The organism is Pseudomonas frederiksbergensis (genome assembly GCF_003732275.1).
Lineage (GTDB): Bacteria > Pseudomonadota > Gammaproteobacteria > Pseudomonadales > Pseudomonadaceae > Aquipseudomonas > Aquipseudomonas frederiksbergensis_H.
The window spans coordinates 1,267,391-1,325,061 of sequence record NZ_MOBM01000038.1 but is presented as its reverse complement, the minus strand read 5'-3'; the positions used below and the strand labels follow the sequence as shown (position 1 = coordinate 1,325,061).

The following is a 57,671-nucleotide window of genomic DNA, read 5'->3' as shown; positions in this document are numbered from 1 at the left end:
AGGGATTACGATTCGGTGCGTTTCGGGCTCTCCGGTGAGGCGGGCCTCAACGACGGCATCGCCTTCCCCTTCGTGATCCTCGGTTTGTTGTTTGTGCAACAGAGCGGCAATAGCGAGGCCTGGCTCGGTGAGTGGGCATTGAAAAGTGTGCTGTGGGCCGTGCCTGCCGGTTTGTTCACCGGTTACTGGATGGGCCACGGCATCGGTCGCTTGACCTTGTCGATGCGCATCCGCAATGCCGACAGCACCATTTCTCCCAACGATTACCTGACCCTGGCCCTGATCGCCCTCGCTTATGTCGCGGCCGAGGAGATACATGCCTATGGCTTTTTGTCGGTATTCGCCGCCGGCCTTGGGTTGCGGCAGGCCGAAGTCAAATCCACCGGTGACGCCCAGATGCCCGCCGAGCATCTGGTGCAACCGGTGGTCGGTCACCAGAACGTCGAACCTGAGGCCGCCGTCCACGGCGATGTGGCGAATCTGCCAGAAACCCAAGTCGCGGCCGGCATCATGATGGGCGACATGCTGGCATTCGGCAGTTTGGTGGAACGCGCCATGGAAGTGTTTCTGGTCACCCTGCTGGGCGTGGTGCTGGTGGGCCACTGGGATTGGCGAGCGTTGGTGGTAGCGCTGGTGTTGTTCTGTGCCATTCGGCCCTTGTGCGTATGGCTCATGCCGTGGGGGCGCTTGCTGGACAGCCGTCAGCGGTTGTTGATCGGCTGGTTCGGGATTCGCGGGATCGGGAGCTTTTATTACCTGTTCTACGCCTTGAACCATGACCTCGGTCCGGCGGCGGCAACGCTGTGCACCGACCTGACGTTGTCGGTGGTGGCGCTGAGCATTCTGGCGCATGGCATCAGTACTCAACCGATGCTGGCTCGTTATGAGCGGCGCAATCAGCAGGACGTCTGACGGTTTCCTCCTTCGGTCAACCTGCATTGAGCAGCAACGAATATTCATGCAGGTTGCACGACAAACGTCGTTTCTATTCGATCGCATCCCACTGTTTTTTATGGCTTTTTGGTAATCCTTGAAACAGGCACGAGAAATGCTCCAGCAGTGTGAGCGACAACGGCAGGAAGACCGTTTGCGCATGACCCGTGACTAAACAAGAGGTTTGACCATGAACGCCATTGAGCTGTTGAAAGCCGACCATGAACGCGTAAAAGGCATCCTGGCCCAGTTGAGTGAGTCCACCGAGCGTGGGGTTAAAAAGCGCACCGAGTTGCTGGCCAAACTGGAAATGGAAATCAAGATCCATACCCGTCTGGAAGAGGAAGTCTTGTATCCGGCGTATAAAAAAGCCGGCGGCAAGGAGCAGGACATCATGTATTACGAAGCCAAGGAAGAACATCGCACCGTCGATACGCTGGTGCTTCCCGACCTGAAAACCACTGATCCCTCTACCGTCGAATTTGCCGGTCGAGTGAAAGTGGTCAAGGAGTTGCTGGAACATCACATTGAAGAAGAGGAAAAGGAAATGTTTCCTCAGGCCAAAAAACTGCTGGGCAAAACGACGCTCGACGAATTGGGTGCAGAGATGGAAAGCCTGAAAGCCCGATACAAAAAAGAGCTGGGCGTGCCCAATCTCGCTGCTTGATGGGGGAATAGCAAAGCCCGGCGATACTTACGAGAGTCTTGAGTCAGTGAGAAACCTGTGGTGAGAGAGCTTTCTCCCGCTTGAGTGCGTAGCACTCACAAAAAATCGGCAATGGTTGTCAGATTTTTGGGGCCGCTGCGCAGCCCGGCGCGAGCAAGCTCGCTCGCCACAAAGGAGCACCACCATGCCCCGAATGGAAGGTGTCACTTCATCGCCAAGGCAATGACTTCCACCAGATTAAGTTGGGTAAAAGGCTTGGACAGGCGTGGAAGTCTGGCCGCGAAGCCTTCCAGGCGCTCGGCGTAACCGGTAGCGAGGATGATCGGCAGGTGTGGTCTTATCACCCGAATAGCCTGCGCCAATTGAGCGCCACTCATCTTGGGCATGACCATGTCCGTAATGACCAGGTCAAAATCGTGCTCGCTGTCGAACAGCCCCAGTGCCTGTGCGCCGGACGCTGCACTGATCACCCGATGGCCCAGGTCCTCAAGCAACAGGCTGGTACTGGTCAACACCAGACTGTCGTCGTCCACGACCAATACACACAAACGAGGCACCCGCGACATGACGGCCTCCTCAATAGCGGGTTCGGTGGTCGAATCGGCTAGCGCAACGGGTAACCAGAGTTCGGCGGTGGTGCCGATATCCTTCTGGCTTTTCAGAATGAAGCGTCCACCCAGTTGTTCAGTAAACCCGTGAACCATCGACAACCCCAGGCCAGTGCCTTTGCCGACGCCTTTTGTGGTGAAGAAAGGGTCCATTGCCGACGCCAGGGTAGCGTCATCCATGCCCTCCCCTATATCCGTGACACTCAGGCAGACATAGCGGCCTGGCGCCAAGGCTAATTTCGCCTGATCGCAGATCTCTTCGGTCTGTGCGCTGATGACAAGTTTCCCACCGTCGGGCATGGCATCGCGGGCGTTGGTCGCCAGGTTCAGTACCGCCAGTTCGAGCTGATTGACGTCGGCCATGACCGGTTCAAGTCCAGGCGCAAAGCGCGTTTCTATGCTCACCGAAGGCCCCAGAGAGCTGCGCAATAGCCCGGTAATCCCCTGAATCAGAGTCGGGATTTCGACGGATTCGGTCTTGAGCTCCTGACGCCTGGCAAATGCCAGCATGCGCTGGGTCAAGGAAACACCACGCAAGGCGCCTTGAGTGGCGTTGTCGAGCAAACGGGTAATTCTCGGGTCGTCCGCCGCACGTTTGCGAACGACTTCCAGATTGCCAAGGATAACGGTCAGCAGATTATTGAAGTCGTGGGCAATCCCCCCGCTGAGTTGACCGATGGCCTGCATTTTCTGCGCCTGAAACAACGCTTCGCGGGTTTTTTCAAGCGCTTGCTGGGCTTGGGTGACCTCGGTGATGTCCCGAGTGATCTTGGCAAATCCAAGCAACGTACCGGTGTCGCCCCAAATCGGATCGACGACAACATGCGCAAAAAACCGTGTGCCATCCTTGCGTACGCGCCAGGCCTTGTTTTCAAATCGCCCCTCGCGCGTAGCAATCGCCAGCGCCCGTTGCGGTTCACCGGCTTCGCGGTCTTCAGGGGTGTAAAACATCGAGAAATGCTGGCCGATCACTTCTTCGGGGCGATATCCCTTGATTCGCTGAGCCCCCAGATTCCAGTTGGTCAAACGTCCATCCGGGGCGAGCATGTAGATGGCGTAGTCGGTGACGCTCTGCACCAGTAGCCGGAACTGCTGCTCACTTTGTTTGAGGGTTTCTTCGGCCATTTTGCGGTCGGTCAAATCCCGGGTGATCTTGGCAAAACCCAGCAATTTTCCCGACGGATCCAGAATGGGATCGATGATGACGTGGGACCAGAAATGCGTGCCGTCCTTGCGAACCCGCCAGCCTTCACCCTCGAAACGCCCTTCGTGAATAGCGGTATCAAGGGCGCGCTGAGGCAAACCGGCCTTGCGGTCCTCCTCGGTATAAAAACGCGAGAAATGCTGACCGAGAATCTCCGCTTCCTCATACCCTTTGAAACGCTTGGCGCCAGCGTTCCAACTGGTGATGATGCCGTCAGGGTCGATCATGTAGATCGCGTAGTCGACCACGGCATCGATCAGCAGACGAAAGCGCATCTCCTCGATGGCATTGGTCTTGGTCCGGTCATCGCTCATGGATCCCTGTCCTTGTTGTTGTTCTTCTGGAGTATGCGACAAACCGCACGTTTGGAAATTCAAAAAAACCAATACGTTGGTATGCCGCAGTGGCGCGATGGATTATCGGTACACGTATTTGACGATATAGGCGTATAGATCGTTGTAGACAAAGTCCGGCACGTGCTCAGCGTAGGTTTGCGTTTTGAGCAGTGCCAGATGACACTCTTTTATCATTTCGTCGCGATCACTCATGGTGTAGATGTGATTGTCTACGATCGTCCCGTAAGCGCTGTACATATAAGGCGCCGTTGTTCCGGTGATGGTCAAGCTCCCGTCGGCGGCTTTGGTATAAGTACTTTGAGCGCGCAAGGTCCGTTCCTTCAACGCCCCGAACCCTCGCTCGTACAAGGTGATTTGCGAGCCGCTGACCGCTTTGGCGGCCGTTTCGAAGGCCAGGATGATCGCTAGCGCGTTACTCATGCTGGCATTCAGCATCGACACCGTGACGAACCTTTCCATTTCCTGCTTTTCCAGGCTCTTGAGCGCTCTTTTGATGCTCGATGCATGAGCGAACTCTTGATTGCAGGCAACAATATGAGTCTCGAATTGGTAACCGGCTGCCGTTGCCATCGGTGGAAAGGCGGCGAAATCGATACTGTCGAAGGCACACTCCATGATGATGTTGTATTTGCGCTTGAATGCCTCCTCGAAGATCTTCGCGCTGACCTCCCTGACGAAAGCCTCCGTATGCTCATAAGCGTGCAGGACACCGAGTTTGATCATCTCGGCGTATTGAGGGTGTTTTTCTCGGTAGTCGGGTAGATACAGACGAACATACTTGTCATAGCGGTTGGAGGGCAGAAGGGTTTTTTCCAGCAGATACGTTTTACCTGACCCTTGCAGTCCGGCAACGATCAGCATTTTGGGGATTGCCTCGGCAGTGATGCCGGTGAACAGCGTCGCGGTGATTTCAGTGAATGCTGCAGTGACTTGGTCTGGGGTGTAAGTGTAGTTCGGGGCTACATTCGGGGCTGCTGACATACCTTGATTTCCTTATCAAAGATTCGCTTGAAAGTGATTGCTGCCTTTTTGAATAAAGCGCTGATTCGTTGTTTGTTCAAATGAGCGTGTCTTTCAAGATATGTCGCTGTTTTATAACGTAATAATTCCTACAAGCCAGAAGGAAAATGCGTCGATTCAACTGACCACCAGCGCGGCAACAATTGCTTGACCTTGCTCTCGCCAAACCGGTCATCGATCAGCATCACCACCCCTTGATCCTGCTGGGTGCGGATCACCCGCCCCGCTGCTTGCACGACTTTCTGCACGCCAGGAAACAGGTAGGTGTAGTCATAACCGGCACCGAAAATCGCCGCCATGCGCTGTTTCATCTGTTCGTTGACCGGATTCAGTTGCGCCAGCCCCAGGGTGGCAATGAAAGCACCAATCAACCGCGCGCCGGGTAAATCGATGCCTTCGCCGAATGCTCCACCCAGCACCGCAAACCCTACGCCCTGACTATGGACGGTGAATTGATCGAGAAACGCCTGACGCGGCCCTTCCCCCATTCCCCGGGACTGCGACCACAGCGTGATGTGCGGATGCCGTTCGGCCAGCAACTGGGCCACTTGCTGCAAGTAATCGAAACTGCTGAAAAACGCCAAATAGTTACCGGGGCGTTGGGTGAACTGTTTGGCGATCAGCTCGACGATGGGCTCAAGGGATGCCTGACGATGGACATAGCGGGTCGAAATCTGGCTGACGATATGCACTTGCAGCTGTTCGGCGCTGAACGGCGACTCCACATCGATCCAGACTGTATTCGCCGGTGTTCCCAGCAAATCGGCGTAGTAATGCCGAGGGCTCAGGGTGGCGGAAAACAACACGGCGCTACGCGCAGCAGTCAGGCGCGGGCGAATGAAAGCGGCGGGCACCACATTGCGCAGGCACAGCTGCGACAGGTTGCGCTTGCGGTCGAGGTCGCGTTTGCTGATGTCGAACAGGAAATGCTCATCGAACAGTTCAGCCACGCGGCCGAATTGCAGCATGTCGAAGTAAAAATTCTGCAACCCGCTGTCCAGACCCTGAGGGTGATCGTTGAGGTAGTCGCCGATGCTCGCGCAGCATAAGGACAGCGCCTGAAGCAGTTTTTCCGGGGCTTTGTCGTAGGCTTGATAGGGGCTCAGTTGCTGATCATGCAGGGCATTCCATTCACGATTGACCCGTTGCAAGGATCTCTTCAGTGGCTCAGGCGCAGTTTTTCGCACGCTGTTCAACGTCGCCTGGTCGAGGCTGGCGCTGTACATCTGCCGGCCACGCTCCACCAGATTGTGGGCTTCGTCCACCAGCACCGCGACTTTCCAGTTATTGGCCTGGGCCAGCCCGAACAGCAACGCACTGAAGTCGAAATAGTAGTTGTAGTCAGCGACCACCACGTCCGCCCAGCGGGCCATTTCCTGGCTGAGGTAGTAGGGGCAGATCTCATGCTGCAGGGCAACCTCGCGCAACGCACTCTGGTTCAGCAGGCTCAGTTGGCTGGCGGCCTGACGCGCGGCGGGCAAACGATCATAAAAACCCTGGGCCAACGGGCAGGACTCGCCATGGCAGGCCTTGTCCGGGTGCTCGCAAGCCTTGTCCCGGGCGATCATCTCGAGGACTCGCAAGGGCGGAGCGTCGGCGCTGTCGAGGATGACCTGCGCGGCGTCCAGCGCCAATTTGCGCCCCGGGGTTTTCGCCGTAAGGAAAAACACCTTGTCCAGTTGTTGCGGTGCCAGGGCCTTGAGCATCGGGAACAGCGTGCCGACCGTCTTGCCGATACCGGTCGGTGCCTGGGCCATCAGGCAGCGACCGGTGCTGACAGCCTTGAACACCGATTCGGCCAGATGCCGTTGCCCGGGACGAAAATCGGTATGAGGAAATGCCAGCTGTTGCGCCGCCAGATTGCGCCCTTCGCGATGGGCCATTTCCTGCTCGGCCCAGTGCAGGAACAACCCGCAACGGTGTTCGAAAAACAGCTGTAGTTCGGCGGCGCTGAAGGTCTCGACCAGGCAGGTTTCCTTTTCGCTGACGATGTCGAAGTACACCAGCGCCAGATTAATCTGCTCCAACTGCAGTTTCTGGCACATCAACCCACCGTAGATCTTCGCCTGCGCCCAATGCAGCTGCCGGTGGTTGGCCGGTTGCTTGCTCAGGTCGCCACGGTAGGTTTTGACTTCTTCGAGGCAGTTTTGCGCCGGATCGTAGCCGTCCGCCCGGCCCTTCACCGTCAAGGTTCGATACTGGCCCTCAAGCGCGACCTCGCTCTGGTAACCCTCGCTGCGCCGTGACGCCACGGTGCGATGCCCGACGATGCCTTCCAGCGCAGTCGGTGACGGGGTGAAGCGCAGGTCGAGGTCGCCGACCTTGGCGGTGAATTCACACAGCGCCCGCACCGCAATGCTGTAGCTCACGCGCCCTGCTCCGCCCATTGCACGTAGCACACGGCGATCGGCATCTGGTGCTCGTGACAGAATTCCAGCCAGCGTAATTGATTGTCTTGCAACCGATCGCCGGGGCCTTTGACTTCGATCATGCGGTAGGTTTTGTCTTGTGGCCAAAACTGAATCAGGTCCGGCATGCCGGCGCGGTTGGCCTTGATGTCGAGCAACAGTCGATTGAACCAGTGCTTGAGGTGTTCGGCAGGCAGACAGTCGAGTGCCTGCTCCAGCAGTTCCTCGCTCAGCACGCCCCAAAAGACGAACGGTGACTGCACGCCCCACTTGGCGCTGTAACGCTCGCGAACCGTTTGCACATAACGCCCGTCATCGAGTTCGGCCAGGCAGGCCTGGAACAGATCCGCGCGCCGCGCATGAAAATCTTCGTTGAGCAGGTCCACCGGCCCGCGCTGGAACGGGTGAAAAAACGCCCCCGGCAACGGCGCGAAGATTGCCGGCCAGCACAGCAGCCCGAACAGTGAATTGATCAGGCTGTTCTCGACGTAATGCACCGGCGCCGACTCGTCCGCCAGGTGGGCCTGAACGTAAGACTCCACCGACAACGCCGGATCGTGCCTGGGCAGTTGCAGGTCCAGACGCTGCATGGCCCGAGGAGCTGGCCGCTTGATCGGCGGCCCGCCCAGTTTGCGCCGCAATCTGGGCAGCACACGCGATAGATGCTGATGCTCGGCAGCGCTTTCAGGGGCTTGCTCGGCGTGGATGGCCAGGTCCATCGCCAGTTGGTATTCAGCACAGCGCTCCAGCACGCGAATCAGCCGTAGACGCGCGCCGGGGTAGGCGCATTCGCGGTAAAGGCTCAGGGAGGTGGAAAAATCCGCGACGCGCTCGCAGTGCTGACCGATCTGGAACAGCAGTTTGCCGCGACGTCTTTGCAGCCAGGGATTGTCGAGCGGCAGACCGTTGATCTGCTCGACAATGTCCGCCACGTCTTCACCGGCCTCGAAACGCTGCTGATAGCTGTGCAGAAACAGACAGGCATCGACGTCCTCGCGACTGCGCAACCCTCGGGACTCGGTGCAGAACTCGACTTTTTCGTAGGTAAAGATGCCCAGGTCGGCCAGCACGAACTCCGACCAGTCTTGGTAGAGGTTGCCAAAGAACATCAGCCGCAGCCGGTCGCACAGGCCCATGACGGTCAGGCTGAACAACCGGTCATTCAGTGCCGGACACCATTGGGCAAAACTTTGCGCTTCGGGAAACTGCTCGCTCAGGGTCGGCAGCCAATCGGTCTTTTTGCCCTTGGGCTGATCGATGGCGCTGCCAAAGCACTGCAGAATCTCGGCCTTGAGCAACACCTCGAACAAGTCCTCGATGTGCAATGGCGACTGCTCATCGATCCAGCCCGATGCCAGCAGCGGCGCCGCAGCGCTGTCGATGTCGCCGATCTCGACGTAACTCAATTTACCGGCCCTGAAATGCACGCCCTTGCGCATCACCAGTCTGACCAGCAAGGCCTGGGACTCGCGGGGCAGTCGATTGAAGTCGCAGATGAAATCCTGCTCCTCGACGCTCAACACATCGGCATAACGATGCTCAAGCCAATCAAGCACTTGCATGAAGTTGTTCAAGTAATAGAACGGATCATCGAGAGGATTTACAATCACGGGCAAAAGGGCCATGGCAAACGAGTACTGGTTATGCGTACAGATACCAGCTATGCCCCACCCGGTGCAAACGGAAAAGGATCAGTGGCGACGCTATTCGGCAATTTTCGGGTGACCATCGAACTTTCTGCCATTCCATCGCACCAACCGCGTTAGAGGCACAGCGACGATTGACCTCAAGCGAGGCTGCCGCGCTGTTTTTATTCAGTGATGAGAGGTGTGTATGAATATCAAGACTCTGGGTTTGCCCCTGGCAGTAGCGGCCTTTTTGGCCCTGGCCGGCTGCTCGACGCCAACGGTCGTGACCCTGCAGAACGGCACCCAGTATTTGACCAAGGACATGCCGAACACCAAAACCAAGGACGGCTTCTTTGAATTCGAAGATATTTCCGGGGCGAAGGTGAAAGTCCGGGCGGATGACGTGGCCACGGTTCGCAAGGAAGACTGATCTCCCTTGGCGGTAAGCTAAGCGACGCAAATCCTGTGGGAGCGTGGCTTGCCCGCGAAGAATGCACCGCGGTTTTTCAGGTATTACGCGTCATCGTTCTTCGCGGGCAAGCCACGCTCCCACAGGTTCTGCGTTTTAACTTACCGGCATTAGCGCTGCCCGCTTTGGTTTGGTCTTTAAAGCGCTTCTGCAATCGCCTTTCCGACCTCCTGGGTCGAGCCCTTCCCGCCCAGATCCGGCGTGATCGGCCCCTCGGCAATCACCCGTTCGATCGCCTGCAGAATCCCGTCGTGCGCGGCGCGATAGCGCTCATCACCGTTCCCCAGAAAATCCAGCATCAACGCACCGGACCAGATCATGGCGATCGGGTTGGCGGTGTTGCGCCCGTAGATGTCCGGGGCCGAACCATGCACCGGTTCGAACAGCGACGGAAAACGCCGCTCGGGATCAAGGTTGGCCGACGGCGCAATGCCGATGGTACCGGCGCAAGCCGGACCGAGGTCGGACAGGATGTCGCCGAACAGGTTCGACGCCACCACCACATCGAACCGGTCCGGTTGCAGCACAAAACGCGCGCAGAGGATGTCGATGTGTTGCTTGTCCCAGGTGATGTCCGGGTACTGCGCGGCCATCAACGCCGTGCGCTCGTCCCAGTACGGCATGCTGATGGAAATCCCGTTGGACTTGGTCGCCGCCGTCAGGCGCTTGCGCGGTCGGGTCTGGGCCAGGTCGAAGGCGAACTTGAGAATCCGGTCCACGCCACGCCGGGTGAACACCGACTCTTGCAGCACGAATTCATGCTCGGTGCCTTCAAACATCTTGCCGCCGACCGAGGAATACTCGCCCTCGGTGTTCTCGCGGATCACCACGAAATCGATGTCGCCCGGTTTGCGTCCGGCCAGCGGGCACGGTACGCCGGGAAACAGCCGCACCGGGCGAATGTTCACGTACTGGTCGAAGTCGCGGCGAAACTTCAGCAGCGAGCCCCACAGGGAAATGTGGTCCGGCACCTTGTCCGGCCAGCCCACGGCGCCGAAGTAGATGGCGTCGAAACCCTTGAGCTGCTCGAACCAGTCATCGGGCATCATCTGCCCGTGTTCCAGGTAGTAATCACAGTGAGCCCAGTCGAGCACTTCGATGCTCAAATCCAGCTGCCACTTCTTCGCGGCCTGCTCCAATACCCGCAATCCTTCCGGCAGGACTTCCTTGCCGATGCCATCGCCGGCAATCGCGGCGATTCTGAATGGTTTACTCATTAATCATGCCTCGCAAAATGGCTGTGCAATCGTTATCACAGCCCGCCGATGTGGAAGGCTTTGACTTCAAGGTATTCGTCCAGGCCGTACTTGCTGCCTTCACGGCCAACGCCCGACTGCTTGATGCCGCCGAACGGCGCGACTTCCATGGAAATGATCCCGGTGTTGAGACCGACCATGCCGAACTCCAGCGCCTCGCCGAAACGCCAGGAACGGCGCAAGTCCTGAGTGAAATAGTAGGCGCCCAGACCATAAGGCGTGGCATTGGCCAATGCGAGCGCTTCGGCTTCATCGGTAAAACGCATCAACGGCGCCACCGGGCCGAAGGTTTCTTCGTTGGCCAGGAGCATGCCGGCGTGGGTGTCGCCGAGGACGGTTGGCTGAACGAACTGGTTGTCGCCTTCGGGAATACCGCCGCAGAGCAAACGCGCACCCTGGCTCAGGGCATCGTCGATGTGCCGGGCGACCTTGCTCACCGCTGCCGGATTGATCAGCGGGCCGATGGTGACGTCGGCGTCAAGGCCATTGCCGACTTTGAGCTTGCCCACCTCCTCCACCAAACGCTGGGCGAAGCGCTCGTAGATGCCGTCCTGCACCAGAATGCGGTTGGCGCAGACGCAGGTCTGCCCGGCATTGCGGAATTTGCTGAGCATGATGCCGGCGACTGCCTGCTCCAGATCGGCGTCGTCGAACACGATGAATGGCGCGTTGCCGCCCAGTTCCAGGCTCAAGCGTTTGATGTGTTCGGCGCTCTGGCGCATCAGCAGACGACCGACCGCGGTGGAGCCGGTGAAGGAGATTTTGCGCACCGTCGGGTTGCCGGTCAGCTCTTCGCCGATGCCGGCGGGCATCCCGGTCAACACGTTGAATACCCCGGCCGGAATGCCGACGCGCTCGGCCAGCACCGCCAGGGCCAGGGCCGACAGCGGGGTCAGGTCCGAAGGTTTGACGATGATAGGGCATCCGGCAGCCAAGGCCGGCGCGCACTTGCGCGTGATCATCGCGTTGGGGAAATTCCACGGGGTGATGGCGGCGCACACGCCAACCGGTTGCTTGAGCGTCAGCAGGCGGCGGTCGCCACTGGGGGCCGGCATGGTTTCGCCGTAGACCCGGCGGGCCTCTTCGGCGAACCACTTGACGAAGCCGGCGCCGTAGCGGATTTCGCCCTTGGCCTCGTTCAGCGGTTTGCCCTGCTCGCAGGTCATGATCAAGGCGAGGTCATCGAGGTTGTCGATCATCGCCAGATACCAGCGCTCCAGCAGCGCCGCACGTTCCGCCGCCGGGCGTGCGCGCCATGCAGGCCAGGCGCGTTCGGCAGCTTCGATGGCACGCCGGGTTTCCGCGCCTTGCATGGCCGGGACTCGGGCGAGCAATTGGCCGGTGGCCGGGTCGATGACGTCCAGGGTTGCGGCGTTATCGGCGCCGATCCACTGACCGTCGAGGTAAGCGAGTTCTGCCAAAAGGCTGGGGTCTTTCAAACGATTCTTGAGCATGGTCGAGTCCTGATCCGAGACCTTTCCAGTCTAGGGAGGTGCCACGGATGAGGATGCTGAAAGCGTTTGATGGGCAGTGTTGGATGCTGAAATTTGCGGTGGGACGGCAGGCTCTACCGAGGGGCATGGCCCTTCAGACAAACACAAAACCCATGTGGGAGCGAGCCTGCTCGCGATAGCGGTGGATCAGGCAACATTGATGTTGATTGATAAATTGCAATCGCGAGCAGGCTCGCTCCCACATTTGATTTTTTACAACTTCAGGGAACCGAGCAGGCCCTCAAGAAACCGCTCCCCAGCCTCCATCTGGCTGATCTCGATAAACTCGTCCGGCTTGTGCGCCTGTTCGATCGAGCCCGGGCCGCAGACCACCACGGGCACATCCAGACGCTGTTTGAACAACCCGCCCTCGGTGCCGAACGAGACTTTGGCGGTGCCGGTGTCCGGGGCGGCAAAGTTTTTCAGGAAGCGCACCGCTTCGACGCTTGGGTGGGTATCGAGGCCGGGATAGACGTTGACCGTTTCAATTTCGATCGCTGCGACACTGGACAGCTTTTTCGCCTCGCGCACGATCACTTCGGCACGCTCGCGCATCTGTTCCAGGAACTGATCAAGATTGTCCGCCGGCAAGTTGCGCACTTCGAAATCCAGGGTGCACAGGTTGGGCACGATGTTCAGCGCCTTGCCGCCGACAATCTGCCCGACATGCACAGTGCTATAAGGCACGTCGTAGTCGGCATCCTGCGCGCCCTGCGCTTGCAGTTGCTGCTGGCTCTGGCGCAGTGCCGCGATGAAATCGCACGCCACGTGAATCGCGTTGACCGAACGCGGTGCCAGGGAGGAATGGGCCTCCAGCCCACGGCAGTAAGTGCGATAAGAACCCTTGCCCTTGTGCCCCAGCACGAACTGCATATTGGTCGGCTCACCGATCAGGCACAAAAACGGCCGCACCGGCGCCAGGTGTAGCACGTCGAGCAAACGTCGAACACCGACGCAACCAGTCTCTTCGTCATGGGACAGGGCGATTTGAAGCGGTCGGCTCAAGGAATGGTCGGCGGCATCGAGCATGGCGTCGATCGCCAAAGCAATAAACCCCTTCATGTCGCAACTGCCACGGCCGTAAATCCGCCCGTCCTGCACCGTCGCCTGAAACGCTGGAAAGGTCCAGGCCTGCCCCGCTGCCGGCACTACATCGGTGTGCCCGGACAGCAAAATCCCCGGCAATTCCTTGGGGCCGGTGCTGGCGAACAGATTGGCCTTTTTGCCTGTTTCGTCCTTGACGATCAGCGACTCGATGCCCTTGCTCAGCAACAGGTCGCGCACGTACTCGATCAGGCCCATGTTCGACTCCGACGATACGGTGTCGAAGGCCATCAGGCGTTTGAGAATTTCCAGTACACGGGGTTTCATGAGGCCCTGCTCCTTTGCTCAGTTGTCCGTTGCTCGGCTGAAGGGGCGAACCGGCGGATGGAGAACGGCTCAATCGAGGTGCTAGTGCTGCCGGTGCTGATCAGTTCAGCCATCACGTCGCCGACGCCGGGGCCGAGCTGGAAGCCGTGACCGCAGAAGCCGAACGCGTAGTACAAGCCGTCAACGTTGCCGCTCGGTCCCATCACCGGCAGGGAATCGGGTAGATAGCCTTCGATGCCGCTCCACACACGGATGATGTTCAGGTTGCCGACACCCGGCAGCAGGCGACGCATCTGGTCCATCTGATTGAGAATACTGCGCGGCTCGACATAGGCGCGGCGGTTGAGCATGTCCGGTTTGCTCCGGTAACCGCCGCCGATGATGATGTTGCCGCGCGGAATTTGCCGGAAGTAGATCACTTCCTCGGGAATTTTGGTGTACACGCCAATCACCGTTGGCAAGGCGTAGGGCACCGGTTCGGTCACGGCCATTTGCGGGCCGTGGGTGTCCAGCGGCACCGGTTCGCCGAACTGCGCCGAGAGTTTCTGGCCCCAGGCACCGGCCGTGATCAGCAAGCGCTCGGCGATGAATTGACGGCCATCGGTGGTGGTCACCGTGAACTCGCCGCCGACCTTCTGCACGTCGGCGACTTCGGTCTGTTCCTCGATCCGCGCTCCGAGGCGTCGTGCCGCCCGGGCGAAGGCCGGCGCGGCCAGACGCGGGTTGGCGTGGCCATCATGAGGCGCATAGGAACCGCCCTTCACATCCGGCCCGAGGAACGGGAAGCGCTCGTGCAGCTCAGCGCCGCGATAGATCTTCAAATCCAGCTGCGCCGCCTCGGGCGCCGCTGCGTAGGCTTCCAGCTCAGGGATTTCGTCTTCGCGATAACACACGCGCATGTGCCCGCTGGCGATGAACTCGAGGTCGTCGTCGATCAATTCCGGCAGGCGTTTCCACAACGCCCAGGATCGATTGGCCAACTCCAGTTGACCGAGAAATCGCCCCTGACGCCGGACATTGCCGAAGTTCACCCCGCTGGCGTACTGACCGATCTGGTCGCGTTCCAGCAGAATCACCGACTGCCCGCGCTGGCGCAGGAAAAACGCCGCCGCCGAGCCCATCAGGCCGCCGCCGACAATCACCACATCGGCTTTGTGTAGCGTCATGGCGACACCTCCTCGGTGAGCATCGAAAGGGGTTTGACCGGCGCCTGGCCACGCTGCCGACCGACCTGTTGCACACTGACGCCCGCAGCGGCGGCAATCACTTCGGCCCCGGCCTGGGAGCAATAACGGCCCTGACAGCGGCCCATGCCGACCCGACTGAAGGCCTTGGCCCGATTGACTTCACAGGCGCCCTTCTCGCTCACGGTGCGGCGCAACTCGCCGGCACTGATCATCTCGCAGCGGCAGACGATGGCTGAATCCGGTAGCGCTTTGGCTTGCGCCGCAGGCCAGGGAAACGCCTGGGCCAGGCCGAGGCGAAACTGATCCATCACCGCCAAGGCGTGCCGTTGTTCGTCGCGCAACCCGACGTTCACCGGTTGCTGCAAATCTTCCAGCAACGCCATCGCCACCAATCGCCCGGCATGCTCGGCGGCATCGGCACCGCGAATCTTCGAACCGTCCCCGGCGGCATACACACCGCTGACCGAGGTCCGGCCCGCTTCATCGACGGCCAGCCACCATTGGCTGGAAGCCTCGTCAAAACGCATGCGGCAACCTGCCAGGTCGGCCAATTGGGTTTCCGGGCGCAAGTGATAACCCAAGGCCACGGCATCGCAATCGATCGTCAGGGTTTCGCCTTTCGCCGTGCTGATCCGCACACCACTGACCCCGCTGGCGGCGTTCCCCAGCACTTGCAGGGGGTTGATCCCCAAGTGCACCGGGATCTTCGCCCGATAAAGCTGCGCCAGCAGTTTCATCCCGGTGAACAGCAACCCCGGCCGCGCCAACAACTTGGGCAAGGCGCCGATCCGTTTACTTAGCGGCGAAGTATCGAGCACCGCCGCAACCGTGGCTCCGGCTTTGACGTATTGACTGGCAACCAGATACAGCAACGGCCCGCTACCCATGAACGCCACGCGGTGGCCGATGGAAACCGCCTGGGACTTCAGTGCGATCTGCGCCCCGCCGAGGCTGTAGGTACCCGCCAACTGCCAGCCTTCAATCGGCATCAAACGGTCGGTGGCGCCGGTACAGAGGATCAGTTCGTCGTAATCCACCGTCGAGTGCTTGCCCTGACTGACGCAGCACAATTGCCCCGGCGTCAGGTTCCACACAAGGGTGTCCGGACGGTAGTCGATCTGCCCGCGCAAGCGGTCGAAGCTCTGGTGCAAATCCTTGGCCTTGGCGGCTTCGGTGCCATACAAGGTGACGTAGTCCCGGGTAAACCCTTCAGGCTGGCGACGGTAGATCTGCCCGCCATCCCGGCGATTCTCGTCGATCAGGATCGGTTTGAGGCCGGCCGCCAACAGCGTCTCGGCACAGCGAATGCCGGCCGGCCCGGCCCCGACGATAACGACCCGATGAGTGCTCAGCCGTGCAGTGGCCATATCGCCTCCGGTTGTGTGGTGACGATGTCCAGCCCTTCGCGGACTTCATTGGAGCAGGCACGCAGGCGTTCGCCGCTGCGGGTCCAGACCCAGCAATCCTGGCACGCGCCCATCAGGCAGAAACCGGCGCGACGGCCTGAATCGAATTCCGATTGGCGCAGCGCGTTGCCCTGGATCAGCAATGCGACCATCAGCGTATCGCCCCGCAATGCCTCGATGGGCGAACCGTCCACCGTCAGTTTGACTGTCGGCCGGCCCTGCTCGGCCAGCCTCACAAAACGCCCGCTCATGCGTAGGCTCCCAAGGTCATGGTGGTTAAATCCTGCTGAGTCTTTCGCAACTCGGCACTGTCGTGATGGCAAAGGATTTCACTGCCGCCGTCGATGATCCGGCGGTTCGGCGCGGTGCGATTGCACAGGCCGTCGACCCGCACCGGGCAGCGACTGAGGAAGGTGCACAGCTCTGGCACATTGGCCTTGGCGCCGATCGGCGGCAGCGTGCCGCAAGTGGTGCCGCAGTTTTCCAGCCAGCCCTGTCGCAGCTCCGGCACCGAATGGATCAACAGGTCGGTGTAGGGGTGAAACGGTGCCTGCGCGAAAGACTGCCGAGTGCCGGCCTGAACCTTGTGGCCGCTGTACATCACCACAATGTCGTCGCACAGCGCCCGCACCGTGGAGATGTCATGGCTGATGAACAGATACGACACGCCCAGTTGCTGACGAAGATCGCGCAGCAGTTCAAGAATCGCCGCACCGACCACGGTGTCCAGCGCAGAGGTCACTTCATCGCAAAGGATCAGGTCCGGTTTGGCCGCCAGGGCCCGGGCCAGGTTGACCCGCTGCTTTTGCCCGCCGGAGAGTTCATTCGGGCGTCGTTCCGCCATGGCCCGCGGCAGGCGCACCAGGTCCAGCAGTTCGCCGATACGCTCGCGCAGTGCGGCGCCCTTGAGGCCGAAGTACATCTTCAGCGGACGACTCAGAATGGTGCCAACACTGTGCATCGGGTTGAGCGCTGTGTCGGCGTTCTGGAACACCATCTGAATCCGCCGGAACTGTTCGTCAGTGCGCTCGGACAAACTGCCGCCCAATGGCTGGCCATCGAACGTCAGGCCGCCCAATGCGGGCATCAGCAACCCGGCCACCACCCGCGCCAGGGTCGACTTGCCGGAACCCGACTCCCCGATCACGCCGATGGCCTGGCCCCGGCGCACGGTCAGGTCGATGTCTTCCAGCACGCGGATTGCCGGCATGCCTTGCATATTCTTGTTGCCGTAACCGGCGGTCAGCCCCTGAATGGTCAGCAGCGGCGCTTCTTCGGCGATGCCGCAGGGCGGGCGAATTGTCGTGTCCGGGCGGGCAGCCAGCAGCAGGCTGCGGGTGTATTCATGGGCCGGGGCTTTGAGCAACGGCGCGGTGGCGTTCTGCTCGAAGATTTGCCCGCCGTTGAGCACCACAATCTGATCGGCCATTTGCGCTACGACCGCCAAGTCGTGGGACACATAGACCGCCGTCGCCCCACGCTCGCGGACCACGCGTTTGAAGGCACGCAGCACGTCGATCTGGGTGGTCACGTCGAGGGCAGTGGTTGGCTCGTCGAGCACCACCAGCAATGGATCGCTGATCAGCGCCATGGCCGCCATTACTCGTTGCAACTGCCCGCCGGATACCTGATGCGGATAACGCTGGCCGATGTGATCAGGGTCCGGCAGGGCCAGGTCGCGGAACAGTTCGATGGCTTTGGCTTCCAGCGCGGCCCGACTGCCCAAACCATGAATCAAGGCGCCCTCCACTACTTGGTCGATAAGCTTTTTCGCCGGGTTGAACGCGGCGGCGGCACTCTGGGCGATATACGAAACGCGGTTACCGCGCAGACCTTGCAGCTCGCTTTCGCTCAACGCCAGCATGTCGTGTTCACCAACCTGCACCACCCCGCCCGCCAACCGGCAACCGCGCCGGGCATAGCCGAGCAACGCCAGGGCGATGGTGGTCTTGCCGGAGCCAGACTCACCGATCAGCGCCAGCACTTCACCTTTTGCCAGGGAGAAGCACACGCCCTTGACGATTTCCACCTCGCCGCGCTCACCACAAGCCACCACGCGCAGGTCTTCGACTCGAATCAAATCACTCATTTCAATGACCTCCCGCACGTCGACTACGCCGTGACGACAGCCGGTCGATGAACAGATTCACGCCGATGGTCAGGGTGCCGATGGCCAGCGCCGGAATCACGATGGCTGGCGCACCCTGATTGAGGCCGCCGATATTTTCCCGTACCAGCGAGCCAAGATCTGCATCCGGTGGTTGCACACCCAGGCCGAGGAAGCTCATGCCACTGAGCAGCAGCACAATGAAACCGAAGCGCAGCCCCAGATCCGTCAACACCGGGTTGAGCATGTTCGGCAGGATTTCCACGCAAGCGATGTACAGTCGGCGTTCGCCACGGGTGCGGGCCACTTGCACGTATTCCAGCGCTTCGATGTTCACCGCCATGCTGCGGGCGATGCGGAATGCACCGGGGGTGAAACTCAGCACCGCGGTGCAGATCAGCAACAGCACCGAGGAGCCGAAAGCCGAGACCATGATCAGCGCCAGCATCTTGCTCGGGATGGAGATAAAGGCATCCATCAAACGACTGATCACCTCGTCCAGCCACTTTGGCGAGACCACCGACAGCAACGCACATCCGGTGCCCAGCGTGCTGGCCAGCACTGCCGAAATCAACGCCAGGCCAACGGTGAACCGCGCGCCGACGAGGATGCGGCTGAGCATGTCGCGGCCCAGGTAATCGGTGCCCAGCGGGTAAGCCGCGCTGAGGCTGTCGAAGACGTTGTCGGAAATCACTTCGCCCACCGGGTGCGGCGCCAGCCACGGACCGAAGATGGCCACCAGCAACCAGATCACACACATCGCAGCGCCGACCAGACCGAGCCACGACGGCCCATGGGAGACCTTGCCTAGCGCCAGCTCGGGGCCGGCAGGCGCCGATTTCGCAATGAGATCGTTCATTGGTTTCTCAGCCTCGGATTGGAAAGAATCGCGCACAGGTCGGCAATCAGCACCAACCCCAGGTACGCCGTACAAAACAGCATGGTGCAGGCCTGAACCAGCGCCATGTCGCGGTTGGTCACCGCATCGACCATCAGGCTGGCGATGCCGGGGTAGTTGAAGATGGTCTCGACGATCACTACCCCGCCCAGCAGGTAGGACAGGCTCAGGGCGATGGCATTGGCAATCGGCCCGATGGCGTTGGGCAAGGCATGGCGCAGGACGATTCGCATCGGGCTCACGCCTTTGAGCCGGGCCATTTCCACATAGGCACTGTCGAGTTGATCGATCACCGCCGCCCGGGTCATGCGCGCCATTTGCGCGACAATCACGCAGCACAGCGTCATCACCGGCAAGGCGTAGGTGCGCAGAAATTGCAGCGGTGAGGTGATGTCGCTGGCATAGGACAACGCCGACAGCCAGCCCAGGTTCACCGCAAAGATCAGCACCGCCAGGGTTGCGACCAGAAACTCCGGCACCGCGACCAGCGCCAGGGTGACAAAGCTGAGGAAGCTGTCGATGCGCCCGCCGCGGCCCATGGCCGAACCGATGCCGAGGATCAGCGCCACCGGCACCGACACCAGCGCCGTGACGGCCGCCAGCATCAACGTGTTGGGCACCCGCCCGGCCATCAAGTCGCTGACCGGCATGGCGTTGGACACCGACTGCCCCATGTCACCGCTGAGCAGGTTCATCAACCAATGCAGGTAACGCACCACACCGGGTTGATCCAACCCCAGTTTCAGGCGCAAGGCCGCCACCTGTTCCGGCGTGGCGAATTGCCCGAGAGCCTGTTGCGCCGCGTCCCCCGGCAGTACCGCCGTGATGGCGAAAACCACCATGGACACGATCAACAAGGTCACGACCGCCGCGCCCAGGCGCCGGCCGATCAACCACAGTGTGTTGCTATTCATCGCCCTACCCTCATGCAATATCCCCGCTTACACGCGTGTGCGGCCGATCAAGCATCCAGCCAGATCTGCTCGGCGAACATGTAGCCCATGAAACCGCCCAACGGGTTGCTGCCGTAGCCTTTGATGCGCTGGTCGACGCCATCGATGTTGCTGATGAACACCGGCACGCCGATGCCGCTGTTGTCGTGCACCAGGGCCTGCATGTCGGCGTACATCTTGCTGCGCTTGGCGTCGTCGGTTTCACCGCGGGCGAGCATCAGCAACTGGTCGAACTGATCGTTCTTCCAGCCCGATTCGTTCCATGGCGCGCTCGACTGGAAGAACTGCGAGAACATCACGTCGGCGTTCGGCCGCGGGTTGATGTTGCCGAAGCTCAGCGGGTGCTTCATCCAGTGGTTGGACCAGTAGCCATCACTGGGCAGGCGGTTGACGTCGAGTTTGAGCCCGGCCTGTTTCGCCGATTGCTGCAACAGCACGGCGATGTCCACCGAACCGGTCGCGGCCGGTGAGCACATCAGCGGCATGCTGATACTTTCCATGCCGGCCTTCTTCAGCAGGAATTTGGCTTTTTCCGGGTCGTAGACCCGCTGCGGCAGGTCGGCGTTGTAATAGCGCGAACCGGGGGAAATCGGATGGTCGTTACCGACCACGGCAAAGCCACGGAACACCGCGGATTTGACCTGCTCACGGTCCAGCAGGTACTTCATGGCCTGAGTGAATTCCGCACTTTTACCCGGCATCTGGTCCTGACGGATGATCAGGTCCGTGTAGTTGCCCGACGGTGCATCGACGACGCGGTGGGTGGTGCTGGCCTTGATCCGCGTGGTCGAGCGCGGGTTGACCTCGTTGATGATGTGCACGTCGCCCGACAGCAACGCATTGATCCGTGACGGTTCGTCGGCAATCGCGATGAACTCGATCTCGTCCAGGTACGGCAGGCCCGGTTTCCAATAGCCGGTGTTGCGCGCGGCAATCGAGCGCACGCCCGGTTTGAATTCCTTGACCTTGAATGGCCCGGTGCCGATGCCCTGATTGAAGTCGGTGGTGCCTTCGGGAACGATCATCAGGTGCGACACGGCGAGGATCGACGGCAGTTCGGCGTTCGGCGCGCTCAGGCGGATCTGCACTTCGTGGGTGCCGGTGGCCTTGATCTCCTCGAACTGCGCCATCAGCGGCATGACCTTGGAACCGGTCAGCGGATCCTTGTGGCGCGACAGCGAGTACACCACGTCGGCGGCGCTCAGGGTTTTGCCGTTGTGGAAGGTCACGTCCTTGCGCAGGGTGATGATCCACAGCGTCGCGTCGGTGTTGTCGATGCGCTCGGCCAGTTCCAGTTGCGGCACCAGATGGCTGTCGAAACGGGTCAGGCCGTTGTAGAACATGAAGTGGCGCACGTAGTCGGTGGACAGCGCACCCTTGGCCGGGTCCAGGGTATCGGCGGTGGAGCTGGACATGCCGGCGACGCGAATCCGCCCGCCCGGCTTGCCTTTGCCCGGGGTCGCCGCTTCTTCGGCGAACAATTTGCCGGCGGCGCCGAACAGGCTACCGGCACCCGCTGCGGCGACACCTGCCACGCCGAGCATCTGCAAGGCGCTGCGGCGCGACATGCCGCGATTGAGGCCTTCGAATACCCGCAGGCTTTCCTGGCCGGAAATCAGTGTCGAGTCGATTTTGTTGTCAGTCATATCAGTTGTACCTGTCGAAAAAATGAGGCTCGAGTGCCCACGGATATCCGGGGCGTCCTGGAAACGCAAACGACGGTGACGCCACAACATCAACTCAATGCAAATAGTCCTGGAAGCGGTAATAAGCGCCCACGAACGGCAGGAACCACGGCTTGCCGAAATGCCCGGGAATCGCCGGCCAGTCGAGTTCGCGCCAGGGGTTGGCCTCGACCTTGCCAGCCATCACCTCGGCCATGACCTGGCCCATGTGCACCGACATCTGCACCCCATGGCCGCTGTAGCCCATGGAGTGATAAACCCCGCCGTGCTGACCGGCGCGAGGCAAGCGGTCGGAGGTCATGTCCACCAGTCCGCCCCAGCAGTAATCGATCTTGACGTTGGCCAACTGCGGGAACATCTGCACCATCGCCGCTTGCAGCACCTTGCCGCTCTTGGCGTCGGACACGCTGTCGGACATCGCAAACCGCGCACGCCCGCCGAACAGCAAGCGGTTGTCCGGGGTCAGGCGAAAGTAGTTACCAATCATGCGGCTGGTGACATAGGCACGCCGACCGGGCAGCAGCTGATCGATCAGGACCTGTGGCAGCACCTCGGTGACGATCACGAAACTGCCGACCGGTACGATCCGCCGCCGATACCAACCCAAACCGCCGTGCTGGCAGGCGCCGGTCGCCAGCAATACTTGCCCGGCGTGCAGCGAACCCTTGCTGGTATTGACCCGATAGCCGCCGACCTGGGCTTTCCAATCCGTCACCGGCGTCCCTTGATGGATCAGCGCACCGTGACGTGCAGCGGCCTCGGCCAGCCCGACGCCGAAACGCCCAACGTGCATCTGCACGCCGTTGCGCTGCAGCAAGCCGCCGTGGAACTGAGCGGAATTCACTTCAGCGCGGGTCTGTTCGGCGGTCAGCAACTCGACCTCGGCATCGACTTCCTGGCTAATCAATTCGCAGGTGCGCGCCAGGCCTTCGTAGTGCATCGGTTTGGCCGCCAGCTTGAGCTTGCCGTTGCGCTTGAGGTCGCAGGCGATCTGCTCCTGCTCCACCAGCGACACCACGCTCTGCACCGCGCTTTCATAGGCCTGGTAATAAGCGCGGGCCTTGTCGGCACCGAGGCTGGCGCTCAGCCCGGCGTAGTCCTGGGCAACGCCGGTATTGCACTGGCCGCCGTTGCGCCCGGAGGCTTCGCCGATCACCCTTCCGGCTTCCAGCACCACCACACTGGCGCCCTTCAGCGCCAATGCCCGCGCCGCCGCCAGGCCGGTGAAACCACCACCGACGATGGCCACGTCAACCTGCCCGGGCAATGCACCGAGCTGAGCACCGGTAAACGCCGGTGCGGTGTCGAGCCAGTAGGATTCACTGCCCATGTCTAACCCGCCTATGCCAAATGAAGAATGCCGTTACCGTTCGACTCAGAGACCGACCAGCGCCGCCAGCCCACCGATGTCGGTGATCTGCTGGTAGCCGTAGAACGCATTGCCCGGAACCTCGTGACCGCGGGCGACAAAGGCCTTGTTCTTGATCTTCATGTCGTGGGCCGGCATCAGGTCGTAACGGAAACTCGAAGACACATGCAAGATGTCTTCCGGGCCGCAGTTGAGGTTGTCGAGCATGAACTCGAATGCGGCCAGACGCGGCTTGTAGGCCTGGGCCTGTTCGGCGGTGAAGACTTTGTGAAACGGCGCGCCGAGCTTGTCGACGTTGGACATGATCTGGCTGTCGCTGGCGTTGGAGAAAATCACCAGAGGAATCTTGTCAGCAATTTTCGACAGGCCGGCCGGCACGTCCGGGTGTGGGCCCCAGGTCGGTACGGCGTCGTAATACAGCTGACCTTCGTCACGGTACTCGATGCCCCAACGCTTACAGACTCGCGCCAGTGAGGTCTTGAGGATTTCGTCATATGGCATCCAGTCACCCATCACTTGATCCAGACGATAGGCGGAGAAATCCTTGACGAACTGATCCATCTGCTCGGGTACCACGCGATCGGCGAACAGTTCGCGAGTCATCGTGCCCATGTGGAAATTGGTCAGCGTACCGTAGCAGTCGAACGTAATGAATTTGGGGCGAAGAAAGCTCATTGAGTGCGGTCCTGAAGTTCGTTGAGGTCATGGCGCGACAGGCATTCGCTGCGTTTCGGGAGCGGCGATGCAACGCTGCAGCACACCGTCATTACAACACCGTGAAACCAGCAGATGGCGTTAAAAGCGACCTCTGCTTGATACAAACCACCGTTTTAGCCATCCCCCTCAGCAGACTTTGCGGCTCGCTCCAGCCTTGGGCAAACCCCGTATTTGTGCGCTTTTATGGACCTTGATGGCCGCGCGAGGCTCAAAAACGCCCGCATTCACGGCAGAACCTGCGCCGGGCGGAACGAAAACGGGCGCATCCGTCAGGAAGCGCCCGTTTGGGTGCTGATTAAAGAGTGTTGAAGATCCGGAGGTTATATGGAACCTGTGGGAGCGAGCCTGCTCGCGATAGCGGAGTGTCAGGCAAAATTAATGTCGACTGACCCTCCCTCTTCGCGAGCAGGCTCGCTCCCACAGGGGACAATCAGTGGGCGCTACTGCACGATATCGATCAGCACGCTCTTGAAGCGCAAGTTGGCTTCGAACGCTTCGCGCCCCAGGTCCTTGCCGATGCCGGAGCGTTTGTAGCCGCCGGTCGGCAGGATGTAGTCGTTGCTGCGTCCGTAACGGTTGACCCACACCGTCCCCGCCTCCAGGCGCCGGACCAGCCGCAACGCACGATTGATGTCAGCGGTGTGCACCCCCGCCGCCAGGCCGTAGGTGGCGTGTGCGGCCAGGCTCAACGCCTGCTCTTCATCATCGAACGCCTGCACCGTCAGCACCGGGCCGAAGATCTCTTCGCAAACCGCCGGGTTGTGGTTGTCCAGACCAGCCAGCAAGGTCGGTCGGTAATAAGCCCCGCCCAGCCCTTCGAACAACCCACCGCCAGTCAACACCTCGGCCCCGGCCTGACGCGAGCGCTGGACGATGCCATCAATGCGGCTGGCCTGCAGCCGGGAAATGATCGGCGACAGTGTGCTCTCGGAAGACCAGGTCGGCCCCGGGCGCAGCTCTTCGAAATACGCCTGCAAGTGCGCAATGAACGGTTCCATGATCGAGCGTTCAATCAACAGCCGCGAACCGGACACGCACACCTGCCCGGCGTTACCGGTAATTGCCAGTGCCACGGTGCGCGCGGTTTTCGCGATGTCCGGCACGTCGGCGAACACCAGTTGCGGGCTCTTGCCGCCCAGCTCCAGCGTCACCGGTTTCGGCCCCACCAGCGCGCAGGTAGACATGATGCTCGACCCGGTCGCCGTGGAGCCGGTGAAGGTCACCTTGCCCACCCGAGGATGACGGCACAAGGCATCGCCGGTGACGCGGCCATCACCCTGCACCACATTGAAAATCCCTGCTGGAATACCCGCCTGCACCGCCAGCTCGGCGAAGCGCAGGCTGGAGAACGGCGTCAGCTCCGACGGCTTGAGCACCACGGCATTACCGGCGGCCAGTGCCGGAGCGACTTTCCAGGAGGCCATGCTCAACGGGAAATTCCACGGCGCAATGGCGGCAATCACGCCGTACGGTTCGGCGATCTGCATGCCCAATCGATCAGTCTGGGTGGCCGCGACATGGCCGCCGTGCTTGTCCGCCAGTTCGGCAAAGAAGCGAATGCCCTCGGCGACATAAGGAATATCCCAAGCGATCACATCTTTATGCGGGCGGGTCGACCCCATCGCTTCCAACGGTGCCAGGACGGCGGCATCGGCTTCGATCAGATCGGCCCAGCGGCGCATGACACGCGCCCGTTCCCGGGGTGGACGACTGGCCCAGTCGCTGCGATTAAAAGCCTGCCAGGTATCATTGACCGCCTCATCCACCAGGTCGGCATCGGCGATCGGCAACTGGGCATAGGCCTGGCCGTCCGAAGGACGAACCACCTCCAGTCCCGGTTGGGCATCGCGGTATTGACCGGCAATAAAGTGAGCACTGCGCACAGCGATAAGGCGAGGATCGAAGCTATCCATGGAGCACTCCAAAAAGGGACGGCGAGGCGTGAACTCAGGCTTCCATCGTAGAAAAAAAGCCCAAGCATTTGCTGCCGACCTTATGGGGCAATTAAGTAGTAAGTGTGGTCTGCAGGCCTGCGACGTGAGGAATCTGCCGAATCTTCCAGGCCCCCTTGTCAGGCCTTCACGCAGATGGGATACAGGCACCCTAGCGCCGGAAAACCGGTTGATCGCGCACACTGAAAACGGAGACTCGCCATGTCCGCCTCGCAACCTTCCACTTATGTCTATCGGCCGATGACCGCCGCCGATATTCCTTCGGCCCATGCCTTGTCCGTGCAGTTGAAGTGGCCCCATCGCCAGGAAGACTGGGCGATGTTGCAGCGGGTCAGCGAAGGCTTTGTGGTGCTCGATGGTGAGCGACTGATCGGCAGCGCATTCACCTGCCCGCAAGGCAAGTTCGCGACCATCGGCCTGGTGATCGTCAGTGACGACTATCAGGGCAAGGGGATTGGTCGTCGATTGATGGAATACGCGATGGAGGCTTGCCAGTCATGCATGCCGATGCTCAATGCCACCCTCGCCGGCGCACCGCTTTACGCCAGCCAGGGTTTTGTCGAATTCGGCCGGGTTCAGCAGCATCAAGGCCAGGCGCAAGCACCCGCGCTGGAAGCACTGGCGGACGGTGAAGAATGTCGTCCACTGCGCGCGGCTGATCAGGCACGTCAACTGGAACTGGCCAACGCCGGCAGCGGGCTGGACCGCCAAGCGGTGCTTACGGATCTGTTCGAGGTGGTCGAGCATTCGGTGGGCATTGAGCGCGACGGTCAATTGCGTGCCTTCGCCTTGCTGCGCCCTTTCGGTCGTGGTCGTTGCCTCGGCCCGGTCATCGCCGAGACTCCTGAGCAGGCCAAACACCTGATCGCCGTGTTGTTGGCCCAGGTGCCGGATGCCTTCGTGCGGATCGACATTCCGGCGGACAGTGTCTTGGGCGAATGGCTGGAGCTGGCCGGCCTCAAGCAGGTCGACACGGTGGCACAAATGGCACTCGGCACACCGCCGCAAGCGGTCAACGGCGTCCGCCAATTTGCCCTCGTCACCCAAGCCATTGGTTGACCCCGGCGCGCGATGAAGCAAGCGCCATCCAACACCTTCTATCCCCCATTTGCAGGGAGCGTCACCCGTATGTCTCAACCTACCGTTCTGCTGTTGGCTCGCGCCGACGGCAGCCGTATTTCTACGCCTTTCAAAGCAGCCCCCTTGAGCTCCATCGATCCGTTCATGGACAGTCGTCAGGTCGCCTACACCGGGCCCGACGGCGCATCGGCGGGCATTGTTCACACCAGTAAAACCGTCGATATCGATGACTTTCCGCACACCGAAGTGATCGTGGTCCACGCCGGGCATGTCGTGCTGCAATCCCGGGAACAGACGCTGGAACTGGGGATCGGTGCCAGCGCTGTGATCGGTCGCGGTACGGCACTCAAGCTTCAGGCACAACCCGATACTTGCTGGGCCTTCTGCGCCGTCAGCATCCCCACTGCCGAACCGACGCCGGGGCTGACAGCCCTCGACCCGTTGGCGATGCTGTCACCTTCGGCGGCACCGGAACCGCAAATACTGATCGGACCTACACCGCAGTGCCGATCCCGCAATGCCTTCGAAGATGACGCCACTGATCTGCGCGTCGGTGTCTGGGATTCGACGCCGTACACCCGCCATGGCCGAGCGCATAAACTCAATGAGCTGATGCACTTGATCGAAGGCAGCGTGACCTTGCAGGCACCGGATGGAACCAGCGTAACCGTCAACCCCGGTGACACCGTGTTCGTACCGCAAGGCGCACCGTGCGCCTGGAGCAGTGCGCGGTATGTGCGCAAGGTGTATGCCGTTAAATAACGCTGACCGATTTGACGCAGTGCAACCTGTGGGAGAGAGCATTCAGCATTATTGTTGGCTGAACCTACGCTATCGCGAGCAGGCTCGCTCCCACAGGGGATCTGCTGTGAACACATTATTCGTGAACGACGCCGATTCAATGTGGGAGCGAGCCTGCTCGCGATGAGGCCTGAAAAACACCGCAAAACTTGCAGTCAGCCATGCCCCCCGCAGCACTGCGATATTCAGTCCTTAACTGACTGCCATCAGCCGGTTGCGCTGCTTTTATTTTTCAGAGCCTCAGAACTTCTCTGGGAATCAGCGTCTGTAAATCAGAGGTATTTGAGAATCGCGATGTCGCGACGGCGCTGTTTTAGGTTGGCGAACCAGCGCGTCGGGAAGAACAGCAACACCCCGAGGATCACGCTCCACAGCCAGACCATGGGCAGGTTATCGAAACCATAATAGGTGCCCTGATTGGCGCCCCAGATCGCAACGGACACCAGGTACATGGCCTTGAGCACGTACAGGTGCAGCAAATAGAAGAACATTGGCGCACCGCCGTAGATCGCCAGAGTCGCGGTGGACCAGCGATCCTGGGCCTTCTCGAACAACGCCAAAAGGATCAGCCCCAGGCCGAGGGTCGGCATCAGAAACATCAGCGACGGCGGGTATTTCTTCGCGCTCATGAAGCTCATGAACGTGCGCAGGGAATCACCGGTCTGCATCCAAGGCTTCTCGCCGTAGACGTTCAGGTAACGGATGAATACGAACGCCACCAGCAGGCCAACGCCGACTTTCAGCAAACGGGAAATCCGCTCGGCTGGTTCCATGTCCTTGCCAAACCACGGCCCGATGGCCCAGCCCAGCAGAATCACCCCGATCCACGGCAACACCGGATACGTGGTGCGAGCCCGGGTGAACTCGGTGATGTCGATGAACACCCGCTGATGCAGGATCGACCACGGCACGTAGAACGGCGACTCCGGCCCAATAGTCACGCCGTCGAGCAGGTTGTGCCCGGCGACAATCGCCACCCCGAGCACGATCAACCAACCGCGCTTGAAGTGCAGCAACCCGGCGAGCACGATCATGCAGATGCCGATGCACCAGATCACTTGCAGCCACAACGTCTTGGGCGGGAACTCGGCGTTCCAGGCAAAGCAGACGAACGTGAGTTCCAGAAGCACCAGAAACAGCCCGCGTTTGAGCAGGAACACTGAAGTCTCATTGGCCGTGTGTTTCTGGCTGTAGAGCCAGGCCGACAAACCGGTGAGGAAGATGAACACCGGGGCGCAGATGGTGCTCAGCAATCGGGTGAAGAACAGGTCCGGGGTCACGCTCAAGGCGTCGATCGGGTCGGTCACCTGGCGGTGCAGCAAAAAGGTTTCCCGCACATGGTCGACGAGCATGCAGAGCATGACGAAGCCGCGCAGGGCATCGATGGCGAGCATCCGGGTGTTGGTTTTTGCAGCGCTGGAGGCAAGCGCAGGGGAAACACTTCCCGCCTGCCCTGCCACGCTTGTGGATAAGGTCATATCAGTCACTCATGTCGTGGTCAGTGGACTACCGCTGGCTCAGCCCTGTTTCTTCAGCTTGGCAACTTCCGATGCCGGCAGCTGCGACGGCGCCCGCGGCAAAGGTACCTGACCTTCCTTTCGATAGAACGACAACGTCGAACTGAAGCTCTTCACGTCAAAGGGTTCGGCCTGGCCCTGGGGATTGATGCGCTCGCCGGCGGTGTGGTCCTTGTATTCGACGGCCACCACATAGATGCCCTGCCAAGGCAGCTCGAAACTGACCTTGCCGGTCGCATCGGTGCGCCGGGTAAACACTTCGCCGGAACCGGTTTCCAGCACCACGTCGTGATCGGCCAAGGGCTTGTGCGCATAGAACACCTGGAACTGCGCCTTGCCGGCATCGGCGACACCGGTGGGCACGATATCCAGCGTCAGTTCCGGCGTGCGGGCGCGCAAGTCACCGACCCAACGGGTGGCGGGCGTCCAGTAAGCCTTTTGGGTTTTATCGCCGTCGTGAAGGTCGAAGATCGGGTAATGCGCGTCCTCGGCCAGCAGCGAGTCATCCACCTTGGATTGATGCGTCACGGCAAATGCCTGGCGCTGCAAGGTCAGGCTCAACGGTTGAGACTTGTTGCTGATCGACCAGCCCTTGAGTTGCCGAAACCGGTCCATCCCGCCCGGTGTGACTTCCAGCATGTTCTTGTCATATTCCCCGTAGTACAACGCCAGGGGTTGCCCCGGTGGCTGCTCGTACCAGATTTGATGCGCTTCGCTGCTGCTTGCCAGCATGAAGACGCCGTAACCCAACAGTGCTTTTTTTGCGTGGCTCATTCGCATTTTTTTGCGCTCCGATTGGTGTTGTTCAACGGATCGTCGCAGCCCCGCAACGATCTGCCCCTCTCTCTGAACGCATTACAACGCAGGCTATTTTGTGCTTTGCGCCGAATTCATCGCTCATAACGCAAACGAAGACTGTTTTCGTGGCGTAAACAGCTATTTATGCGGCCTGCGCCAGCATGACGCGCGTAGAGGGGTTTGGCGCGGCCGATGTCCAATCGGGGTGCATGCACAATGTCAGTCAGGTGAGGAACCTGTGGGAGCGGGCTTGCTCGCGATTGCGGAATGTCAGTCAACGAATGTGTTGAATGTGACGCCGCCATCGCGGGCAAGCCCTAATGCCAATCAGTAAAGGAATTGAACACCGCAGCCCCTGTGGGAGCGAGCCTGCTCGCGATAGCGGCGTGTCAGTCAACACTGATGTGAATGTACCGCCGTCATCGCGAGCAGGCTCGCTCCCACAGGGATTGCGGCAGGCTGCAAGGGAATGGCCGAGTCAGTTTCAGTGACGCAGTAATTTGCGCAGCGGCACGCCGTCCTTGAGCACGGGTGACTTGATGACGATGTAGCTGAAGTACTTGGAGATGCCGATGTTCTTGTCCAGCAGGCTTTCGATCACTTCCTGATAATGCTGAATGCTACGGGTCATGAAGCGCACCAGATAATCGTAGCCGCCACTGATCAGGTGGCATTCGAGCACTTCATCGACCAGACGGATATTGGACTCGAACTTGGCGAAGTCTTCGCGCTTGTGGTCGCTCAAGGTGATTTCGGTGAACACTGTGACCGAATCGGTGATCTTGGCCAGGTTCAGGTGAGCCTTGTAGCTGGAGATATACCCGGCCGACTCAAGCCGTTTGACCCGTTGCAGGCAGGGGCTGGCCGACAGGCCCACGGCATCGGCCAGGCTGACGTTGGTCATGCGCCCATCCTTTTGCAGCTCAACCAAGATGCTGATGTCGATCCGGTCCAGTTTTACTAAACCTTCCATTGCGTACCTCTTGACTGCCGTTTGTAAGACAATCTTCTAGCAAAATCAGCGCCGTAAAGACAGCTGATGCTGAGCCACCAGATCCGCCATGCTGTTGATGCAGTAATCCGCAGCGCACGGCGTCGGGTGTTTGCCCCGGCCGCGACAGATCAGACAGACAGCGCCCGCGCCCTGCTGCCGGGCGGAAGGCCGGGTCACCTGGAGGATGGTTTTGGCGTCCAGCTCATTGGCCGCCAGCCAATCGTGATCCCGCAGGGGATCACTGGCCAGTGAAATAAAATCGTCGGGCATGATCCCCAGGCGTTCACACAGCAGGCCACGATCCTCGGCATCACGATCGCCATGCACCAACAGGCGATAGAACTTGCGCAGGTACAGCATGGCGCCGGGTGCGTCTTCGAACAACGACCAACCCGCCACCGAGCGGGCAAAGCTCATGCCCTCCTCCCAACTGGCTTTCAGCCCCCAGCGCTCGGCCAACTGACGGTGCGCGAAACACAGCAAACCGCTGAAACCCAGTTCGCCGAAGCGCGGGTACAGCGCATGCACCACCTCGCTGAACTCGGCCAGCACCTGTGTTTTGTCCGGGTGGCCGCCACGGCTGTCGAGCAGCGGCTGCAACGCCGTCCAGACCCCGGAATCGCGATCCACCAGGACCTCATCGCAATCGATCAACAACGCTCGATAATCAGTCAGCCCCATGGTGTGTAAAGCCTCCGATGATGCATTCCATCAATCCATGCTCCATAAGTGCTCACGGGCGATGCCAAGTGGCACCGCCCGGAGCAGGCGTGAGCTCAGTTCAAGACTCGTGCCAGCGCCGCGTCGAGAATCTGCAGCGCTTCGTCGACCTGCGCTTCGGTGGTCACCAGCGGCGCGAGGAAGCGCAGCACGTTGCGGTACACGCCGCACTTGATCACCAGCAGGCCACCGGCCCGGGCTTCGTCGATCAGCCGTTGGTTCAGGTCGGCATCAGGGGTGCGCGCGTCGTCATCCTTGATCAGCTCGATCGCCAGCATGAAGCCGCTGCCGCGCACGTCGCCGATGCGCGGGTAACGAGCCTGCAAGCTCAACAAGCCCTGACGCAGACGTTCGCCCAAAGCATCACCGCGGGCCAGCAACTGCTCTTGTTCATAAGCCTCGATCACCGCCAGCGCCGCCGCGCACGACAGCGCGTTACCGCCGTAAGTGCCACCGAGGCCGCCGGGTAACGGCGCGTCCATGATCTCGGCCTTGCCGACCACACCGGACAGCGGCAAACCACCGGCCAGGCTTTTGGCGACAGTGACCAGGTCCGGCTGAATGCCCGCGTGCTGGAAGCCGAACCATTTGCCGGTGCGACCGAAACCGGTCTGGATTTCATCAAGGATCAGCACGATGCCGTGTTTTTCAGTCAGGGCACGCAGGGCCTGGAGAAACTCTGTCGGTGCCGAGAGGAAACCGCCATCGCCCTGCACCGGTTCGATGATGATTGCCGCGACCCGCTCGGGCGCCACTTGGGTGGCCAACAATTCGTCCAGCGCCTTGAGCGCCATGTCGCTAGTCACGCCGCGATAAGCATTCGGATACGGAGTGTGGAAGACCTCCGGTGCAAACGGCCCGAAGTTCTGCTTATAGGGCTGGCTCATGCCGGTCAGCGTGGTGCCGAGCAAGGTCCGGCCGTGGAACCCGCCGCGAAAGGCGATTACCGCCGAGCGGTTGGTGTGGGCGCGGGCGATTTTCACCGCGTTTTCCACGGCTTCGGCGCCGGAGGTGAAGAACGCGGCTTTATAGGATTCCTGGCCGCCGATCATTTCGCACAGGCGCTGAGCCAGGTCGAGATAAGGCTTGTAGGCCACCACCTGGAAACAGGCGTGGGAGATTTTTTGCAACTGCGCCTGCACCGCCGCGACCACCTTTGGGTGGTTGTGACCGATGTTCAGCACACCGATACCGCCGACAAAGTCCAGGTAGCGCTTGCCGTCCACGTCCCACAACTCTGAACCTTGGGCCCGATCGATCACCAACGGATGCGCGGTAACCAGGCCACGTGGCACGAATTGATCGCGCTGACGGAGCAAATGAGGGGTTTCGTCGACTTTGCTATTCATGGCATTTCCCATCGTGAGTCCGGCAACCGGGAAGTGGTTGCGATGGTGTTCAGGTTAAGGCTTGCGCGAAACGAACTACGCCGAACTTGCCCCCTGAGAAGTTCGGATCGACTGTTTTCACCCCGCCAAACGGCAGATTCCTTTAGCCGGCCGAATCTGCCGGTGCGTGGCCGATACAACGTTACGCAACGCGTTAAACCTGCTGCTTTCGACAGATCCTGCGCTGGCGTTGCGCGATGATGGGCAGCACCTTCACCTATCAGGAAATGCCCATGGCCCTGCTGTATAAAGCTGACCCTGTGCGCGGCGAACAGTGGCAAGCGCTGTTCGCCGAACACGCCCCGGATATCGAATGGCGCGCGTGGCCGGACATCGGCGACCCGAAGGACATTCAATACCTGGCCGCGTGGCAGGCACCCGACGATCTCGAGGTTGTGCTGCCCAATCTGCAAGTGCTGTTTGCCTTGTCCGCCGGCGTCGATCAACTCGACCTCAATCGCCTGCCGACGAGCTTGCCAGTGGTGCGCCTGCTGGACCCCGGCATCACCCGTGGCATGTGCGAATACGCCAGTTTTGCCGTGCTCAGCCTGCACCGGGACATGTTGCGCTATCGCCAGCAACAAATGGCCCGCTGCTGGCAAGCGCACTTGCTGCAACCGGCCGCCAGGCGTCGGGTCGGCGTCATGGGGCTTGGCGCTCAGGCGCAGCAGATTCTGGCGACCTTGCAACCGCTGGGCTTTGCCTTGTCAGGCTGGGCGCGCAGTGCCCATCAAATTCCGGGAGTCGATTGCTATGCCGGCAACCAGCAGCTGCCAGCGTTCCTCAGCCAGTGCGACATTCTGTTGTGTGTATTGCCGTTGACCGAACAGACCCAGGGCATTCTTGATCGCAGGTTGTTTGAACAACTGCCCCGTGGCGCAGCGCTGATCAACATGGGCCGTGGCGGGCATTTGGTTGAGGATGATTTGCTTGAGGCATTGGACAGCGGGCATTTGAGCGGCGCGGTCCTTGATGTGCTGCAGCAGGAACCGGCACCGGTGGATCATCCGTTCTGGCACCACCCGCAGATTCTGCTGACACCGCACATCGCGGCGATGACCCAGCCAGAAAGTGCCTTTGGGGTGTTGCTGGAGAACATTCGCCGACATCAACGGGGGGAGCCGATGCTCGGTGAGATCGATCGTGCGCAGGGTTATTGATCTGCCCTGCAGTATGTGGCGAGCGAGCTTGCTCGCGTTGGGCTGCGTAGCGGCCCCAAAGATCTGACAACCATTGCCGATTTTTGTGAGTGCTACGCACTCAAGCGGGAGCAAGCTCCCTCGCCACAGGTTTCTCTGACTCAAGACGCTCTTAAGTGAACAGCATTGTTCTCAAAGACACCCGTTATGCTCAGTGAATTCCCGGAATACTGTTGTCGCAGGAAAAGGACTGCCCTCCTTTCAGCATCAGTCGTTCCTGCATCCGCTGGCAACGCTCCCGTTCCTGCTGCATCGAACGATCGATGCTGATATTGCCGGTCTTCTCCGGTTGTTTGCGGTCGCCCAGGCGCAACGTCACCCAGGGCTGTTCCGGCTGGACCTGAAAGCGGCTTTTTCCTTCGACGGGCGTGGTGGGTTTGGTGGTTTCGATCGCGGCCGGTTTTGGCAGTTGATCGGAGGTGACCCCGTAACGGGTCAGAATCGAGCTTTGAGGCAGTTCTGCGGCGGCGGTTGCCGATAACAAGGCCAGCGCCAAACCGAAGGTGTACCTCTTGCTGTTACTCACGTTGCAAAATCTCCTGTACTCAATGGCGGCATGCAGCACCGGCGTCATAGGGATAACGCGTGGATGGGCTGATGGTTTAGTGCCAGGTTCCTGTTGGTGCAGGTATTGGAGCCAAGGAGTGCCCAACGAGTCACGTAGGTAGACAGGATTACCGCGTTATCGTTCTTCGCGAGCAAGCCCGCTCCCACATTCGATCTTCAGTGAGCACCCAATATGGGTACGCCTGCGATCAAAATGTGGGAGCGGGCTTGCTCGCGAAGAGGCCTTTACCGGCGCCGCATCACCCTCAGGCGATCACAATCCCCCCACTGGCCAAACTGTCCAGCCCGACACCCACCAAAGTCACCGAATCACTGCCAAATGTCAGCAGCGTATCCTGCCCCACCGCCGTGGCATGGGCCCGATAATCGTCGTTCGGCGCAACGCCCTGAACCCCGAAGAACACCAGTTTGTCGTTGGCTTGATAGCCCACCACCCGGTCCTGGCCAAACGCACCGCTGAACAGGAACGTATCGACGCCGCCACCCGACTCCATCAGGTCATTACCCGTCCCGCCGACAAACACGTCATTGCCGGTGCTGCCAATCAAATGGTCGTTGCCATCGAGGCCAAACAACCAGTCGCCCGTTGTGTGTGCGTTGAGGGTGTCGGCGCCGGTCGTGCCCTTCACGCTTGAAGTGTATTGGGTCAGGTTGCTGCCAACCGCAAGGCCATTGGCGGTGACGCTGTGGGTCACGTCATCCTTGAACACCCCCCAGAGAAAACCCGGCTCCTTGGTGACGATACTGCCGATGTCGCGAGTGATGCTGATGCCGCCATTGGCGTCGCGCACGTACAGGTTGCCGGCACCGTCATTGGCGAAGGTGAAGTTCTTCACCGACTGCTGCAGGTCCAGCACGTTGCTGCCCTTGCCGCCCAACAGGATGTTGTAGCCGCCGCCATCACGGAAGGTGTCGTTGCCGTCGCGGCCCTCCAGGTAGTCGCTGCCCTTGCCGCCCTGGATCAGGTCATTGCCGTCGCTGCCGATGATGAAGGTGCTGCCTTTATGGGTTTCGGCGTTGCGGTTCAAGTCCTGGACCCACGTGTTGCTGCGCGCCGGGTCCGAGAGGTTGGCGACGATGATGGTCGAATCTTTGCTGGTCAGGTCGTAGAACTGCGACTCCAGCACCCGGATCATGCCGTCGCCGTAACCGGTGGGCAAGTGTGAAATCCAGGTGGGGATGTTGAGGATGGAATACGGCAGCACGTTCCACGCCGTCGAGGCGTAGTGGTCGTTGAAGCTGACGATGTTATCGGTCGTCGAATCCTTGGCGGCATCGTGCACGCCAACCGAGGACAGGTTGAACGACGAGCCATCGAGGGCGCGGAATACCGGGTCGTTTTCATAACCGATGTTCAGCACTTTGTCGCTGCTGCTTTGGGTCGGCGATGCGTAGGCGATGTAGTTGGAATCCTGGTAGAACCCGGACCATTTTTCACTGCTCAAGTCCGCCAGGCTGTTGACCGCCAGGCCACCGAGACTATGGCCGCTGACCAGCACGTCCTTGCCCGACAGCCCATTGGCCTGGGCAAATGCTGCAACGTCGCCGAGCAGATTGCCGAAGGCTTCGCCCACATAGTTTTTCGCATAATCCTTGGGACCCAAGGCCGCCAGCAAATCGTTGATCACGTCACCGATGGAGTCGCCGATCTGGATTTCTCGCGGGCCGCTGGTGCCGCGAAAAGCGATGCCGATTTCGGTGAGATGGCCTTGGGCGTCGTACTTGCCGAGGATCTCGACTTGAGCGCTGGTGTAACCGGCCTTCTCGCCGAAGAAGGTTCCGCGAGCATCGGTCTTGCCGTCATAGCCCAATTGCGCGGCGGTGATCGGCGTCCATCCGGCTTTTTGCACAGCTTCGAGAGCAGCCTTCTCCGAATCGGGGTTCCAGGGAATGCCGGGAATAACGCCTTGGGAATCGGTGCCGCCAATCAGTGCGGTAACCAGGGTTGCCGGCAAGCCCAGGCCGAAGCCGTTTTGCTGGTAACCAGTGGCAAAACCGTTGTCGAGGTTGTGATAGGAATACAGCGTGATCGCCATGGCGTCGCTGAACAACGCCTTGGAGTCTGCTGTGCCGAAGTTTTTGTAGTCATACACACCCATTGGTATTGCCTCTCTCTTTGTTGGAATTGTCAGAGATAGCTCACAACCAGGACGCCTCACTGACGAGGCGCCCCGGAGCCTCTAGTGCATGCAGCCTTTACGCAAACGTAATTCCCGAAGCCGAGAGATTATCCAGACCCACGCCCACCAGCGTTACGGCGTAATCGCCAATCTTGAGCACAGTGTCGTTGCCGGCCTGGGTCGCGTGTTGGGTGTAGTCATAGCCCTGCCCCGCGCCCTGGACGCCCATGAACACCAGTTTGTCGCTGCCCTGGTAGCCATTGATCGCATCGAAGCCGAAGGCGCCGCTGAACAGGAAGGTGTTGTTGCCGCTCCCCGAGGCATGCATCACGTCATTGCCTGTACCAGCGACGAAGGTCACGTGGCTCTTGTCGCTGCGCAGCAGGTCGTCGCCGGCGTTGCCGAACAGCCAGTCACCGTCGACACTGGCCATCAGCGTGTTGCCGTAGGCGTCGCCGTTGAGCGAGTGGTTGTAATGGGTCAGTTCCGTGCCATTGAGCAAGCCATTGGCGGTGACGTTGTAGGTGATGTCCTTGCTGCCCCACCACGAACCCGATTCCTTGCTCACTAGCGCGCCGATGTCGCGGGTCATGCTGATGCCGCCGTAGGCATCGCGCACATACAGCGTGCCGTCGCCGTCATTGGCAAAGCTGAAGTTCTGCAACGGCTTCTGCAGCTCGAAGGTGTTGCTGCCCTTGCCACCCAGCAGCAGGTTGTAGCCACCGTCATCGCGGAACCGGTCGTTACCATCACGGCCTTCGATGAAGTCATTGCCCGCGCCGCCCTTGAGCAAGTCATTGCTGTCGGTGCCGATAATGAACGTGCTGCCGGTGTGGGGCTCGCCGCTACGGCCCAGGTCCTCGACCCAGGTGCTGCCTCGAGACGATTCCGACAGGTTGGACACGATCAGCGTCGAGTCCTTGTCGGTGAGGTCGTAGAAGCGCGAGTCGATCACCCGGTTCAAGCCATCGGCATAGCCCAACGAACCGTGGGCCGACCAGTTCAGCGGGTTGAGGATGCTGAACGGCACCAGGTTCTGCGCGGTGGAGGCATATTGGTCATTGAAGTTGACGATGTTGTTGGTCGCCGAATCCTGATGACCGTCGTGCTTGCCCAGCGAGCCACTGCTGAAGGTGGTGCCGTCGAGCACTCGAAACACCGGATCATTCTCGTAGCCGATGTTCAGCACGTTGTTGCCGGTGGCGCTTTGGGTCGGCGAGGCGAAGGCAATGTAGTTGGCGTCCTTGAAGAAACCGCCCCAATTGTTCCCGCTCAACTCCGCCAGGCTGTTGACCCCTAATCCGCCGAGGCTATGCCCGCTGACCAATACGTCCTTGGCACTCAGGCCATGGGCGATGGCAAACGCGGCGACGTCCTTGAGCAAAGTGTCGAAGGCGTTTTTCGCGTAGTTCGTCGCGTAATCCACCGGGCCGACCGCGGCCAACAGATTGTTTTTCATGTCGCCGAAAGTGTCGCTGTAGCCCAGGCCACCGGTGCCACGGAAGGCGATACCGATGCCGATCAGCTTCCCTGCCCCGTCGTATTTACCGAGCACTTCGGCTTCGGCGCTGGTGAAGCCGTCCTTCTCGCCATAGAAGGTGCCTTGAGCGCCGACGTTGCCCTGATAGCCCAACGCGGCCGCGCCAATCGGCGCCCAAGCGGTCGCCGGCAGTGGCTGGCCGGTCGGCGTGTACGCATAGAGCGTCAAAGCGATCGCGTCGGAGTACAGCGCCTTGCCGGCCTCACTGCCGGCATTTTTGTAATCAAACAGTCCCATCTTCTTGCTTCCTTAGCGTCAAATCAGAACTGCCAGTCCAGGGTCAGGCCCACACCGTGGTCTTTTTCCCGGGAGCCGAGCAGCCCGTTGTAATCCAGGTTCAAACGGGTATCGCGGCCCAGCGCCAAGCCGGCACGGACACCGACCACTGCGGCATCACGGTCCATGGACACGCTTTGCACGCTGAACACGGTGTTGCCGTTGACGAAGGCCAGGTGGTCTTCGGAACGGGTGTTGCTCAGGTTGTGCTGCCAACCGAGCGTGCCGGACAGTTCCAGCTGTTGCTGGTCGGACAATGCAATGGCTTTGCTCGCCCGCAGGCCAAGGGTCGAAAGCACCACGTCGCGGTTGTTTTCACCGCCCTTGAGTGCTGCGGCATCACCTTTTTCGCTGAAGCTTTCAGTGTTCAAATGCACGTAAGCCAAGTTAACGAACGGCTCCAGAGCGATCGGTTGCAGGTCCAGGCGATACGCCGCTTCGGTGAACAGTTGCGCGGAGGTCGCATCGCGTTTGGATTTCTGCTTGCCGCTGACGCCGTTAAATTGCAGGTCACGTTTGACGTCGATGCGATGCCAGCTGTAGGCGCCACCGACGCTCAGGCGCAGCGCGTCGATTTCATGGCCCAGGTAGGCACCCAAGTGGTAGCTGTCGACCGAGGCCGACGAATGTGTGCCATCGCCCATGCTCAATGAACTGTCGCTATAACCGGTGACGAAACCCAGCCGCGTATCTTCAGTGATCAGGCCATCGACACCGGCCAGCAACCCGCCAATGGAGCTGTTGGAACTGGCGTTGTCATGCCCGCCATCGCTCTTGCCCCAGGCGCCGAGCACTTTGAGCCAGGCATTGCTGCGATCATCGGTGGGTGCCGCCGCGTCGAACAGATCGTGTTCGCGCAGACGCTCGCCGACTGCATCTCGCAGGTAACGGCTGTCGTTGATCAGCAGCGTGCCGATTGCCGGATGAATCTCACCGGAGAGTTGCTGGAACGCTTGTTGCGCGACAGCGGCGGTCGGCGACAGCAGCAGGGTTTCGTAGAGCGGATTGCCTGCGCCCAATTGTTCGGCGGCAGCGGCCACGGCGCGTTGGTTCGGGGTTTGGCCCACGCTGGTGAAGGACGTCGCGTTGCGCACCACAGCCAGTTGAATGCCGTTAGCCGCATAGTCGAGGGTGCCGCCGAGGAACAGGTAGTCCGGCACCACCGCACCGAAGCGCCCTTCGATCCCACCGGCCGCTTGCAGAATGTTGTACTGATTACCGAGCAGGGTTTTCGCTTCGCCGGTGGTCAGCAATGTCGGGCTGTTTTCCAGGGACAGGCTGACGGTTGCGCCCTCGATGATCGCCTTGCCGCCGGCAATGATCTGGTCGCTGCTGGTGGGCGACAGTTCTACCGCGTAGGTCGAACCAGGCTCGAAGGTCACGTCGCCCGCCACTTGCAAGGTGCCGATGGAGTTGCCGGGCGCCACGGTACCGCCGCTTTTCGCGGTCAGCGCCGCAATGCTGCCGTTACCGCCGAGGATCCCGCTGTCATTGACGGTGACGGCTGAAAGCAGTGAACCGTTGATCGCCAACCGGCCCTGATTGACCAGGGTCGGGCCGGCGTAGGTGTTGGCGCCGGTCAGCACCAGCGTGCCGATGCCCTGCTTGGTCAGGCCGCCATGACCGGAAATGTCGTTGCGCCAGACGTCGAGCCCGCAGTGCACGTCATTGCACACGCGCTCGGTGGGTTTGCCGGCGTCGATGATCGCGCCGATACCTGGCAAGTCCGCGACAAACTGGCTGGAGCCGTAGGCGCCTTCGATGCGAAATTCCTCGGGAATGTCCTGCTCGGTCACGAACATCGCCGGGCCATCGATGCCTTTGCGCAGGTTGATCATGCCCCAGCCGTACAGCGAGTCGACGCCGGGTGCGCCGAGGTCGGTGGCGGTGGTGCGCAGCACACTGGCGACTTGCGCGCCGGTCATGTACGGGAAGCGTTCCATCAACACCGCCACCGAGCCTGCAACGTGCGGCGCCGCCATGGAGGTGCCGTTGTAATTGGCGTAGCCGGTGGTCAGGTTGTCGGCATTGGTGCCGCTGATGATCGAGCTGTAGATCCGGCTGCCCGGCGCCGACACGCAGAAGCTCGCGGTGTAGCCGCAGCGCGACGAGAAGGTGCTGATGTTATAAGGATCGGAGCTGCTGGTGTCCGGATTCCTCTGCAACGCGGCGACGGTCATCCAGTTCGGCGCGATCTCCGGGACGAAGTAACCGAGGCCGGCGATGGCGTCCGGGTTGTTGAGGTTGTAGTCGTTGCCGGCGGCGAAGATCGTCACGATGCCACTGCGGGCCGCCGCGATGGCGCCGTCGTAGGCACCGCCGGGTTTGGTCCCCAGCAAAGTCTGGATCTCGTTGAATTGCAGTTGTGCGTCCTGCACGGTGAAGTGCGGGTACGCCGGGTCCCGACCACCCAGGTCGAAGCGATCAGTGATACCGATGCCCCAGCTGTTGTTGATGATCCGCGCGCCGCTGGCGATCAGGGCATCCCAACCGGCCTTGTACACCGCGCCGTCGTTGCCGCGAATGATGCCGTCTTCCGGGCCCGGGTCACCGTTGTCGGCGCTGATGATTTGCGCACCAAAGGCGACGCCGTGCATCGGCCCGCCATCGCGACTGCCCGCGGCGATCCCGCCGACGTGAGTGCCGTGGGCGCCGAGTTTGCCGTTGGAGCCCACCGAGGGCGAACCGTCATACAGAAAGGCGTCCCCGGCTTTGACCGGAATGTACGGGTCGGTGTATTCGCGGATGCCGCTGGTGACCAGCGTGATCACCTTATTGGCCCCGGAAAATTCCGGGTGCAAGGCGTAAACCGGTTGGTCGAAGATCCCCAGTTTCACGCCTTTGCCGGTGTAACCGGCGGCGTAGGCCTCCTGAGCATTGATCGCACCCAGGCCCCAGTCGGCGTTGAACTCCGTGCTGCGCCAGCTATCGGGATCGCCTGTCCGGCCGTTTTCCACGTAGGGCGCCGCGTGTGCGGTGCCCAGGGTGGCCAATGCGCAGAGCAAGGCGCGATTGAGGGTTTTTAAAGTAGTAAACGTGCTGCCCGACCGAGCGGGCGAATTGTTGTTTTCAGCTCTCATCCAGCGACCATCCTTAGTTATGTTGCCAAAATCCTTGTGCCTCAAGGCCCACCCAATTCCTGTCAGTCAAGGCTCGGAACCTGTGGGAGCGAGCCTGCTCGCGATAGCGTCGGGTCAGTCAATATTGATGCTGAATGTTCCGCCGTCATCGCGAGCAGGCTCGCTCCCACAGGTTTGCGCACCTTGACTAGGCATGAGGGCAATCCCTTCGCCGCCGTTAAAACTGCCAATTGAGACTCAGCCCGACGCCGTGGCTTTTCTCGCGGCTGGCCAGTTGGCCGGTGTAATCGAGGTTCAGCCGAACATCTCGGCTCAAGGCCAGGCTGGCATGGGCGCCCACCAGCGCCGCATCGCGAACCAGTGGCGAGCTTTCCACCACGAACGGAGTGCCACCGCTGGCAAACGCCAGGTGTTCCTCGGAATCGGTGTTGCTCAGGTTGTGCTGCCAGCCAAGGCTGCCGCTCAGGTCCAGCTGTTGCTGACCGGACAGCCTCAGGGTTTTCAGAGCTCGCATGCCCAAGGTGCTGAGTACCGCGTCACGCCGGTCGCCGCTGCTTTTGAGCGCTGCGGCGTCACCTTTTTCGGTGAAGCCCTCAGTGTCGAGGTGTACGTAAGCCAGGTTGGCGAACGGCTCCAAAGCCAGTGTTTGCAGGTTCAAGCGATAGGCCGCTTCGCCAAACACCTGGGTGGTCCCGGCATCGACTTTGGCTTTCTGTTTGGCGCTGACGTCGCCGTATTGCAGGTCACGTTTGACGTCGGCCCGATGCCAGCTGTAGGCGCCGCCGGCACTCAGACGCCAGGCGCCCATTTCGTGGCCGGCATAGGCGCCCAGGTGATAACTGTCGACCTGCGCTGATGAATGAGTTCCGGAGCCCATGCTGACCGAGCTGTCGCTATAACCGGCGACCAGGCCCACACGGGTTTGGTCATCCACCGCACCATCGACACCCGCCAGCAAACCGCCAATCGAGGTGGTGTAGCCGGCGGTGTCGTGGCTGTCATCGGTCTTGCCCCAAGCGCCCAACGCTTTGATCCAGCCGTTGCTTCGGGAACTGTTGGCGTCGTTGAGACGCTCACCGACCGCATCCCGCAGATAACGGCTGTCGTTGATCAGTACCGAGCCCAGCGCCGGGTAAATTTCTCCCGACAACTGCTGGAACGCCTGTTGCGCCGAACTTGCGGTGGGCGACAGCAGCAGGCTTTCGTAGACGGCGTTACCCGCGCCAAGCCCTTCCACTGCGGCGGCGACAGAACGCTGATTTGGGGTTTGCCCGACGCTGGCGAAGGTTGTGGCGTTGCGTTCAACGCTCAGCTGAATGCCGGTGGCGGCGTAATCAAGGCTGCCGCCGATGAACAGGTAGTTAGGCAGCACCGCGCCGAACTGGCCTTGAATACCGCCCGCCGCTTGCAGGATGTTGTACTGATTGCCCAGCAGGCTTTGCACTTGTTGGGTGCTGAGCAAGGTCGGGCTGTTTTCCAGCGACAGGCTCACGGTGGCGCCGCTGATCGTGGCCGTACCGCCCGCAATAATCTGGTCGCTGCTGGTGGGTGACAGTTCGACGGCATAGGTCGAACCCGGCGCAAACGTCACATCGCCGCTGACTTGCAACGTACCGATGGAATTACCGGGCGCCACGGTGCCGCCGGGATTGGCGGTCAAGGCAGCGATTCGTCCGTTACCGCCGAGGGTGCCACTGTCATTGACGGTGACCGCCGACGTCAGCGAGCCGTTCACCGCCAGCAACCCGCCGTTGACCGTAGTCGGGCCGCGATAAGTGTTGTCGCCAGTGAGCATCAACCGCCCGGCACCGGACTTGATCAGGCTGCCTTCGTAGACTCGGTTGGCGGCGGCGGAATCGCGAGCTGTGCCCACTGCGTAATCGGTCTGATCCTGCTGACTGGCGCCAGCCGGGACACCGTTCTCCCAGCCCTTGTCCTTCAACGTCTGTTGCCAGGCGCTGCGTTCGGCGGCGTCTTCGGCCTGACGCTGAATCAGCGCCTTGTCGGAAATGCCGTTGCTCCAGACATCGCTTTGCCCTGCCCCCAGATTGGCGTCGAACGCCCCGAGCAATTGCCCCGGCCCGCGCATCGCCCGTTCAAGGTTGGCCACCCCCCAACCGATGCGCGTGCTCGGTGCGTCGGTGACCGAACCGTCGAGCTGGGTCGCGGTGGTCAGCAGCACCTCAAGCGCCTGCTGATTGTTCATGTACGGATAGCGTTCCATCACCAGCGCCAGTGCTCCGGTGGCATGCGGCGCAGCCATGGAGGTGCCGGACTTGATCGCGTAACCGCCGCCGGGAATGGTGCTGTCGATCTTCGCGCCCGGTGTGGTGATGCACCAGTACTTGGCGATCCCGCACTGGTTGTATTTCTGCTGATTGCTTTGATCCAGCCCCGACACCGCCAGCCAGTGGCCTTCCAGGTCCGGCTGGAAATACGGCAAGGCTGAACGCACGCTGGCATTCGGGTAACCGCTGTTGCCGGCACTGAACACGTTGATCACGCCGCGGCGCGAAACGTCGGCGGCGGCATCGAGCCAGGTGCCTTTGTTCCAGTGCTGGGCGTAGGCGGCGTGCAGGTCGTCGAGGGTTCGGTAGCTGACATCCGGCGGCTGGCTGCCCCAGCTGTTGTTGATCGCGCGTACACCGACATCTGCCAGGGCGTTATAGACCGCTTTGAAATAGCGCGGGTCCGGATTGGGGCCGAACAGGAAGCTGTCGTTCTTGTTTGTGTTGCCAACGTAGATTTGCGCGTTGTACGCCACGCCGTGCATGCCGCTGCCATCCCGGGAAGCGCCCATGGTGCCGGTGACGTGGGTGCCGTGGGAGTCGTTGTTGGTGTTGAGCGTGCCGTCGACATTGAACGCCGAGCCATCGACATAGCTGCCACTGGCGGTCACTGAGTGATAACGGTCGGCGGCAAATTCGGGATGGCTGGAATCGAAACCGGAATCCAGCGCGCCAATTTTCACGCCCTTGCCGGTGATGCCGGCGGCATAGGCTTGATCGGCCTGCATGCGCGCCAGCCCCCAATCGCGCTGGAACTCTGCCGAGCGCCAACTGGCGGGATCGCCGGGTTTGCCGGTTTCCAGGTAAAGCGCCTGGGCTGGGCCTGGTACTGATGAAATCAAGAGCAATAGCGTGCCGACCGACATCGGCTTGATCTGTACGTCCATGTTCATGACTCTCGCTTTTTTTGTTTTTTGTAGGAGCTGCCGCAGGCTGCGATCTTTTAGCGTCAGCAAGACGCCGGAAGATCAAAAGATCGCAGCCTTCGGCAGCTCCTACGGGGATGTGCGATTTTCCATGTTCGGGCCCTGGCCGAAGGCCTCATCCACCTTGGCCAGGTCTTGCTCGTTCAAGGTTCCCGCGTAGTAGTGCAACTTGGTCCAGGCCATCAAATAGTCGTAACGCGCCTGGGCCAGATCCCGGCGGGTGGTGAACAGTTGTTGTTCTGCGTTCAGCGCATCGAGGTTGACCCGCTCACCGCCCAAAATGCTTTGTTTGGTCGAGACCACCAGCGCTTCCGCCGACGTCAACGCTTTCTGATAAGCCCGTAACTTGTTGATCCCCGACAAGCAGGCGCTGAACTGGCGGCGCAGCTGAATCAAGGTTTCCCGGGTCTTGCCGTCCAGCTCGTACTCGGCCTGTTCCATGGTGCGGCTGGCCTGGCGGGTCGAGGCCGAGACCCCGCCACCGGCATACAGCGGCACATTGACTTCGATACCGATGGTGTTGGTGTCGTAGCGCTGGTTATAGGTGTTGCCGCTTTCCGATTCGTTCTGGCGCACCGAGGCGTAAGCGCTGACTTTTGGCAGGTGGCCAGCGCGATTGCGTTCGACCTCGTAACGCGCCACTTCCACCGCCTGGCGCTGGGAGGCCAGGTTCGGGTTGTTGGCCACCGCCATCTCGTGCCAGGTGTCGTAATTGGCCGGTTGCAGGGTGAACGTCTGGAAGTTCTGATCCAGCGGCGTCAGGTCGCCGATGTCGATGGCTGGCACGCCAATCAGTGCGCCCAGCTCCCGCAAGGACGCATCCTGTTCATCGCGCGCCTCGATTTCCTCGGCGGTCGCCAGCTCGTAACGTGACTCGGCTTCGAGGATATCGGTGCGCGTACCCTCCCCTTGGCGGAACATCTGCTCGTTCTGCTGAAACTGCTGTTCGAAGGCTTTTTTCTTGGCCCGCGCGATGTCGATCTGGTCCTGAGCGAACAGCGCCTTGGTGTAATTTTCCAGCACGCGAACCAGCAGTTCCTGGCTCTTGCCACGAAAATTTTCGTCAGCGAACAGCGATTGCGCCACGCCTTTGCGGTACGCCGCGTAGGCCTCGTAGTCCAGCAGCGGCTGTTGCAGGGTCAAGGTCGAGCCGTAACTGCTGTAGTTGCGGTCCTCGGTGAAGTCTGGTCTCCCCTCATTAATTTGAGTGACCTTGGAGGTGTTACGCCCCTTGTTGTAGTTGTAACCCAGTCTCGGCAGCAGCCCGGCGCGGCCGATGGCACGGTTTTCAAGGCCTGCATCGCGCTCCTTGATGGCGCCGAGGAACACTGGATCATTGCGTAACGCTTGCTCATAAATGTCGAACGGCCCCATGGCCATCGCGCTGTTGCATGTCAGCAACGCCAGGGTCGCTGCGAGCAGGGAAAGCTTATTCATACAGCCGAACATCCTTATTCCTCGGTCAACGCGGAGCCTGCCCGGTCGAGCAGCGGTTTGAACAAATAGTTGAGGAGTGAACGTTCACCGGTGCGCACGAACATTTCTGCCGGCATGCCGGGCTTGATCACCAGACCGTTGAGTTTTTCCATGGCCTGATCGCTGACGCTGCTGCGCAGCACGTAGTACGGCACACCGGTTTTTTCGTCGACCATTTGGTCGGCGGAGATCAGGCTGACTTCGCCGGGGACCCGCGGGGTGCGGCTCTGGTTGAACGCGGTGAACAGAATGTCCACCGGCAAGTGCGTGCCGACCTTGTCAATCAGGTTGATCGGCAGGTGCCCTTCCACTTCCAGGCGGGTGCCTTGCGGGACGATCTCCAGCAGTGTCTCGCCCTGACGTACCACCGCGCCTTCGGTGTGAACCCCAAGGTTAACGGCGATGCCGTCGGCAGTGGCGATGATTTCGCTGTGTTGCAGGTCGAAGCCGGCGGAAGTCAGTTGCTCTTCCAGGGTCACGCTTTTGAGCTGCGCGTCGGCCAGCTGGCTGCGGACTTCCTTCTGGTATTCCTCGCTGTGCTGTTGCAGTTTCAGGCGGGATTCAAGGATGCCCTGCTCCACGCGGCCACTTTCGCCGGTGTTTTCTGCCAGCTGTTGCTGCACTTGCGACAACTGACGCTGGTAATCCATCAAGCGGTTGCGCGGGATGTAACCGTTATCCGCCAAGGGCTGCAGATTGCTCAATTGTTGTTGCAGTGAACTGGCCTGGGCCGTCAGGTCGGTGCGCGCGCGGCGCATGCCGGCCAGTTGCGCGCTCGCGCCTTCGATGTTGGCGCGCAGGGCGGCTTGCTCACGGGAAAAGGCTTCGCGACGGCTGCTGAACAATTGCCGTTGGCCTTCGAGTACCAAGGCCAGACGCGGGTCAGGATCGTTGCTCAGTTCGACGGGGAAATTCACCTGTTTGAGGTTGTCCCGTTCACTCTGCCACCGTGCCAGGCTGGCCCACGCCATGCGGTATTGCGCTTGCAGCGATTGAACGTCTGCCGCGACCTGGGTCTGGTCGAGGCGGAACAGCGGCTGACCCTGCTTCACCACTTGGCCTTCGCGCACCAGAATCTGGCTGACCACACCGCTGCTCATCGATTGCACGGCTTTGCGCTTGCCCGAGACCACCACGGTCCCCTGCACCGGAATCCCTTGATCGAGCGGCGCAAGGCTCGCCCAGGTGAAGAAACTGCCGGCGCCGACAATCGCCAGAATCCAGCCCATGCGGGCGAAGAAACGCGCGTCGCGCTCAGGGCGTGCAGCGATATAATCGTGTTCCATGGTCGCTTCGCTGTCGTCGTTCATGCGTGCGCTGCTCATACACCCGAATTCCTTGTCGTGGGCTGATACTGCCGGCTCATGCTGAGCCCGCCCGGTGCTTGCGCAGGTTTTTCACGTTGTTGCTCCTGGGCTCCTGACTGGTTACCGGCAAGCGCCTTGAGCACTTCCTGGCTTGGGCCGAAGGCCTGCAAGCGACCTTCGTTGAGCACCAGCAACTTGTCGGCCTGGGCCAGGGCCGAAGAGCGATGGGTGACCAGAATCACGCTGGTGCCTCGGGCCTTCATGTGCGCGATGGCGCCGGCCAGTGCCGCTTCGCCGACGGTGTCGAGGTTGGAGTTCGGTTCATCCAGCACCACCAGGCTCGGGTTGCCGTACAGCGCACGAGCCAGGGCCACACGTTGCTTCTGGCCGCCGGACAAACCGCTGCCGTCCTCGCCAAGCACCGTGTCGTAGCCCTGCGGCATGCGCAGGATCAGTTCATGAACGCCGGCCTGTTGCGCGGCTTCGACGACTTTTTGCGGGTCCGCCTCACGGAATCGGGCGATGTTTTCGGCGATGCTGCCGCTGAACAATTCGATGTCCTGGGGCAGGTAACCGATGTAGGGGCCAAGGTCATCGCGGTTCCAGCGATGAATGTCCGCGCCGTCGAGGCGTACCGTGCCGCCCAACGTCGGCCAGACGCCGACCAGCACCCGGGCCAGGGTCGATTTACCGGAGCCGGAAGCCCCGAGCACGCCCAACACTTCCCCGGCGCCCAGGTTGAAATTGACCATGTGCAAGGTCGCTGCCCGTTGCCCTGGCGGGCCGGCGCTGACTTGTTCGAACGTGATCTGGCCTTTCGGCGCCGGCAGCGCCATGGCCTCGTCACTCGGTGGAAAGGCTTGCAGCAAGGCATCGAGACGGCGGTAAGCGAGTTTGGCGCCGCTCCACTGTTTCCACACGGCGATCAACTGATCGATGGGGCTCAGTACCCGGCCCATCAGGATGGAACCGGCGATCATCATCCCGGCGGTCATGTCACCCTTGATCACCAGCAAGGCGCCCAACCCCAGCACCAGGGATTGCAGGCACAGGCGCAGGGTTTTGCTCAGGGAACTGATGACCGCGCCGGTGTCGCTGGCCTGATTCTGCAAGCCGAGAAAACGCGAGTGAACCCCAAACCAGCGCTTGCGCAAGACACCGAGCATGCCCATGGCCTGAATGGTTTCGGCGTTATGCAGGTGACTGGTGGCCAGTTGGCTGGATTTCTGGGAAAACCCCGCGGCTTCGCCCAAAGGCTTTTTGGTCATCGCCTCGTTGAGGCAGGCCAGACCGATCAGCAGCACCGCACCTGCGGTGGCCAATACACCGAGCCAGACGTTGAACAGAAAGATCACAAACAGATAGACCGGAAACCACGGTGCATCGAAGAAGGCAAACAGCGCCGGGCCGGTGACGAATTGGCGAATATGGGTCAGGTCGCCCAAGGATTGCCCGGCGTTGCCCTCGCCTTTGAACAGGTTGCGTTCGAAAGCGGCTTGATACACCCGCAGGTTAAAACGGCGCTCCAGTTGGCTGCCGATACGAATGACGATAAAGCTGCGCACGATCTCCAGCAGACCGATGAAGGCAAAGAATCCGACCACCATCAACGACAACATCGCCAGTGTGGTTTCATTTTGCGAAGACAGTACCCGGTCATAGACCTGGAGCATATAAATCGACGGGACCAACATCAGCACATTAATCAGTGCGGTAAAACACCCGACGCTGATCAGGATGCTTTTATAGTCGCCCAGCGCCTTGAATAACGGTGCAGTGGCCGGGCTCTTCGCCATCTTCATTGGTTTTTCCTGAGGTATTAATCCTCGCCTTACTTGGCGAGGTTCCAATTAACTGTCCGCACATGGGTCGAGACGTTCTTTCGCCGATATTGCTTACACATTAATAACAACTCTTTGTGTTCTTCAAAGAGCTCCGGTTATTGAACGGCTGCTTATAACGGCAATAACGAGCTTTATATTCAGCGCCTGGTGCCGGTCCGGCATTTCTCACTTAAGCGCTGCGCGCTCGAGCGTAATGATCAGACCTGACTTCAAGGTGCTTTTATAAAACCCCTCATGCTGTCGGCTGAAAAACACAATTCTTGAGCCTTCTTTTCCGGTCACCGCAATACCGTCCGGTTCCGGGAACCAGCCAATCGCCGATTCGTTCAGCCAGGCGCCGAGGCAGTCAGCCCCCTCACCCAGGGTCTCGTTCACTTTGAGCTCGATCGAGCAAACATTCGACGGTTTGTCCTGCAGCGCCTGGGACTCTGGCGAATCTTGCGCGGTGTTCAAGGTGGCCTGCCATTTCCCGGCGAGTTCCGACGGATCGGCTAATTTAAGACTGCGTGCCATGGCTACATCTCCAAGAAACATCATCAGCGTCGCCAACAGCCACGCGGTTGCTTTGTAGGTAAAAGCGTTCTGGATCATAGGGCGTTTTACTCATGTTGTAGCCTTACTTATGGCACCTGCCTACAAGGGACAGAGAACGACGCCTCAAGCGCCGCCCTCCTTTTTGCCCTGAATCAGGCCACGATGTCCGAGAACGCCGCCTGGCCAACGGTGCTGACCAGGAAGTCAGCCACGCCGTGCCCGGAGAAGTCCACCGACAACAGGCTGTTGCCGCCTGAAGTGGTCAATACCGCATCACCTGCCGCGCCGGTGAACGAATTCACGAAGTGCAGGCCTGCGCCGTTGGTGATGCCGGTCAGGTCGATCTTGTCCAGGCCACTGACAAAATCGAGGATCTGGTCGACGGCACCTGGCTTGGAGTCGCTGCTGGCCGCAAACACAAAGGTGTCCGAACCCGAACCGCCCCAGAGTTTGTCCGCACCGCCCGCGCCGAAGAGGATGTCGTTGCCGGCACCGCCCTTCAATTCGTTGGCCACGCCGTTACCGATCAGCAGGTCGCTACCCGAACCGCCAATCGCGTTTTCGACGGTGACGCCCTTGGCGATGGACACGTTACCCACCATGCCGCCAACGTCGGAGAATGAGGCTTCATTGAGGCTGATCTTCTGGTTTTGGGTGAACCCGGAGAAGTCCAGGGTGTCCTTGCCGCCCGCATCCCAGACCGAGAACACGACTTTGTCCGACGACGAAGACGCGCTCAGGAAGTCGCGACCGGCGTTGGAGTTGAAGCCGTAGGTGGTATCACCGGTACGGGTGGTGGTGTTGGCACCGTAGAGTTTCTGGATGGCGGCGATATCGTCCATCAGCGGGCCGGACGCATAGGCTTCCACACCACTCTTGCTGAAATTCTGGTCGGTATTGCTTTCGCTCCAGTAGCTCATGACGCTGTAGCCGCGGGTGTCTTCCCCGTAAGTCGCGTCATTGTAAGTGGGTGCGCCTTCACCAGCGTTGTAATCACCAGGGTGAGCGAGGCCCAGGGTGTGACCGATTTCGTGGGTCAGGGTCTGACGGCCGTAGTTGTTCAGGTCCGGCGTCTTGTTCGGCGTGTAGCTGCTGTTGGTCAGGTACCAGGAAGTACCGTCATAACCTGCACCCGTGCCAGGCAGGTAGGCGAATGCCGCCGCGCCGTCCTGACCGCCGCTGTAGTTACCGAAGGTCATGTGACCGTCACCACCTGAGGACTTCTCGGTAAAAGTGACATTGGCCACATCGGCCCAGGATTGCATGGCGAGTGCAGCCTGTGCTTTCTGTTGCGCGCTGAACTGACTGAACCCGGTGATGCCGTGCTTGTTCATGGTGCTCGACGAAGCCGAGGTCAGGAACGTGTAGGTGAGTTCGATTTTGCCGCTGCCGTCCTTGTCCTGGTAGGCAGCGCCGTCACGCAGCAGCTGGGTAGCAGCCTCGTCGACGGAGAAGGAGGGTTTGCCATTGACCGTGAGATTGCCACCCCGATCATACTGATGGCTGAAACTATCGATCTGGTTGTAGGCGGAACTGGGTGCAGCCAGCGCTTGCAATGGCGCAAAGGCCTGTTCGGCAAGATCAATAGCGTTGTCTTTTACTTTCGACATAAACACACTTCCTTGTTTAGCAATGGAACAGTTTTTGTCCGATACGACAATCTCTGGCGAGATCGTCCTATCACTCGCCCAATGAAGGCGTATAAAAACTGACACAATTCGAAATCAAACGTCTACATTTTTTTTGACGTCAAATTGATCTGTTCCGGCGAACTCCAGCAAACAGTACGTGCGCTGTCGAAATATAGTTTTTAGTTGAAGGTTTTAGCCGGATTGTCTGACAATCTTCTATCTAAATATTAAATAGGGGTAAGTTGTTTTTCTGTAGATGAGTTCGCATTTTTCTGGACTTATTAATATAAGTGCCAGCGCATTGCCATCAAATAAATTAAACGATCAGTTAGTTGTAGACAGCCACGCAGATGTCACCGTTGGCGAGGTCGCTGGTGCTGTTTCTTTATTATTGGAGAGCTGGCAGGCCGGATGATTGCGTTGTAGCCCAGCCAGCGGCAGGGCTCCGGCTCCCAGGCCTTGAGCATGTCGAGACCGCCCTGAGGAATGACCCACGGCTGGCGGACCAACTCGGTATCGCGCTGAAGAATCAGGTCGGCCAGGGTTCGCCCGCCGAGGTTGCTGGCACCGACGCCCTCCCCGCCATAACCGCCGGACAAGGCGATGCCGCTGGTCTGTGGCCCCGTGGAATGCCCCGGCAATATTGGCCTTTCGCCACAAAATCGGTATCTCGTGATCTGCGTCAAAAAAAAATGAACCAATCGCTAAACGGACTGAAAAAATCCACATGATTTTCACATCTGGATGCTACTTTTAAAGACAGTCACCGGTTGAGCCATTGAAGGTTCTTCCCTCCTAACATGAGCTAAAGGAAGCGCTCGATGATGAAGGTGGGCAACACATGAATGAAAGGTCTTTCAGCAAAGTCACTTTTCCCAATGCCTGCCAGCTGATGCGCTGGCATTTTCATCCCATGGGTTTCGAGGCGACCATGGATGCACCGGGCAGTATGGTTGCCCGGCTGTTCGACCGCGCCAGTGGCGAAACCATGATCGCCATTGCCGGCATTCCTTGCGCAACGGTCATGAATGCGGCGGATGTAGAACGAATCATCGAAGCTGTGGAAGCTGAGCTGGAGGCGTTCATTCCACCGGAGGCCCTCAGAAGCTATGCCTGATGGTCGGCCCTGTGAGAGCGGCCTGTGGCTATAGGGCTTGCCTTTGGCGAGGGGGCTTGCCCCCGTTCGGCTGCGAAGCAGTCGCAAAACCGGTTGATGCGTTTTTAGCTGGAGGATCGCGGTGGGTGTTTTTTGGGGGGGCAGCTGCGCGGCCCAACGGGGGCAAGCCCCCTCGCCACACAAGCCCGCTCCCACATTGATTGCGTTTAACTAATCTGCATCAGGGCCTGTGCCAGATCGGCGCGCAGGTCTTCGACATCCTCGACACCCACTGACAAACGCACCAGCGCATCGCCAATACCGAGTTGCGCACGGGTTTCTGCCGGGATGCTGGCATGGGTCATGATCGCCGGGTGCTCGATCAGGCTTTCCACTCCGCCCAGGCTCTCGGCCAGGGCGAAGATCCGCACACTCTCGAGGAAACGCCTGGCGCCGGCCAGGTCGCAGTTCAGGTCGAGGGAAATCATCCCGCCGAATCCACGCATCTGTCGCCGCGCCAGTTCGTACTGTGGATGCGATGGCAGGCCTGGATAATAGACGCGCGCCACCTGCGGCTGACGCTCCAGCCATTGCGCCAGCTCCAGCGCGTTGCTGCAATGGCGCTCCATGCGCAGCGCCAATGTCTTCACCCCGCGCAACGTGAGAAAAGCGTCGAATGGCCCGGCGATCGCCCCCACCGCGTTCTGCAGGAAACCCAGGCGCTCGGCCAGTTCAGCATTCTGCCCGACCACCGCAATGCCGCCGATCACATCGGAGTGACCGTTCAGGTACTTGGTCGTCGAGTGCAGCACGATATCGAAGCCCAACTCCAGCGGACGCTGAATCCAAGGGCTGGCGAAGGTATTGTCGGCCACACAAATGATGCCTCGCTCGCGGCAGATACGCGCGACGGCGGCGAGGTCAGTGAGGCTCAGCAAAGGATTGCTCGGCGTCTCGACCCAAACCATCCGCGTGTCGTCCTGAAGCGCCGCTTCGAAGGCCGTCAGCTCGGTCAGATCAACAAAACTGAAGCGATGCCCGGCACTGCGCTGGCGCACTTTGTCGAACAGTCGGAATGTACCGCCATACAAGTCATTGCCGGAGACGATGTGGGCGCCAGCATCGAGCAATTCGAGCACGTTGGCGATCGCCGCCAGCCCGGAAGCGAAGGCGAAGGCCCGAGTACCGCCCTCGAGGTCCGCCACACAACGCTCCAGCGCAAAGCGCGTCGGGTTATGCGAGCGCCCGTAATCGAAGCCCTTATGCACACCCGGGCTCTGTTGCAGATAGGTGGAGTTTGCATAAATCGGCGGCATCAGCGCCCCGGTGGTCGGGTCCGGCGTCTGTCCGGCATGGATCACACGGGTGGCGAAGGCACGTGGCTTGGCGGTTTCATCGTGCTGACTCATGTAAGGGATCTCCGCAGGTAATTGAGCATGTCGACACGAGTAATCAGCCCATGGAAACCCGAGGTGTCGGCGATCATCGCCACCAACCCACGGTCGAGCTTCGCCTCCAGCTCGCCCAGACTGGCGCCGGGTGGCAGGACTTCCAGCTTGTCGGTCATCGCACTGCTCACCGGCATACGGAAGTGTGAAGCGTCTTCATGCACACCAAGCAAGATATCGGACTCGTCGATCACGCCGACCAGTCGTTGCCCGTCCACCAGCACCGGCAGTTGCGACACATCCGCCAGGCGCATGCGTTGGAACGCGGTGAGCAGCGTGTCGTCCGGCCCCACGCTGACCACCCGGCCATCCTCGAAGCGCCGCGCGATCAGGTCTCGCAAATCACCGTAACGCTTGCGCGCAAGCAGCCCCTGATCGTTCATCCACTGGTCGTTGTAGACCTTCGACAGGTAACGGGTGCCGGTGTCGCAGACGAAACTGACCACCCGCTTCGGCTCGGTTTGTTCGCGGCAGTAACGCAATGCCGCCGCCAGCAATGTGCCGGTCGAAGAGCCGCCGAGAATGCCTTCGGCGCGCAGCAGTTGGCGGGCATGATCGAAGCTTTCCTCGTCGCTGATCGAATAGGCCTTACGCACGCTGGACAGGTCGGCAATCGACGGAATGAAGTCTTCGCCAATGCCCTCCACCGCCCAGGAACCGGGCGTACCGAGGGTGCCGCTGCGGCTGTATTCGGCCATCACCGAACCGACCGGATCGGCCAGCACCATTTCCAGGTTCGGTTGTACGCGCTGAAAGAAACGGGTCAGCCCGGTCAACGTGCCGGCCGAACCGACGCCGACTACGATGGCATCCACATCATGCTGAGTCTGCGCCCAGATCTCCGGAGCGGTACTGCACTCGTGGGCCAGCGGGTTGGCCGGGTTGTTGAATTGATCGGCGAAGAAGGCGTCGGGAATTTCCTGCGCCAGCCGCGCAGCGACGTCCTGGTAATACTCGGGATGACCCTTGCCGACATCGGAGCGAGTGATATGCACCTCGGCACCCATTGCCTTGAGGTGCAGGACCTTCTCGGTGGACATCTTGTCCGGCACCACCAACACCACCCGATAACCCTTGGCCCGACCGACCAGGGCCAGGCCCAGACCGGTGTTGCCGGCGGTGGCCTCGACGATGGTGCCACCGGGGCGCAGGCGCCCATCGCGCTCGGCGGCGTCGATCATTGCCAGGCCGATGCGGTCCTTGATCGAGCCACCGGGGTTCTGCGATTCGAGCTTGAGAAACAGCGTACATGGGCCGGTATCGAAGCGGCTGACGCGCACCAGCGGCGTATTGCCGATCAGTTCGAGCACGGCGGGACGGGAGTCGTTCGGCATGTCGTCACCTCGCTGCATGTATCCGCACTGGATGGACAGCGACCTGCGGCGAATCATTGCGCGCCAGTCGCAAGCAAAGCCTCGCCTTGGACCATAGGCCGGGATCGCGCCTCCCGCAACTTTTCGCAGCCATTCGGTACTGTCTCTGTGGCGAGCGAGCTTGCTCACGCTTGAGTGCGCAGCGCTCACAAACAATCAGCAATGTTTGTCAGATTTTTTGGGGCCGCTACGCGACCCAACGCGAGCAAGCTCGCTCGCCACAGGTTTTTCTGACTCAAGACTCTCAGTGAACGGCTTCAGGCGTCAGGCAGAGACTTTTCCTTGGCGATGATCCACGAAGAACGCCTTGCCTTTGCCGATCCGGTCGGAGGCCTTGGGCATGTTCGCCGCTTGGGTATCCTGGCCATCGACATACCAGTAGCAATGGCTGACTGCCCGGGTGATGCCCACATAAGCCAGTCGCAGAATCTCGTCTTTCTGTGCGCTGTCGTAAGCTTCGCTGTCGCCAGCCTTGCCAAGCCCGGCCATGCGATAGACCTGGTTCTTGTAAGGAGAACTGGTCAAGTGCTGGCAATCGCCCAGCAGAAATACCGCATCAGCCTGCAGGCCCTTGGCGCTGTGGTAAGTCAGTTGTTTGAGCCGTCGAGCCTCATACGGCAAGCTTGAATCCAGATTAACTACAGATTGAATATGCTCTTCTATCAATGACTTATCACTGCTTTTTCGATAAAGCATCAAGATTGAATCGCCCTTTCTGTAGTGCTCGATCAAGCGCTGGGCCATACCCTGGTCATCCCGATCGAGCACATTCACCGGCAGCAGCGCCTTGGGCTCGCCACTGGCCTTGGCCTTCTTGCCAGCGATCGCCGGCGCCGCGCGGACAATATGCTCCGCCGCGTCGATGATGTGCTGATGGCTGCGGTAATTGTCACTGAGCATCACTTTGGTCGTGCTCGGCGACGGGAACTCCTTGTTGAACTCCATGAAGTACGTCGGCGAGCTGCCGCGCCAGCCATAGATGGATTGCCAGTCATCGCCGACACAAAGCAATGACGAACGTTGCGCCCCGCGCCCCACATGCATGGTCGGTCCGCGACTGCGGATCTCGGCCAGGCTGGCGCGAATCCAGGAAACGATCTGCGGCGACACGTCCTGAAACTCGTCAATCATCAAGTGCGACATTGGCCTGAGCAGCTCATCGCTCAGCAGCTTGAGATTCTCCGGCGAATGCTCACTGAACAAGGCGAACATCCGGTTGTAAGTCATTACCGGTGGCGATTGATCCAGCAGATGATCTTCCAGCGCTCGCCAGAACAGGCTCAAGGCCTCAAAGAAAAACCGGTCCGGGTCATCCTTGGCGAAGCTCATCTGGCCCACGGCATTCGGCACATCCAGGCCGAGGTTTTCAATAAACCCGGCCGCCGCGACAAAACAGTCCAGCAACGGCGCGGAACCGAGCTCGCCCTTGACCTTGTAATCGAAGCCCGGCCCGGCGCTGGCGTCCCCGGCAAGCGATGCCAAAACACGCCGTGAAGACTCATAACTGTCTAACCATATCAAAGGCTTACGACAGAAAGCTTGAAACAACGTGCGCTTTACCGCCCATTCTGCGCGCACTGAGAGTTTGGCATTCGGACGGCTGACCTGGGGATTTTCCCGGGGATCGAAACCCAGCACTACCCAGGCGTCGAGCGTCGGAATGTAGCCGTGGCAATGAAAGGTCGAACCGTTGATATCGAAGGTCTGACGATTCGGTTCGATGCCCTTGATCGGCCAGGCACCGGCGCGAAACCATAGGTCTTCGATTGTGTCGCACAGTTCTTCATCGCGCTTGGCGGCCAATTCGGTCACCGCCATGCGCTTCTGCACGTCCGGGTGATCACGCTCCAGCTCCTTGAGCTGCAAGGCGTGACGCGACAACGGCTTGATCAGTTCGCGAAAACGCTCATCGCGAGTGTGCAGGCTGTGATAGCAGGCATTGAGTTGCTGGCGCTGGGCGTCGTTGATGCGCAGGTCGAAG

At 60.4% G+C, this 57,671-nt stretch carries 42 protein-coding genes and 1 pseudogene (2 of these 43 running past the window's edge); 7 read left to right on the top strand and 36 right to left on the bottom strand.

Features of this window, described 5'->3' with window-relative positions; translation table 11 throughout:
• Both BK662_RS25450 and BK662_RS25445 read left to right on the top strand, forming a co-directional pair.
• Window positions 1-912, top strand: the 3' portion of a protein-coding gene (locus BK662_RS25450; RefSeq protein ID WP_123359451.1) for a cation:proton antiporter. It extends 435 nt beyond the left edge of the window; 912 of the gene's 1,347 nt are visible here — the last part of the coding sequence; the start codon falls outside the window, past its left edge; the stop codon is at window positions 910-912.
• A gap of 211 nt (window positions 913-1,123) precedes the next feature.
• Entirely contained in the window at window positions 1,124-1,600 is a 477-nt protein-coding gene (locus BK662_RS25445) for a PA2171 family ribosome-binding persister protein (RefSeq protein ID WP_123359452.1), read from the top strand.
• 203 nt (window positions 1,601-1,803) lie between these two features.
• Here BK662_RS25445 and BK662_RS25440 read toward each other — a convergent pair whose 3' ends face one another.
• The 4 genes from BK662_RS25440 to BK662_RS25425 all read right to left on the bottom strand — a co-directional run bounded on the left by BK662_RS25440 (window position 1,804) and on the right by BK662_RS25425 (window position 8,821).
• A complete protein-coding gene (locus BK662_RS25440) occupies window positions 1,804-3,726 on the bottom strand; it encodes a hybrid sensor histidine kinase/response regulator (RefSeq protein ID WP_123359453.1) in 1,923 nt (640 codons plus the stop codon).
• 102 nt (window positions 3,727-3,828) lie between these two features.
• The gene (locus tag BK662_RS25435; protein ID WP_123359454.1) at window positions 3,829-4,749 is read right to left on the bottom strand and encodes a zeta toxin family protein; all 921 of its coding nucleotides are present in this window, start codon (window positions 4,747-4,749) and stop codon (window positions 3,829-3,831) included.
• Window positions 4,750-4,877: 128 nt separating this feature from the next.
• Window positions 4,878-7,157, bottom strand: coding sequence for an ATP-dependent DNA helicase (locus BK662_RS25430; protein ID WP_123359455.1), 2,280 nt, complete (start codon window positions 7,155-7,157; stop codon window positions 4,878-4,880).
• Entirely contained in the window at window positions 7,154-8,821 is a 1,668-nt protein-coding gene (locus BK662_RS25425) for a VRR-NUC domain-containing protein (protein ID WP_123359456.1), read from the bottom strand. Before BK662_RS25425 ends, BK662_RS25430 begins: the two co-directional genes overlap by 4 nt.
• Before the next feature lie 208 nt (window positions 8,822-9,029).
• On the opposite strand from BK662_RS25425, the gene BK662_RS25420 reads away from it, so the two are divergent.
• Window positions 9,030-9,254 (top strand): YgdI/YgdR family lipoprotein, encoded by a 225-nt coding sequence (locus BK662_RS25420; protein WP_008012287.1) that lies wholly within the window; start codon window positions 9,030-9,032, stop codon window positions 9,252-9,254.
• 176 nt (window positions 9,255-9,430) lie between these two features.
• On the opposite strand, the gene BK662_RS25415 is transcribed toward BK662_RS25420, so the two are convergent.
• The 13 genes from BK662_RS25415 to BK662_RS25355 form a co-directional block, all read right to left on the bottom strand.
• Complete coding sequence (locus tag BK662_RS25415; protein WP_123359457.1) at window positions 9,431-10,510, bottom strand: tartrate dehydrogenase; 1,080 nt, start codon at window positions 10,508-10,510, stop codon at window positions 9,431-9,433.
• Between the two features lie 35 nt (window positions 10,511-10,545).
• A complete protein-coding gene (locus BK662_RS25410; protein WP_123359458.1) occupies window positions 10,546-12,003 on the bottom strand; it encodes an NAD-dependent succinate-semialdehyde dehydrogenase in 1,458 nt (485 codons plus the stop codon).
• A 252-nt stretch (window positions 12,004-12,255) separates the two neighbouring features.
• The gene (gene argE, locus BK662_RS25405; RefSeq protein ID WP_123359459.1) at window positions 12,256-13,413 is read right to left on the bottom strand and encodes an acetylornithine deacetylase; all 1,158 of its coding nucleotides are present in this window, start codon (window positions 13,411-13,413) and stop codon (window positions 12,256-12,258) included.
• On the bottom strand, window positions 13,410-14,579 hold the full coding sequence (locus BK662_RS25400) for an NAD(P)/FAD-dependent oxidoreductase (RefSeq protein WP_123359460.1): 1,170 nt from the start codon (window positions 14,577-14,579) through the stop codon (window positions 13,410-13,412). The genes argE and BK662_RS25400 overlap by 4 nt, the downstream gene beginning before the upstream one ends.
• Window positions 14,576-15,967, bottom strand: a complete 1,392-nt coding sequence (locus BK662_RS25395; protein ID WP_123359461.1) for an FAD/NAD(P)-dependent oxidoreductase — start codon at window positions 15,965-15,967, stop codon at window positions 14,576-14,578. Before BK662_RS25395 ends, BK662_RS25400 begins: the two co-directional genes overlap by 4 nt.
• Window positions 15,949-16,257: a (2Fe-2S)-binding protein gene (locus tag BK662_RS25390; protein WP_123359462.1), complete on the bottom strand. Its 309-nt coding sequence runs from the start codon at window positions 16,255-16,257 to the stop codon at window positions 15,949-15,951. Before BK662_RS25390 ends, BK662_RS25395 begins: the two co-directional genes overlap by 19 nt.
• The gene (locus BK662_RS25385) at window positions 16,254-18,095 is read right to left on the bottom strand and encodes an ABC transporter ATP-binding protein (protein WP_123359463.1); all 1,842 of its coding nucleotides are present in this window, start codon (window positions 18,093-18,095) and stop codon (window positions 16,254-16,256) included. Before BK662_RS25385 ends, BK662_RS25390 begins: the two co-directional genes overlap by 4 nt.
• A gap of 1 nt (window position 18,096) precedes the next feature.
• On the bottom strand, window positions 18,097-18,972 hold the full coding sequence (locus BK662_RS25380) for an ABC transporter permease (RefSeq protein WP_123359464.1): 876 nt from the start codon (window positions 18,970-18,972) through the stop codon (window positions 18,097-18,099).
• Window positions 18,969-19,925: an ABC transporter permease gene (locus BK662_RS25375; RefSeq protein WP_123359465.1), complete on the bottom strand. Its 957-nt coding sequence runs from the start codon at window positions 19,923-19,925 to the stop codon at window positions 18,969-18,971. The genes BK662_RS25380 and BK662_RS25375 overlap by 4 nt, the downstream gene beginning before the upstream one ends.
• A gap of 47 nt (window positions 19,926-19,972) precedes the next feature.
• Window positions 19,973-21,610 carry an ABC transporter substrate-binding protein gene (locus tag BK662_RS25370; protein ID WP_123359466.1) on the bottom strand — a complete coding sequence of 546 codons (1,638 nt, stop codon included), beginning with the start codon at window positions 21,608-21,610 and terminating at the stop codon, window positions 19,973-19,975.
• A 94-nt stretch (window positions 21,611-21,704) separates the two neighbouring features.
• Complete coding sequence (locus BK662_RS25365) at window positions 21,705-22,979, bottom strand: NAD(P)/FAD-dependent oxidoreductase (protein WP_123359467.1); 1,275 nt, start codon at window positions 22,977-22,979, stop codon at window positions 21,705-21,707.
• Window positions 22,980-23,024: 45 nt separating this feature from the next.
• Window positions 23,025-23,693, bottom strand: a complete 669-nt coding sequence (locus BK662_RS25360) for a haloacid dehalogenase type II (RefSeq protein WP_123359468.1) — start codon at window positions 23,691-23,693, stop codon at window positions 23,025-23,027.
• 482 nt (window positions 23,694-24,175) lie between these two features.
• The gene (locus tag BK662_RS25355) at window positions 24,176-25,648 is read right to left on the bottom strand and encodes an aldehyde dehydrogenase family protein (RefSeq protein ID WP_123359469.1); all 1,473 of its coding nucleotides are present in this window, start codon (window positions 25,646-25,648) and stop codon (window positions 24,176-24,178) included.
• A 240-nt stretch (window positions 25,649-25,888) separates the two neighbouring features.
• On the opposite strand from BK662_RS25355, the gene BK662_RS25350 reads away from it, so the two are divergent.
• Window positions 25,889-26,746, top strand: a complete 858-nt coding sequence (locus BK662_RS25350) for a GNAT family N-acetyltransferase (protein WP_123359470.1) — start codon at window positions 25,889-25,891, stop codon at window positions 26,744-26,746.
• A gap of 69 nt (window positions 26,747-26,815) precedes the next feature.
• The gene (locus BK662_RS25345; RefSeq protein ID WP_123359471.1) at window positions 26,816-27,529 is read left to right on the top strand and encodes a cupin domain-containing protein; all 714 of its coding nucleotides are present in this window, start codon (window positions 26,816-26,818) and stop codon (window positions 27,527-27,529) included.
• Between the two features lie 311 nt (window positions 27,530-27,840).
• Here the strand turns inward: BK662_RS25345 and BK662_RS25335 are convergent, their stop codons facing one another.
• The 5 genes from BK662_RS25335 to gabT all read right to left on the bottom strand — a co-directional run bounded on the left by BK662_RS25335 (window position 27,841) and on the right by gabT (window position 32,946).
• Entirely contained in the window at window positions 27,841-29,046 is a 1,206-nt protein-coding gene (locus BK662_RS25335; RefSeq protein WP_123359473.1) for an acetyltransferase domain-containing protein, read from the bottom strand.
• A gap of 39 nt (window positions 29,047-29,085) precedes the next feature.
• Window positions 29,086-29,859 (bottom strand): DUF4198 domain-containing protein, encoded by a 774-nt coding sequence (locus BK662_RS25330; protein WP_259695943.1) that lies wholly within the window; start codon window positions 29,857-29,859, stop codon window positions 29,086-29,088.
• 508 nt (window positions 29,860-30,367) lie between these two features.
• A complete protein-coding gene (locus tag BK662_RS25320; RefSeq protein ID WP_008055821.1) occupies window positions 30,368-30,856 on the bottom strand; it encodes an Lrp/AsnC family transcriptional regulator in 489 nt (162 codons plus the stop codon).
• A 45-nt stretch (window positions 30,857-30,901) separates the two neighbouring features.
• A complete protein-coding gene (locus BK662_RS25315; protein WP_123359475.1) occupies window positions 30,902-31,558 on the bottom strand; it encodes an HAD family hydrolase in 657 nt (218 codons plus the stop codon).
• A gap of 95 nt (window positions 31,559-31,653) precedes the next feature.
• Entirely contained in the window at window positions 31,654-32,946 is a 1,293-nt protein-coding gene (gene gabT, locus BK662_RS25310) for a 4-aminobutyrate--2-oxoglutarate transaminase (protein ID WP_123359476.1), read from the bottom strand.
• Window positions 32,947-33,218: 272 nt separating this feature from the next.
• Here gabT and BK662_RS25305 point away from each other — a divergent pair, with 272 nt between their 5' ends.
• Window positions 33,219-34,145, top strand: a complete 927-nt coding sequence (locus BK662_RS25305) for a 2-hydroxyacid dehydrogenase (RefSeq protein ID WP_123359924.1) — start codon at window positions 33,219-33,221, stop codon at window positions 34,143-34,145.
• Between the two features lie 190 nt (window positions 34,146-34,335).
• Here the strand turns inward: BK662_RS25305 and BK662_RS25300 are convergent, their stop codons facing one another.
• From BK662_RS25300 to BK662_RS25250, 11 genes and pseudogenes are all read right to left on the bottom strand, one after another.
• Complete coding sequence (locus BK662_RS25300; RefSeq protein WP_123359477.1) at window positions 34,336-34,710, bottom strand: hypothetical protein; 375 nt, start codon at window positions 34,708-34,710, stop codon at window positions 34,336-34,338.
• Window positions 34,711-34,996: 286 nt separating this feature from the next.
• Entirely contained in the window at window positions 34,997-36,850 is a 1,854-nt protein-coding gene (locus BK662_RS25295; RefSeq protein ID WP_123359478.1) for a polyurethane esterase, read from the bottom strand.
• Between the two features lie 97 nt (window positions 36,851-36,947).
• Window positions 36,948-38,648 (bottom strand): polyurethane esterase, encoded by a 1,701-nt coding sequence (locus BK662_RS25290; RefSeq protein ID WP_123359479.1) that lies wholly within the window; start codon window positions 38,646-38,648, stop codon window positions 36,948-36,950.
• A gap of 23 nt (window positions 38,649-38,671) precedes the next feature.
• Window positions 38,672-41,767: an autotransporter serine protease gene (locus tag BK662_RS25285; protein ID WP_123359480.1), complete on the bottom strand. Its 3,096-nt coding sequence runs from the start codon at window positions 41,765-41,767 to the stop codon at window positions 38,672-38,674.
• A gap of 217 nt (window positions 41,768-41,984) precedes the next feature.
• Complete coding sequence (eprS, locus tag BK662_RS25280; RefSeq protein WP_123359925.1) at window positions 41,985-44,942, bottom strand: autotransporter serine peptidase EprS; 2,958 nt, start codon at window positions 44,940-44,942, stop codon at window positions 41,985-41,987.
• A gap of 108 nt (window positions 44,943-45,050) precedes the next feature.
• A complete protein-coding gene (locus tag BK662_RS25275) occupies window positions 45,051-46,430 on the bottom strand; it encodes a TolC family outer membrane protein (RefSeq protein ID WP_123359481.1) in 1,380 nt (459 codons plus the stop codon).
• A gap of 2 nt (window positions 46,431-46,432) precedes the next feature.
• Window positions 46,433-47,782 (bottom strand): HlyD family type I secretion periplasmic adaptor subunit, encoded by a 1,350-nt coding sequence (locus BK662_RS25270; RefSeq protein ID WP_123359482.1) that lies wholly within the window; start codon window positions 47,780-47,782, stop codon window positions 46,433-46,435.
• A complete protein-coding gene (locus tag BK662_RS25265) occupies window positions 47,779-49,566 on the bottom strand; it encodes a type I secretion system permease/ATPase (protein WP_123359483.1) in 1,788 nt (595 codons plus the stop codon). Before BK662_RS25265 ends, BK662_RS25270 begins: the two co-directional genes overlap by 4 nt.
• A gap of 207 nt (window positions 49,567-49,773) precedes the next feature.
• Entirely contained in the window at window positions 49,774-50,199 is a 426-nt protein-coding gene (locus BK662_RS25260) for an AprI/Inh family metalloprotease inhibitor (RefSeq protein ID WP_123359484.1), read from the bottom strand.
• Window positions 50,200-50,294: 95 nt separating this feature from the next.
• Complete coding sequence (locus BK662_RS25255; RefSeq protein ID WP_123359485.1) at window positions 50,295-51,752, bottom strand: serralysin family metalloprotease; 1,458 nt, start codon at window positions 51,750-51,752, stop codon at window positions 50,295-50,297.
• Between the two features lie 374 nt (window positions 51,753-52,126).
• Window positions 52,127-52,387: pseudogene (locus BK662_RS25250) on the bottom strand (hypothetical protein); the annotation flags it as partial.
• 227 nt (window positions 52,388-52,614) lie between these two features.
• Here BK662_RS25250 and BK662_RS25245 point away from each other — a divergent pair.
• Window positions 52,615-52,890 carry a DUF1652 domain-containing protein gene (locus BK662_RS25245; RefSeq protein ID WP_123359486.1) on the top strand — a complete coding sequence of 92 codons (276 nt, stop codon included), beginning with the start codon at window positions 52,615-52,617 and terminating at the stop codon, window positions 52,888-52,890.
• 206 nt (window positions 52,891-53,096) lie between these two features.
• Here the strand turns inward: BK662_RS25245 and BK662_RS25235 are convergent, their stop codons facing one another.
• From BK662_RS25235 to BK662_RS25220, 3 genes are all read right to left on the bottom strand, one after another.
• The gene (locus BK662_RS25235; RefSeq protein WP_123359488.1) at window positions 53,097-54,278 is read right to left on the bottom strand and encodes a cystathionine gamma-synthase; all 1,182 of its coding nucleotides are present in this window, start codon (window positions 54,276-54,278) and stop codon (window positions 53,097-53,099) included.
• Complete coding sequence (locus BK662_RS25230) at window positions 54,275-55,651, bottom strand: pyridoxal-phosphate dependent enzyme (protein WP_123359926.1); 1,377 nt, start codon at window positions 55,649-55,651, stop codon at window positions 54,275-54,277. Before BK662_RS25230 ends, BK662_RS25235 begins: the two co-directional genes overlap by 4 nt.
• Before the next feature lie 303 nt (window positions 55,652-55,954).
• Window positions 55,955-57,671, bottom strand: the 3' portion of a protein-coding gene (locus BK662_RS25220; RefSeq protein WP_123359490.1) for a UvrD-helicase domain-containing protein. The gene runs 758 nt beyond the window's last position; 1,717 of the gene's 2,475 nt are visible here — the last part of the coding sequence; the start codon falls outside the window, past its right edge; it ends in the stop codon at window positions 55,955-55,957.

Excerpts from the sequence above, each read along its gene's own strand:
- BK662_RS25445 (WP_123359452.1), top strand. The coding sequence starts at position 1,124 with ATGAACGCCATTGAGCTGTTGAAAGCCGACCATGAACGCGTAAAAGGC.
- BK662_RS25440 (WP_123359453.1), bottom strand. The coding sequence starts at position 3,726 with ATGAGCGATGACCGGACCAAGACCAATGCCATCGAGGAGATGCGCTTT.
- BK662_RS25435 (WP_123359454.1), bottom strand. The coding sequence starts at position 4,749 with ATGTCAGCAGCCCCGAATGTAGCCCCGAACTACACTTACACCCCAGAC.
- BK662_RS25425 (WP_123359456.1), bottom strand. The coding sequence starts at position 8,821 with ATGGCCCTTTTGCCCGTGATTGTAAATCCTCTCGATGATCCGTTCTAT.
- BK662_RS25420 (WP_008012287.1), top strand. The coding sequence starts at position 9,030 with ATGAATATCAAGACTCTGGGTTTGCCCCTGGCAGTAGCGGCCTTTTTG.
- BK662_RS25415 (WP_123359457.1), bottom strand. The coding sequence starts at position 10,510 with ATGAGTAAACCATTCAGAATCGCCGCGATTGCCGGCGATGGCATCGGC.
- BK662_RS25410 (WP_123359458.1), bottom strand. The coding sequence starts at position 12,003 with ATGCTCAAGAATCGTTTGAAAGACCCCAGCCTTTTGGCAGAACTCGCT.
- argE (WP_123359459.1), bottom strand. The coding sequence starts at position 13,413 with ATGAAACCCCGTGTACTGGAAATTCTCAAACGCCTGATGGCCTTCGAC.
- BK662_RS25400 (WP_123359460.1), bottom strand. The coding sequence starts at position 14,579 with ATGACGCTACACAAAGCCGATGTGGTGATTGTCGGCGGCGGCCTGATG.
- BK662_RS25395 (WP_123359461.1), bottom strand. The coding sequence starts at position 15,967 with ATGGCCACTGCACGGCTGAGCACTCATCGGGTCGTTATCGTCGGGGCC.
- BK662_RS25390 (WP_123359462.1), bottom strand. The coding sequence starts at position 16,257 with ATGAGCGGGCGTTTTGTGAGGCTGGCCGAGCAGGGCCGGCCGACAGTC.
- BK662_RS25385 (WP_123359463.1), bottom strand. The coding sequence starts at position 18,095 with ATGAGTGATTTGATTCGAGTCGAAGACCTGCGCGTGGTGGCTTGTGGT.
- BK662_RS25380 (WP_123359464.1), bottom strand. The coding sequence starts at position 18,972 with ATGAACGATCTCATTGCGAAATCGGCGCCTGCCGGCCCCGAGCTGGCG.
- BK662_RS25375 (WP_123359465.1), bottom strand. The coding sequence starts at position 19,925 with ATGAATAGCAACACACTGTGGTTGATCGGCCGGCGCCTGGGCGCGGCG.
- BK662_RS25370 (WP_123359466.1), bottom strand. The coding sequence starts at position 21,610 with ATGACTGACAACAAAATCGACTCGACACTGATTTCCGGCCAGGAAAGC.
- BK662_RS25365 (WP_123359467.1), bottom strand. The coding sequence starts at position 22,979 with ATGGGCAGTGAATCCTACTGGCTCGACACCGCACCGGCGTTTACCGGT.
- BK662_RS25360 (WP_123359468.1), bottom strand. The coding sequence starts at position 23,693 with ATGAGCTTTCTTCGCCCCAAATTCATTACGTTCGACTGCTACGGTACG.
- BK662_RS25355 (WP_123359469.1), bottom strand. The coding sequence starts at position 25,648 with ATGGATAGCTTCGATCCTCGCCTTATCGCTGTGCGCAGTGCTCACTTT.
- BK662_RS25350 (WP_123359470.1), top strand. The coding sequence starts at position 25,889 with ATGTCCGCCTCGCAACCTTCCACTTATGTCTATCGGCCGATGACCGCC.
- BK662_RS25345 (WP_123359471.1), top strand. The coding sequence starts at position 26,816 with ATGTCTCAACCTACCGTTCTGCTGTTGGCTCGCGCCGACGGCAGCCGT.
- BK662_RS25335 (WP_123359473.1), bottom strand. The coding sequence starts at position 29,046 with ATGACCTTATCCACAAGCGTGGCAGGGCAGGCGGGAAGTGTTTCCCCT.
- BK662_RS25330 (WP_259695943.1), bottom strand. The coding sequence starts at position 29,859 with ATGAGCCACGCAAAAAAAGCACTGTTGGGTTACGGCGTCTTCATGCTG.
- BK662_RS25320 (WP_008055821.1), bottom strand. The coding sequence starts at position 30,856 with ATGGAAGGTTTAGTAAAACTGGACCGGATCGACATCAGCATCTTGGTT.
- BK662_RS25315 (WP_123359475.1), bottom strand. The coding sequence starts at position 31,558 with ATGGGGCTGACTGATTATCGAGCGTTGTTGATCGATTGCGATGAGGTC.
- gabT (WP_123359476.1), bottom strand. The coding sequence starts at position 32,946 with ATGAATAGCAAAGTCGACGAAACCCCTCATTTGCTCCGTCAGCGCGAT.
- BK662_RS25305 (WP_123359924.1), top strand. The coding sequence starts at position 33,219 with ATGGCCCTGCTGTATAAAGCTGACCCTGTGCGCGGCGAACAGTGGCAA.
- BK662_RS25295 (WP_123359478.1), bottom strand. The coding sequence starts at position 36,850 with ATGGGTGTGTATGACTACAAAAACTTCGGCACAGCAGACTCCAAGGCG.
- BK662_RS25290 (WP_123359479.1), bottom strand. The coding sequence starts at position 38,648 with ATGGGACTGTTTGATTACAAAAATGCCGGCAGTGAGGCCGGCAAGGCG.
- BK662_RS25285 (WP_123359480.1), bottom strand. The coding sequence starts at position 41,767 with ATGAGAGCTGAAAACAACAATTCGCCCGCTCGGTCGGGCAGCACGTTT.
- eprS (WP_123359925.1), bottom strand. The coding sequence starts at position 44,942 with ATGGACGTACAGATCAAGCCGATGTCGGTCGGCACGCTATTGCTCTTG.
- BK662_RS25275 (WP_123359481.1), bottom strand. The coding sequence starts at position 46,430 with ATGTTCGGCTGTATGAATAAGCTTTCCCTGCTCGCAGCGACCCTGGCG.
- BK662_RS25270 (WP_123359482.1), bottom strand. The coding sequence starts at position 47,782 with ATGAGCAGCGCACGCATGAACGACGACAGCGAAGCGACCATGGAACAC.
- BK662_RS25265 (WP_123359483.1), bottom strand. The coding sequence starts at position 49,566 with ATGAAGATGGCGAAGAGCCCGGCCACTGCACCGTTATTCAAGGCGCTG.
- BK662_RS25260 (WP_123359484.1), bottom strand. The coding sequence starts at position 50,199 with ATGATCCAGAACGCTTTTACCTACAAAGCAACCGCGTGGCTGTTGGCG.
- BK662_RS25255 (WP_123359485.1), bottom strand. The coding sequence starts at position 51,752 with ATGTCGAAAGTAAAAGACAACGCTATTGATCTTGCCGAACAGGCCTTT.
- BK662_RS25245 (WP_123359486.1), top strand. The coding sequence starts at position 52,615 with ATGAATGAAAGGTCTTTCAGCAAAGTCACTTTTCCCAATGCCTGCCAG.
- BK662_RS25235 (WP_123359488.1), bottom strand. The coding sequence starts at position 54,278 with ATGAGTCAGCACGATGAAACCGCCAAGCCACGTGCCTTCGCCACCCGT.
- BK662_RS25230 (WP_123359926.1), bottom strand. The coding sequence starts at position 55,651 with ATGCCGAACGACTCCCGTCCCGCCGTGCTCGAACTGATCGGCAATACG.